This is a genomic window from Myxococcus sp. CA056, assembly GCF_013336715.1.
Lineage (GTDB): Bacteria > Myxococcota > Myxococcia > Myxococcales > Myxococcaceae > Myxococcus > Myxococcus llanfairpwllgwyngyllgogerychwyrndrobwllllantysiliogogogochensis.
Genome location: NZ_JABUMT010000001.1, coordinates 1,191,727 through 1,249,397, shown reverse-complemented (window position 1 = coordinate 1,249,397; position 57,671 = coordinate 1,191,727). Strand labels below are relative to the sequence as shown.

Here is a 57,671-nt window from a genome sequence, read left to right as displayed (position 1 = left end):
GTCAGCGTCTGTCCCGACGGGCGCGCCTGTGACGAGTCGTCCATCGCCTGGAGTCCGGATGGAAAGCAGTTGGCGTTCCTGTCCGATGCGGTCCAACGGGGACAGTCCCAGTTGTATGTCGCGGACCTGGCGCAGTCCGTGGCGCGGAAGCTGACGTCCTTCCAGGGCTCGGTGTCCGCGCCCCAGTGGTCGCCGGATGGCGCGTCCGTGGCGGTGCTGGTGATGCAGGGCGAGGGGGCCGAGCAGGCCAAGGGCCCCAACGGCCCCGCGGCGCGAGAGACGGGCGTGGTGCGGGAGTCCCATTCCGTGAAGCGCGTGGCGCTGGTGTCCGTGGCGGACGGCGCCCACCGCGTCGTGTCGCCCGAGCAGCTCTTCGTCTACGAGTACGCGTGGAGTCCGGAGGGCTCGCGGCTGGCCTTCATCGCGGCGCCGCCTCCAGGAGACGCGAGCTGGTGGTTGGCGAAGCTGCATGTGCTGGAGACGGCCAACGGCCGCTCGCGCCTGGTGTACGCGCCCAGGTGGCAGCTCACCGAGCCGGTGTGGAGCCCGGATGGGAAGCACGTGGCCGTCATCGAGGGGTTGATGAGCGACCAGGGCGTCAACGGGGGCGATGTGATGCTGGTGTCGCTGGAGGGCGGCAAGGCGCGCAACCTCACCGCGGGGATGAAGGCGACGGCGACGACGCTCGAGTGGGTGGCGCCTCGGAAGCTGCTGTTCGGCGCGCAGGTGCGCGGGGAGTCGGCGGTGGCCTCGGTGGACCCGACGGCGCAGGGCGGGGTGACGGTGCTGTGGAAGGGGCCGGAGCGGCTGAGCGCGGGCGGCTCCGTGGGGCTGTCGCTGTCGCGGGACGGCAAGCGCAGCGCGGTGGTGCGCGAGTCCTTCACCCAGGCGCAGAACGTGTGGGTGGGGCCGGTGGGGGACTGGGAGCGAGTCACGCGGCGCGAGGAGGACCTGCGCGCGCTCGTGGGCGAGACGCGAGACCTGTCGTGGAAGAGCGATGGCGCGGAGGTGCAGGGCTGGCTGGTGGCGCCCGCCGCGTCGATGGCGCCTCCTTCGGGCACGCGCGCGCCCATGGTGACGATGATTCACGGCGGGCCGGCGGCGGGCGTGGTGCCTCAATTCCGGCCGGACGTCCTGCTCTTCACGGCCCGGGGCTACTACGTCTTCCTCCCCAACTACCGGGGCAGCTTCGGCCAGGGCGCGGACTTCGCGCAGGCCAACCGGCGCGACTTCGGCTTCGGTGACTTGCGCGACATCGTGTCGGGCGTGGATGCGGCGCTGGCGCACGCGCCGGTGGACCCCTCGCGGCTGGGGGTGACGGGGTGGAGCTACGGCGGCTTCATGACGATGTGGGCGGTGACGCAGACGCAGCGCTTCCGCGCGGCGGTGGCGGGCGCGGGCATCGCCAACTGGCAGAGCTACTACGGCACCAACCGCATCGACGCGTGGATGCGGCCGTACTTCGGCGCGTCCGTGTATGAGGAGCCGGAGGTGTACACGCGCAGCTCGCCCATCAACTACGTGAAGCTGGCGCGCACGCCCACGCTGGTGCTGCATGGCGAGCGGGACGTGGAGGTGCCCGTGACGCAGGGCTACGAGTTCCACCACGCGCTGAAGGAGCTGGGGGTGAAGACCCAGTTCGTCGTCTACGCGGACGAGGGCCACACCCTGCGCAAGCCGGAGCACGTGGTGGACCGGATGCGGCGCACGGTGGAGTGGCTCGACACGCACCTGCCCGCGGGCCCCAACGGCGCCCCTCGGGCCGCCGCGCTCCCGCGCTGAGCCGCGCGCGGCGTCAGTGCGCGCCGCGCAGGTTGAGCAGGACGACGCCCCCGATGATGAGCGCCACGCCGATGACCTTGGTGGTGCTCAACGGCTCGTCCAGGAAGATGACGCCGATGGTGACGATGGCGGCCGTTCCCAGGCCGGACCACATCGCGTACGCGACGCCCACCGGCACCTGCTTCACCGCTTGCGCCAGCAGCAGGAACGCCACCGCGTAGCCCGACAGGCAGCCCACGGTGGGCCACAGGCGGGTGAAGCCCTGGGTGGACTTCAGCAGGCTCGTCGCCACCACTTCACAGGCGATGGCCCCCAACAGGAACAGATACGCCACGCTTCCACCTCCGTGGCGAAGCTGTACGAGGCTCGCTGTCCCTTCGCCAGCGCGTCTTGCGTCCGTCGAGGGATTCACGACGGTTGACTCGAGCGCGTGTCGCGTGGCCGCGACTACTCGGCGGTGGGGCTTCCCTCGGGCGCGACGAGCGAGGTGAGGATGTGGTCCCTCCAGCGGCCGTCGATGCGCAGGAAGTCGCGCGCGTAGCCCTCCACCGCGAAGCCCAGCCGGCGCAGCACGGCGGCGCTCCGGAGGTTCTCCGGGAGGTGGTTGGCCTGGATGCGGTGCAGGCCCATGGTGGTGAAGGCGTGGGTGCAGACGGCGCGCAGGGCCTCCGTCATCAGGCCCTGGCCCTCGTGACGGTGGTCCAGGCCGTAGCCCAGCGTCACGGCCTGGAGCGGTCCCCGGACGATGTTCGTGAGGGAGATGTTGGCGATGACGGGCGCGGAGGACAGCGGCTCCGCGCGAGGGAGGACCACCATGCGCAGGGACCTGTCGAAGCGCGCGTCCTCCAGGTCCTGTGCCAGCCGCGTGCGCCAGTACGCCAGGGTGTAGAAGTGGGCGGGCCGCGTGGGGGACACCGGGCCCAGGTGGTCCCGGTTGGCTTCGAAATAGGCAACGACGCGCGCCGCCCCGTCGGGAGGCAGCTGGGTCACCCTCAAGCGCTCGGTGGTGAGCAGGACGATGGGTTTGTCGGAGGCCATGACGAGAGCGGCGCGCAGGCTATCGCGTCGCGCGCCGGAACCGGAGCGCCGCAAGCGGGACGGAGCGCTCCGGGTGACAGGTGCTCGACGGGGCCGAAACGCCGCGCTCCGGGCCTGTCCGGGCATGAGAGCCGCGCGCAGGTCCGGAGCGAGGGTTCTTCACGCACACCACCAGGAGCAACGTGCCTCGCACACCCACCCGGCGTTGGGCCGGGCGGGTGTCAGCGGGGTTACTGCTTCACGTCCTGATTCGCGCCGTCCGAGCCACCCGTGCCATGGAAGTCCTCGTGGTCGGCCGACGTGCCCTGCTGTCCCTGGCTCTCCGAAGGCGCACCACCGCCACCGGTGCCCGGGAAGTCTTCATGGTCCGCTGAGGTGCCCTGCTGTCCGGAGGGAACCGCGCCGCTCGTGTCCTCCTGGGGCGGCAGGGTGTCGTTCGAGGAGCCTGACTCCGGAGCCTGCTTCTGCTGCTCGGAGCCGGCGCCGCCCGTGCCCTGGCCGCTGCCGCCGACGGCGCGCTGTCCGCCGCGCTCGACGACGATTTCCACGCGGCGGTTGTTCGCGCGGCCCTCGGCCGTGGCGTTGGTGGCCACGGGCCGGAACTCACCCATGCCGCGCGCCTCGATGCGATTGGCGGGGACGCCCTGGTTGATGAGGAACTCCTTCACGCGCTCGGCGCGCGCATAGGAGAGCCGCTCGTTGAGCGCGTCCGAGCCCTGCGAGTCCGTGTGCCCTTCGATGAGCAGTGGCTTGTCGCCCTCCTTCAGCACCTGCGCCACGTCCGCCAGCCTGTCGCGGGCCACCGGCAGCAGGTCCGACGCACCGGAGGCGAAGAGGACGCTGCCTGACAGCGTCAGCACCGTGCCTCGGGCTTCCTCACGGACCTTGAGGTCCTTGTTCGCGCGGTCCAGCTGCGTCAGGGCCTCGCTGGCCTTGCGCTCGGCCTCCACGCGCGCCTGTCGCTCCGCCTCCAGTTGCTGGGCGCTCTGCTGCTCCGTCTGGCTTCGCGCCTGTTGCTGCGCCTGCAGCTCCGCCGTCTGGCGTTGCAGCTCCTGGTTCTGCTGGGCCAGGCGCTGGGCCTCGGCCTCCAACTGCTGACGACGGGAGGACTCTTCCGACAGCCGCTGGTCATTGGCCTGCTGCTGCTGGGAGGCCTGGGCCTGCGAAAGCCGCTGCTGCTCCTGTCGGGCCTGGGCCTGGCTCAAGGCCGCTTCGGCCTGGGCCTGTTGCCTGGCGGCGATCTCCGCGCTGCCCCAGGCGCCGGCGGTCTCCGCCTTGCGCAGGGCCACGTAGGACAACACTCGCGTGCGGGTGGCGTCCTTGTCGTCCTGGTACGCCTGCTCCGCCTGGCGCAAGGCATCGCGCGCCTCGGTCACCTCCCGGGGACGCTCACGCCCCTGGGGACTGGCAATCAACTGCTGATAGGCCGACCGCGCCTCCACGAGCTCCTTGGGTGGAGCGGCACTCGCGCTCCCCGCGGCGAGGAGCGTCGTGGCTCCGACGAGGGCCTTCCATCCACGCTTGCTTCGCACCATGACGGTTTCCTCCGGGACTCGGGCTCACTGCAGGCCGCGTTGCAGCGCCTGGGCCTGCTGGGTGGTTTGTTGCGCCTGCCGCTCCAGTGGCAACGCACGTGCGAGCGCCAGCGCGAGGTCCGCGTCCGCGTCCGCCTGCATGAAGCTCAGCTCCGCGCCTTCCATGTCCTCGTCCATCATCAGCTGCTCGCCGTTGTTGACCTGCTGGCGGGCGAACTCCAGGTGGCGAGCGGCTTCGGGGATGCGCGACGCGCCTGCTCCTTCCGCGGCGCGCATGGAGGCGATGGCCTCTGTTCGTTTGGTGTTCGAGACGGGTGTCACGCTCTGGCTGGCGCACCCGAACAGGGTGGCGCACAGCATCGCGGCAAGCAGCTTCGGGCGCACGGTCTACCTCCAGCAGCCGGATGGAGCGCGGGTGTCGCGCCCCAGGTCCTGAAGTGTGCTCGCGCCGACAACCCGGCAATCCTCACCGGGACAAGCCGCCCGGGGAGCGGCCGGGCGACCCCGGGGCGCGGCGAGCAGTCCTTGCGCGCGGAGGGCCTCGTGACGGTGCGGCCGGGCTGGTCGGAAGGCGCCGGGAGCGATAGGACGGCGGGATGCGCCTGCACCTGGTGGATGGCACGTACGAGCTGTACCGCGCCCACTTCTCGCCCCGGCCCGGCCACGCCGCGCCGGACGGGCAAGACGTGAAGGCGACGGTGGGGTTGATGTCCTCGCTGCTCATGCTGCTGCACGACACGGACGAAGCGGTGACACACGTGGCGGTGGCGTTCGACAACCCCATCCGCTCGTTCCGCAATGCGCTGTTCGACGGCTACAAGAGCGACGAGGGCGTCCCGCCGGAGTTGCATGCGCAGTTCAACCTGGCCGAGGAAGCCGTCGCGGCGCTGGGCGTGCGCGTGTGGTCCATGAAGGAGCACGAGGCGGACGACGCGCTGGCCACGGCGGCGGCGAAGTGGGCGGACGCGGTGGAGCAGGTGCGGCTGCTCACCCCGGACAAGGACCTGGGGCAGTGCGTGCGCGGCCAGCGCGTGGTGCAGGTGGACCGGCGTCAGGAGAAGGTGCTGGACGAGGACGCGGTGCGCGCGAAGCTGGGCGTGTCCCCCACGAGCGTGCCGGACCTGCTCGCGCTGATGGGCGACGACGCGGATGGCATCCCCGGGCTGCCGGGCTTCGGGGAGAAGGGCGCCTCGTCGCTGCTGGCGGCCTACGGAAGACTGGAGGCGATTCCGGACGACGCGGCGACGTGGACGGCGCGCCCGCGTGGCGCGGACAAGCTGGCGGCGACGCTGCGCGCGCATCGCGAGGAGGCGCTGCTGTACCGGCGGCTCGCCACGCTGGTGACGGATGCTCCGCTGCCCGGCACGAAGACGCTGGAGGACGTGGCGTGGCGGGGCGTGCCCCGGCAGGTGTTCGAGTCACTCTGCGACAGGCTGGGCGTCACCACGATGAAGCGCAGGCCGAAGCGCTGGGTGGACTGAGGCGGACTACCCCGCGGCCTGTCCGTCGTCGTCCTGGGCCGCGAGGGCGACGGGCGGCTGGCGGGGAAGGCGCACGGTGAAGGTGGTGCCGTGTTCCTGGGTGGAGCGCGCCTCCACGGTGCCGCCGTGGGCCACGACGATGCTGCGCACGATGTAGAGCCCCAGTCCGATGCTGCGCACGCCCCGGTCCTCGGGGCGCTCCACGCCGCGCTCCAGCGGCTCGAAGATGCGCGACTGGAGGTCGCCCGGAATCGGGAGGCCCGCGTTGTGGACCTCCAGGACGATGCCCGTGTCCTCGCCCCTCGCGATGACGCGCACCACGGTGTCCGGCGGGCTGTACTGCATCGCGTTGCCCACCAGGTTGCCGAGCACCTGCGCCACCCGGTCGGGGTCCCACGCGCCCGCTCCGCTGCCCTGGTAGTCGGAGACGATGCGGCGCTCGGGCCAGGCCGCCTGGAGTTCGTCCAGCGCCGCGTGCACCACCTCGTGCAGGTCCATGGCGCGCGGATAGATGGGGAGCCCGCGGCCCTGCCGGGCCCGCGTGAAGTCGAGCAGGTCGCGAATCATCCGCGTCGCCCGCTCCGCCGCGCGCAGGATTCGCTGCACGTTGCGCTGTTGCCGGTCGTCCGCGTCCGGGCGCTGCGCCAGCAGGGACGCGGCCAGCGTTATCGCGCCCAGGGGGTTGCGCAAATCATGGCTGACGATGCCGATGAGCTGCCGCTCGAAGTCCGCCTGCGCGTGCACCTCGGCCAGCAGGCGCAGGCGCTCGGCCTCCGTCTGCTGCCATTCGGTGACGTCCTGCATGGCGCCCACCACCTGCACCGCCTGGTTGTCCCCGTCCCGGACGATGTGGCACCGGTCCACCACGTGGGCCCACGTGCCGTCCCCGCGTTGGAAGCGGTAGGTGTCCTGCCACTCGTGGGTCTCGCTGGCCAGGGCCAGCCGCAGGCCGCGCACCACGCGGTCCCGGTCCTCGGGGTGCAGGCGCTCGGCCCACCAGTCGCGCGTGTCCCGGATGTTCGTGGACACGTGGCCGAACAGCTCGTGCAGGCCGCTGGTCCAGTCCACCGTGTCCGTGCGCGGGTCCCACTCCCACACCGCGTCCCGCGTGGCCCGGGCGGCCAGCCGGAAGCGCAGCTCGCTGCGCCACGCGCGCTCCTCCGCGGCCTGCACCTCCGTCAGCGTGCCCTCCGCCAGCATGCGCCGCGCGCGCTCGTCCTCGAGCAGCTGGCGTCGCTGACGCTCCAGGCGCGCCAGGGCCAGCACGCGCGCCTCCAGCTCCACCGGACGGAAGGGCTTGAAGACGTAGTCGTTGGCGCCCGCCGCCAGCGCCTCCACCACGTCGTCCGCGCGGGTGTTGACGGTGAGCAGCAGCACCGGAATCAGCGAGGTGGTGGCGCCCGAGCGCACGAAGCGGCACACCTCCAGGCCCGACATGCCCGGCAGGTACCAGTCCAGGACGAGCACCTCGGGGAGCATTCCGTGCTCCCGCCCCAGCGCCTCCAGCAACGCGGCCCCGTCGGTGAACGTCTCCACCCGGCAGGTGGGAGTGAGCACGCGGCGAATGGCCTCGTTTTCCACGGAGCTGTCGTCGAGGACCCAGACTCGGGGCGGAGGCATCGCCCTGGCCTGCTTGGAGTTGGTGGAAGGGTGCACGGGTGGGGCAGGGCTCTAGCAACCGGCTCTTGCCTGGGTCAAATCTTCGATGGGCAACCCGCGAGGTGCCTGCCAACCTGTCGGCCTCTCGACACCCCTCGGAGCGGCACGCCGAGCGCTCGTTTCGGGAGGGGAAAACCCCGTGCCCGCACGGATGTTGAAGGATGTCATGCCTGTTGAGCTCAAAATTCCCTCCTCTGATGATTGGGTGCCCACGCTGGAGGACACGCCGTATCAGCGCATCGGTGGCGCGGATGCGGTGATGGCGTTGGCGGGGGCCTTCTATGACGCGATGGACGCGCACGAGCCCGTGCTGGCGAAGTTGCACGAACTGGACGAGCAGGGCCGGGTGAACGGGGGGACGCGCGAGCGCTTCGGCCTCTTCCTCATCGGCTGGCTGGGCGGGCCGCAGCATTACGCGGAGCGCCACGGCCACCCGCGCCTGCGGATGCGTCATGGCCATGTGCCCGTGGATCTCTCCATGCGCGACGCGTGGCTGCGCGCCATGGGGAAGGCCCTGGATGCCCGGGGAGTCACCGGCGGCCTGCGCCGCTTCCTGGATGACCGCTTCGCCCAGGTGGCGGACTTCCTGCGCAACACCGAGGGCTGAGCAGCCCCGTGGTTCATCGACTTGCGGAAAAAAGCACGGGCGTTTAGAAAGAGCCCATGCGCAAGGGAGAGCTCACCCATCAGGCGATTCTGGAGCGGGCCATCCAGCTCGCCAGCCGCGTGGGGCTCCAGGGGCTGAGCATTGGCGGGCTGGCGGAGGAGCTGCAGCTCTCCAAGAGCGGCCTGTTCGCGCACTTCCGTTCCAAGACGTCGCTCCAGGTGGAAATCCTGGAGGCGGCGACGGCGCTGTTCACCGAGCGCGTCATCCGCCCGGCGCTCACGCAGCCGCGAGGCGAGCCCCGGGTGCGGGCCCTCTTCGAGCAGTGGCTGACGTGGGAGAAGGAGCTGGTGCCGGAGGGCGGGTGCATCTTCGTGGCGGCGGCCACGGAGCTGGACGACGCGCCCGGGCCCGCGCGTGACAGGTTGGTGCAGACGCAGCGGGACTGGCTGGACTGCCTGGCCCAGGCCGCGCGCATCGCCGTCGCGGAGGGGCACTTCCACAAGGACGTGGACGTGGAGCAGTTCGCCCACGATGAGAACGCACTGCTCCTGGGCTTTCACCACTCCGCGCGCCTGTTGAAAGAGCCGCGCGCGGAGACGTGGGCCCGGCGCGCCTTCGACGCGCTGTTGCGCGCCGCCCGTCCCCAAGGCTCCTGAGATTTCTTTGGCTGTGTGTCGTTCCGAGGAGGACCTCGTCATGGCGAAAAATAGCACGAACGTTCGGGCGAAATTGGCGATGTGGGGCGTGCGGGCGGCGGCGTTGAGCATGGGGGCGGTGGCGCCGGGGCTGACGGCGGCGTGGGCGGACCGGATGTTCCGGACGCCTCGGAGGCCGCATCGCTCGAAGACGGCGGAGGCGGTGCTGGCGCGGGGGCAGCCGCGGCTGCTGACGCTGGGGGGCGAGGAGGTGGCGGTGTGGAGCTGGGGCGTGGGACCGCGCGTGCTGCTGGTGCACGGGTGGAGCGGGTATGGCGGGCAGCTCACGGCCTTCGTGGAGCCGCTGGTGTCGGCGGGTTTCTCCGTCGTGACGTACGACGCGCCGGGGCACGGGCAGTCGTCGGGGAGGACCAGCTCGTTGCCGGAGATGGCGGAGCTGGTGGCGGACGTGGCGCGGGCGACGGGTGGGCCGTACGCGGTGATTGCGCACTCGCTGGGCGCGGCGGCGACGGCGGTGGCGATGCGGGATGGGCTGAAGGTGGGACGCGCGGTGTTCGTCTCGCCGCCCGCGGACCCGAGGGGTGGCATCCAGGCCTTCGCGCGGGCGATGGGGCTGACGGATGGCGTGTGGATGCGGATGGAGCAGCGCATCGAGGCGCACTTCAACGTGCGGCTGCGCGACCTGGCCCTGCCGAACTTCGTGCGGCTCTTGGGGCACGTGCCGCTGCATGTGTTTCACGACGTGGGAGACCGGGAGGTGCCGCTCGTCGCGGGCGAGTCGGTGGCGAGCGCCTGGCCGGGCGCGCGGCTGACGCGCACGCAGGGGCTGGGGCATCACCGCATCCTGTACGCGCCGGAGGTCGTTTCGCAGGCGGTGGACTTCCTCGTGGAGGGGAAGCCGGAGACCGCGTGGCCCGACGTGGGGCTGCTGGCCTCGGCGTCCGCTTCGGCCTCTGCTTCGACGGCGTCGCGCGCGTCACTGCGGTTGGTGCGGCACTCGTGAGGGAGACAGTGGCTGCTGGCTGAAGCGAGTCCTGGTCGTCACGCTGCTGGGGCTGATGAGTCTCGTCCGCGCTCGTTCATGCAGGACTCCGGGGGGAGGTTCTGGGCATGTCTGGTTTTCGGGAGCAAGCCCGTCTCCCGATGCGCCTCACTCGATGTGTGAGAGGGGTACACTGAGGCGGACTCGTTTGGGGGCGCCGTCGAGCCGTGTTTGAGGGAGTGGCCGACGCGCTGCTACAAAGCCCCGCCTCTACCGGGGAGTTTCAATGTCGTTCCGCCAATGCGTCTGGATGCTCCTCGTTGTGTTCGCGGTTGGCGTGGGTTGTGGCGAGGCGGGTATTCCACCGCGTCCACCCGTCGAAGTGGCGGACGCGGGTGACGGCACGGACGCGGGCGTCGCGGACGCGGGCTCGACAGATGGTGGCGACGGCACGGACGCGGGCGACGGCACGGACGCGGGCCCCACGGATGCAGGCCCTACGGACGCCGGCCCCACGGACGCCGGTGAGCAAACGGATGCGGGACCGCGCGCGGAGGTTCCATCCGCTCCCGCGCAGGTCGTCGCGGTGCGTGGTGATGCCTCGTCGCGGGTGTCCTGGTTGGCGCCCGAGGACCACGGCAGTCCCATCCTCGGCTACACCGTCACGGCCTCCCCGGGTGGCGCGGTGGCGAACGTCCCAGGCGATTCGGTCTCGGTCCTGGTGACGGGCCTCGCGAACGGAACCCCCTATACCTTCACGGTGGTGGCCACGAACGCCGTGGGGCCTTCCGTGCCGTCCCTTCCTTCGTTGCCGGTGACGCCCGCCGCGCGCCCGGGAGCACCGGTCGATCTCCTTGCCCGGCCAGGAGTGCGTGGCGCGCGGCTCGACTGGAGCGCTCCGGACGACCATGGAAGTCCCATCACCGGCTACACCGTGAGCATCCTTCCTCCCCTCGACGCCGCGCGTGTCGTCGTCACGGATACGCACGCGGAGGTGACGGGGCTCGCGGATGGCACTCCGTACTCCGTCACGGTGACGGCGACGAACGACGTGGGCGAAGGCGCTCCCGCCACGACGTCGGTCATCACCTGGTCGACTTCGGCGGCGCCCTCGGAGGTCCACGCCACGGTGGATGACGCCGGTGGAGTGGAGGTGGCGTGGACCGCGCCTGCGTCCCATGAGGGAAACCCCGTGACGGGCTACACCGTCACCGCCTCGACGGGTGGCGCGACGCTTCGAATCTCCGCACCGGAAACGCGCGGGGCGTTCTCCGGACTCACCCTGGGGCAGCCGGTCACCTTCACTGTCGTGGCCACCAACGCCGTGGGGGACAGCGCGTCGTCGTCACCTTCCGCGCCCGTGACGCCGCGCACGCCTCCCGCCGCGCCCTCGGAGGTCGTGGCCACGGCGGAAGAAGGTGGCGCGTCGGTCTCCTGGAGCGCTCCAGCGGACCATGGCGCCCCCGTGACGGGTTACACGGTGACGGCGAGCCCCGGGGGGCACTCGGCCACTGTGGCCACCGCGAGCGCTGTCGTCACGGGGCTCACCAATGGACAGGCCTACACATTCACAGTGAGGGCCACGAATGTCGCGGGTGACAGCCCGGAGTCCGCGCCGTCCGCACCGGTGACTCCCTCCACCGTGCCTGATGCCCCCACCCACGTCACCGCGAGCGTGGACCTCTCCCTCGTCACCGTGCGCTGGACGGCCCCTGCCTTCGATGGAGGCAGTGCGCTCACGGGCTTCACGGTGGCAGCTCACGAAGGCGGTGGCGCGGCGAGTGCCTCCACGACGGTCGATGCCTCCTCGACCGAGGTGACCTTCACCACGCTGACCCCGGGCGAGACGTATACGTTCACCGTGGTGGCCACCAATGCGCGCGGTGACAGCGCGTCATCGGAGCCTTCCTCGGCCGTGACATTGCCGCGCCCGCCCGATGCCCCCACACAGGTGGTGGCCACGGCTGGCATCCGCTCCCTGAGCGTCACCTGGGCCATGCCTGCGTCGGATGGTGGCTCGCCGGTGACGGCCTACCGGGTGACACCGTACAGCGCGGGGACGGCGGGCACGCCCGTCACTGTCGACGCGGAGCCTCGGGAGGCGACCCTCACCGGGCTCGTGAATGGGACGGCCTATCGCGTGACTGTCATCGCGGTGAATGCCTTGGGCCCGAGCGCCGAATCAGAACCCTCGGGCGAAGTGCTGACGCCTGATGTTCCCAGCGAGCCTCGGGAGTCGCGCGCCGTCGCGCTCGGAGGCGGCAAGGCCACGGTGAGCTGGACGCCCCCTGTGTCCGACGGCGGCAGCCCCATGACCCGTTACACGGTGCGGGCGAGTCCAGGAGGGTTCTCGGCTTCGGCCGCGGGCAGCGCCACCTCCGCGACCGTGCGAGGGCTGGACGGCGCGACGCACTACACCTTCACGGTGCAGGCCACCAACGCGGTGGGCGACAGCCCGCGCTCCGCTGCATGTGAGGTGACGACGTCCTGTGGGTTGGGATTGGGAGGGTGGCCCCTGGCGAGGCATTCGGTCTTGTCGGTGGCGGTCGCGGACTTCAACAACGATGGCATTCCGGACCTCGGCGTCGGCCGGAGCGAGAGCCCCTCGGCTCGGTATGCCGGGGTGCTGTTGGGGAATGGCTCGGGGGCGTTCGTGGAGCAGGTCGCGTTCCCCGTTTCAATCAGTGGGACTGGCTCGGCGCTCGCGGACTTCAACAACGATGGGAACCTGGACATGGTGCTGTACACGCCCGGTCTTCATGGCTCCACGATGGTCAGCGTCGTGATGGGCAATGGGCGTGGCGGCTTCACCTCGAAGGTGGACCTGGGTGTGGGGCAGACGCAGCTCTCCGTGACGAGCGGGGACTTCAATGGGGACGGCAATGCCGACCTCGTGGTGGCCAACATTGTCAGTCAGGACATCAACCTCTTCCTGGGGGATGGGACCGGTGGCTTTTCGCCCCGGAGGGACATCCTCTTCGGTGCCGCGCTGGGCTTGATGGCCGCGGGAGATTTGAACGGCGACGGCCGCTCAGACCTGGTCGTGGGTCATGGAGCGTCGTCCATCGCGGTGATGCTGGGAGATGCCTCGAGCGGGTTGTCCGCGCGAGAGGACTTCGCCGTGACGGTGCGCCCCAGTACCTTGCGGCTCGAGGACGTCGATGGGGATGGAAGGCTCGATGTCATCGGCTCCAACATGGGAGGCCAGGGTGTTGGCGTGTTGTTGGGGGATGGGGCGGGGCGCCTCGGGACGGAGCGCATCTCGCACGTCGGAGTGGTGGCCTCCGGGATGCTGCTCGCGGACGTCAACGGGGATGACCGATGGGACATCGTCCAGTACAGCAACAGTGAGAGTCTGGTCAGCGTGCTGCTCGGAGATGGCACGGGTGGCTTCTCCGGGAGACAGGACTTCGCCACGCTCAAGAACCCGTCGTCGATTGCCGCTGGGGACTTCAATGGGGATGGCCGGATCGACCTCGCGCTGTCGAATCAATTGCAGTCGGTCATGACCTTGCTCAAGGGAGATGGCACGGGAGCGTTTCTGACCTGGCGCGACCACGCCACCCGCCAGCAGCCCACGGCGGTGAGCAGTGGTGACCTCGATGGAGATGGCAATCCAGACCTCGTGGTGACCTCCGAGTCCAGCGACTCCGTGGGGGTGATGCTGGGGGTTGGCGCGGGTCGCTTCGGGCCGCGGCGGGACTTCCCCACCCGGAGGAATCCCACCTCGGTCGTGGTGGTGGACCTCAACCGGGACGGCAGGTTGGACCTGGTCGTGGCGAACGGCAACGGCAACTCCCCCTCGACGCTGGGAGGCAGTGTCAGCGTGTTGCTAGGGGATGGAGCAGGCGGTTTTGGCGCGAGCACGGAGTTCGACACGGGCCGGTTTCCGCACTCGGTCATCAGCGCGGACTTCAATGGCGACGGTTTCATGGATGTCGTCACGGCGGACACCAGCTCCAGCACCGTGAGCATGTTGCCCGGGAACGGCCTGGGGGGCCTGCTTCCAGCGCGGACCTCCTCCAGTGGGACGAGCAACCCGGTCGCCATCGCCAGCGCGGACGTCACGAGAGATGGAAAGCTGGACCTCGTGGTGGTGGGCTCCTCCAATGTCCTCCAGGTGCTGCGGGGCCTCGGCAACGGCTCCTTCACGGCGCTGTCGAGTCCGTATCCGGGAGGGCGTCCGCGAGGACTCTCGCTCGCGGACTTCAATGGCGATGGATACGTCGATGCGGCGGTTGCCCTCGCGGACAGTCCCAGCGCCGCCAGCTATACCGTCAGTGTGATGCAGGGGGATGGATTGGGTGATTTCTCCCTGAAACAGAGACTCAATGTGGGGCGCAACCCCTACGGCGTGACGACCGGTGATTTCGACGGGGATGGCGCGGCGGACATCGTCGTGGCCAACTACGATGTCGAGAACACCCCCGGTAGCGCCCGCTTCATCAGTGTCTTCCAGGGGCTTGGGACAGGCGGCTTCAAACCCCGGAAGGACTTTGCCACCGGTGGCCGTCCGTTCGCGGTGATGAGCGCGGACCTCAATGGAGACGGGCGGCTGGACGTCGTCACGGCCAACTACGAGAGCAACACCCTCAGCGTTCTGTTGAATCAATGTCTCGAATGAGGAGCCTCCTTCCTTTCGCGAGTCCGTGGTGGCGCGAGAGGGATTGGCTATAAGTGCGCGCATGTCCCGTGACGAGAACGCCCGCTACCTCGAATCGATTCGCCCACGCAGTGCTCTCGCGCCCATCAAGCTTTGGATGAAGCTGTTGCCGTTCATCCTCGTTGCCTACGTCGCCGCGTATTTCATGGTCACTGGCGGCAAGACGCCGAAGCTGCCATCCACCGAGGAGCTGAGTCGGTCCGGGTCTCAGTTGGGCTTCGTCTTGCTGGTTGGAGGCGTGCTCGCGGTGGGCACTCTGGGCTCCATCTTCTGGAGACGATGGTCAGCACACCGCAAGATCGACGCGGCCTTTCTGCATCCCGACGTGAGCGCCCTGCTCGCCGTCTACGAACAGGTGTACGCGTCGAGCAGCCGGTTTCCGGATGTCGCCTTCTACCGAGCGAGCTCCCGCGCCCTGGCCCATGCCTGCTACGGTGACGCGGCCTCCGCGCGCCGGGAGCTGGCGAGCGTCGACTGGTCAGCGCGTCCCCCTGTCATCCGCGCGATGGAGCGAGTGGGTGAGGCGAGCATCGTCATGCTGTGCGAGGACGACCCCGCGCGAGGGCTCGCGCTCGCGAAGGAGGCCCTCTCCATGGTGGAGTTTCCGAGCCCGGTCGCCGGCTCGGACGAGGGGCGCGCCTACTACGAGATCTGCGTGGGTATCGGCGAGGTGCTCACCGGCACGGCCACCCCCGACTCGCTCGCGGCTCTGAAAGTGCACAACCAGCAGACCAATCTCCCCGTGGCCTGGCTGATGAGTGCCTGGGGGCTTCGAGTGGCTTCCGCGCGTGCGGGCGACACCGTGGGCGCCGAGGTGTTGCGCAAGTGGCTTCAGAAAGATGCGCCGCACTGCGCTCCGCTCCATCGAATCCCCAGCTGAGTCCTCAGGCGTGGCGCCACGGTGCGTCACCCGGGTGTGCGCCCGACGGACACCGTGAGCCCCCGCTTTCCGCGCACGTCCCGTGAAATGAGCGCGGCCCTCCAGGCGTACGGGGGGCATGCTCTCCCTCCGCAATCTGGTGAAGGTGTACCCGGGCCCGGTGCCCGCACTGCGTGGCGTGGACCTGGAGATACCGCGTGGGATGTTCGGGCTGCTGGGTCCCAACGGCGCGGGCAAGTCCACGCTGATGAAGATTCTGTCGGGCCTGCTGGAGCCCACCTCCGGTGAGGTGACGCTGGATGGACTGGACATCGTCCGCCACCCGGAAGCGCTCCGGCCCCACCTGGGCTATCTGCCGCAGGAGTTCGGCTTCTACCCGTACCTCACGGGCGAGGCCATGCTGCTGTACCTGCTCAAGCTCAAGGGCGTCACCGCGCCGCGAGGGTTGAAGTCATTGTGCGCGGAGCTGCTGGAGCGTGTGAACCTCACGTTCGCCGCGAAGCGCAAGGTGAAGGAGTACTCGGGAGGCATGCGGCAGCGGCTGGGAATCGCCCAGGCGCTCGCGGGCAACCCCCAGCTCATCATCGTGGACGAGCCCACCGCGGGCCTGGACCCCGAGGAGCGCCTGCGCTTCTACCGGCTGCTGGCGGAAGTGGCGAACGAGCGCACGGTGCTGTTGTCCACGCACATCGTCGAGGACGTGGCGATGCTGTGCCCGCGCTTCGCCGTCATCCGGCAGGGCCGCGTGGTGGCGATTACGTCGCCCTCCGAGGCGAAGGCCTCCATCCAGGGCACCATCTTCGAGGGGACCGCCTCCGCCACCGAGCTGGTGGAGCTGCAGCGCACCCGCCGCGTCACGCAGGCCGTGCTCTTCGAGGGCCGCAACCGCGTGCGCATCCACTCGACGGGAGGCGATGTGCCCGTGGGCTTCGAGCGCGTCACGCCCACGCTGGAGGACGCCTATCTGCTGATGATGAAGGACACGCGCGAGGCCTCCGCGACCTCGCAGCCGTCGCCCGTCGTGGAAGCCGCACGCGAGGTGGCGCGATGACCGTGGCCCGTCTGGGCACGGTGGTGCGCACGGAGCTGGCGCACCAGATGCGCCGCCCGCTGTTCGTCATCCTGTTGCTCGTCACCTTCCTGTCGGTGTGGGGCCTGTCGTCAGGCAACGTCACCATCGAATCCGGGGCCAGCCAGGTGGGCGGGCAGAAGGCCTGGGTGACGAGCGAGTTCGCCGTCTCTCAGACGCTCCTGCTGCTCATGTTCCTCCTGTTCAGCTTCTTCGTCTCCGTGGGCGCGGGCATGGGCGTCATCGCGGACGAGGAGGCGCGGGTGGGCCCCCTCCTCCACACCACGCCGCTGACGCCGCGCGAGTACGTGTGGGGCAAGTTCCTGGCGGTGCTGAGCGCGTATGTGTTGGCGCTCGGGGCGATGGCGCTCTTCCTCGTCTTCTTCCACCACGTCATCCCCGCGGGCGAGCACGCCGAGTATCGCGGCCCGCTGTCGTGGCTCAACTACGCGCGGCCCGCGCTCTTCTTCGGCATGCCCCAGTTGGTGTTCATCGCGGGTGCCGCCTTCGCGCTGGGCGCGGGCACTCGACGCCCGGTGCTCGTGTACTTCCTGCCGGTGGTGCTGATGTTCGTCTGCGCCTTCTTCCTGTGGAGCTGGTCTCCCGGGTGGTTGGACCCTCGGGTGAACCGGGTGCTCCAGGCGCTGGACCCCGCGGGCATGCGGTGGCTGAGTGAGACATGGGTGAAGGTCGACCGAGGGGTCGCCTTCTACAACGCGGAGCGCGTGGGGCTGGACGCGCTGTTCGTCCTCAGTCGCCTGGGCTTCATCGCGGTGGGGCTGGGCGGCGTGGCGTGGAGCGCGCGGCACGTGGCGCGAGGGCTGCGTGGCGCGCCGGTGCGCGGCGCGCACGGCAAGACGTTGGCGGACATTCCCCTGGCGACGCCGGATGGCGGGGCGCGCGAGGAGACGCCGCTCGCGACGCTGGGCATGCGAGCCCATCCTCCCGGGGCACTGTCGGGCCTGTGGGTGGTGGCGAGCGCGGAGCTGCGGGGCCTCCTGTCGCAGCCGGGGCTCTACCTGTTCATGCCCATCATCCTGATGCAGACGGTGGCGAATGCGCTGAACAAGGTGGGCCCGTTCGACACCTCGCTCCTGACGTCTCCGGGCTTCTTCGCGGTGAGCACCTTGAGCGTGGCGTCCACGCTCGCGTGTCTGCTGCTCATGTTCTACACGGTGGAGTCGCTGGAGCGAGAGCGCGCCTCGGACCTCGCGCCCATCCATGACGCCGCGCCCGTGCGCACCGTCTCCGTCCTGCTGGGCAAGGCGCTCGCCAACAGCCTCGTCGGAGTGTCGCTGCTGGCGGCGACGGGGCTCGCGGGCATCATCGCCCAGCTCGTGCAAGGCCAGGTGCCGCTCTCGTTGTGGCCGTATGTCCTCGCGTGGGGGCTCTTGTTGCCCACGTTCTTCGCGTGGACGTGCTTCGTGCTGGCGGCGCACGCGGTGGCGGGAGGGCGCTTCGGCGCGTATGGCGTGTCGCTCGCGGCGCTGAGCCTCACCGGTTATGCGGCGGTGCGCGGCCACCTCCACTGGGCGATGAACTGGCCGCTGTGGCGCGCGGTGCAGTGGTCCGACATGGGGCCCTTCGAGCTGGACAGGTCCGTGCTCGTGCTCAACCGCGTGGGCGTCCTGGGGCTCGCCGCCTTCTTCACCGCGCTGGCGGTGCGGTGGGATGGGCGGCGCGCGGCGGACTCGGTGAGCCTGCTGGAGCGCATCCGCCCCAGTGGCCTGTTGCGCGGCGCGTGGCGACTGACGCCGTGGGCGGTGGTGCCCGCGGTGGCCCTCGTGGCGGCGGCGGTGCAGGTGGGGCAGGGCTGGCAGGGTGACGCCGCGAAGAAGCGCGCGAAGGAGTACTGGCAGAAGAACCTGGCCACGTGGCTGGACGCGCCGCAGCCGGCGATTCAGGACGTGGACCTGGAGGTGGAGCTGGACCCGGAGGGCCGCGCCTTCCGCACGCGAGGCACGTACACGCTGGTGAACCGGCGAGAGAAGGCGCTGAAGTCCTTTGCCCTCACGGGCGGAGACCACTGGGAGGACGTGCGCTGGACGGTGGATGGAAAAGACGTCACGCCCGAGGACCGCTCGCGGTTGTATGTCTTCAAACCCGAGGCGCCCCTGGCACCCGGCTCGGCGGTGCGCGTGGGCTTCGAGTTCCACGGCGAGTTCCCCAAGGGCGTGACGAAGAGTGGCGGCAAGGTGTCGGAGTTCATCCTTCCCTCCGGCGTGGTGCTGACCAGCTTCGGGCCGAGCTTCGCGCCGGTGGTGGGCTTCCGCGACGACATCGGCGTGGACAAGGAGGAGAACCGGTACGAGCCGCGCGTCTACCCGGATGACTTCTACGTGGGGCCCACGGAGGCGGCCTATGGCACGGGCACTCCCTTCACCACGCGCATCCGCGTGACGGGGCCGGCGGAGTACACGCTCAACTCGGTGGGCGTGCTGGAGAGCGACGAGGTGAAGGACGGGCGTCGGGTCAGCGTGTGGCGCAGCGACGCACCGGTCAGCATGTTCAACATCGTCGCGGGCCGCTGGGCGGTGCTGCGCGGCGAGGGCACCGCTGTCTTCCATCACCCCGCGCATGTCTACAACGTGGAGGCCATGCGCCGCGGGCTGGACGCGTCACGCCGGTACTACTCGGAATGGTTCCATCCCTATCCGTGGAAGGAGCTGAAGCTGTCCGAGTTCCCCGGCCTGGACACCTATGCGCAGGGCTTCGCCACCAACATCACCTTCTCGGAGAGCATCGGCTTTCTCGCGCGCAGCACGCCGGAGTCGAATGCAGTCCTGCTGATTACCGCGCACGAGGCGGCGCATCAGTGGTGGGGCAACATGCTCATCCCTGGCAAGGGGCCGGGCGGCTCGGTGTTGTCAGAGGGCATGTCTCACTATTCGGCGATGAAGCTGATGGAGCAACTGGACGGTCCCCGGACGCGGATGGAGATCGCCAAGCGACTGGAGGAGCGCTACGCCAGGGAGCGGCACGTGGATGCGGAGCAGTCGCTGGTGAAGCTCGACGACTCGCGCGACGGCGACAACACCGTGCTCTACGACAAGGGAGGCTGGGCGTTCTCGATGCTGGAGGAACTGATGGGCCGCCCGGCCATGCACGCGGGAATCCAGGCGTTCCTCCAGAAGTACGTGGGCCATGAGGACCACCCGGTGCTGCAGGACTTCACCGCGGCGATGCGCCCCTTCGCGCCGGACGCGGCGGCCTATGACGCCTTCGTCCAGCAGTGGTTCCACGAGGTGCATGTCCCGCAGTACCGGCTGTCGAATGCCCGGGTGAAGCAGGAGGGCGGACAGTGGGTGGCCACGGTGACGGTGGAGAACGTGGGGGACGGCCGCATGCCGGTGGAGGTCGCCGCCGTGAAGGGCGAGCGCTTCGCGAAGCGGCCGGACGCGAAGGCTCCGGACGTGCAGTCACCGGACTACCGCGAGGCTCGAAGCCGCGTGGTGCTGGGGGCGGGTGAGAAGGCCGACGTCACGGTGCGCTCCGACTTCCCGCCCGAGCGCTGGGTGGTGGACCCCGACGTGCGCGTGCTCCAGCTTCGTCGCGAGCAGGCCGTGGTGACGCTGTGAGGCGGTGAGCCCGGTGGACCGCGCTCCCGTGCTGGCCTGGAGCGCGGTCGCCGGATGGCTCAGGGGTGCGTGACGTGGAAGAGCCGCGTCTCGACGCGAGGCAGGGACTCCGCGCCCGTGCGCGTTCCGGTGAGCAGCAGGGTGAAGTCACCGACGATGGGCAGCGGGGAGCAGCGCACCGTGAACTTTCCCTGGAGGGTGAGCTGAAGGGGGCCATTCGGCTCCCGGCTGCCTCGCCCGGAGGTGACACTCAGGTCCGCCGTGCACTTGCTCTCCTCGTCGAAGACCGAGCACGCGCCCTCGCTGATGAAGAAGGTGTTCTCTCCGGTCATCGTCGCCCGCAGGTCCCGGTCGCAGGTGAGGGACTCGGAGCGCAGGCTCAGGGCCGTCTTGGAGCCGGAGGCCTCCGAGATTCGCACCGTGTCGTCCAACTCCCCGGTCTGGGTCTCTCCGTTGAAGGTGGCGCTCAGGGTGCCCGTGCTCTCATAGGCGCCCGTGACGTTGGACCGATGGTCCGTCGTGGTGTCGTCGCCGTCGTCGCCTTCCTTGTCGTCATCACCACCACAGCCACCGAGCACCAGCAGCGCGGACGCCAGCAGCATTCGCATGCGCATCACTTGGACTCCCTCCATCCCCGGATGAGTGACTCCCCGTGGGAAGGCTCGGGCGGGAGTATCTTGATGCCCGGTGCATCGCGCAACGTGACGAGTCCGTGGGCCCGCCGTCCCGACGCCATTCGCGTGCTGGCGGACAGTGCTCGGTGTCACGGCGTGTGGAGCGGGGTGGCTGGCGCGCTGTCAGCCTGTCACGCGGCGCGCGGGCCTTCGTTGACACGATGTCGTGGGGAGGGGTGCTCGTGAGCTGAGGCTCCCTCTGGAGTGAGGTTGTGCACGCCCATTGCACAAGGGGAGTGGGTCGCTGGACGAGCGTGCCAGGGACGTCATTGGGGGATGTCCAAACATGAAGCCCATTCACATGCTGTGTCTGACGTTGCTGTCATCCGTTGCCGCTCACGCCCAGGAGCTGAGCGCCGGACCGTCCGTCTCGCCCGCGCGCAAGACGGTGCTGGGAGTCTCCGTCACTCCCGATGAGCTGGGCGTGGTGACGCTGGAGGGAGAGCGGGTGGTGAGTCCCCGCGTGTCGGTGGGCCTGGGGCTGCGCACCGGGTTCACCCAGCAGAAGGGTTGGTCCGACTCCCTGGTGTCAGGGGAGCGGGAGAACGAGGCAGGCAGCTCCACCTTCGTCCTGGGTGTCGGTCCCCGGGCCCGCTTCTTCCTCGTGGGAGACGCGCCCGAGGGGCTGTGGGTGTCGCCGGGATTGGAGGTCACCCGTTCGTGGCGCCGCTTCGAGATAGAAGGACAGGCGAGTCTCAACGACAACGAGCAGCGCATCTGGAGCTTCGGTGCGACGGCGATGCTGGGCTACACCGTCATCCTCGGGCGAGGCCTCGCGGTGCAGGCGGGCGTGGGCGCGGAGGCCCGGCATGATTCGAGTCAGTACACGAGCAACGTCACGGCCAAGCCCGGGTACGAAGGGCTGTTCCCCGTGGGCGAGCAGTCGAACGAAGGGCGCTCGTGGGTGATTGACGAGCGGCTGGCGTTGTCGCTGGGCTGGGCCTTCTGAGCCGTCGCGTGGCGCTACACAGGCATGCCGTGCGCGCCGTCGCGTCGGCGGAGGCACCTGCGCGGGTGTTTTCGGGGGCCGGGGCGTCGGTGCGCTCCGGGGCGAAGCGGCAGGTTCCCCATCGTCTTCACGTCATGCACGAGGCCTAGCGTGGCCAGGGCCTTCACCGTCCACCAGCCCGGGTCCGGCTGTCGCCAGCCGAAGCCCATCCGGGCCGAGCTCGGGTAGGCGTGGTGGTTGTTGTGCCACGACTCACCCATGCTCACGAGGGCGAGCCAGCCCGCGTTGCGTCCCTGCTCCGCGCACCCGGGCATCGCGTAGGGCTGGTCTCCCTCCACGTGGCTCACGTAGTGGACGAACCAGAAGCCATCCTGCGTGAGCGCCAGTCGCACGAAGACACCCCAGACCACCCACGCGGGACCGCCTACCGCGTACAGCGCGAGCGCGAGGGGCACCTGGAGCCAGAGGCCGGCGCGCTCCAGGGCGATGAAGAAGGCGTCGTGCTCCAGGTCGGCGTCCACGGCGGGATAGACGCTCGCGTCTCGTGCGTGCCACGTGCGGAAGAGGGCGTGGGTCATCGCGCTGAGGAAGCCGTCGCGGTAGCCGAAGTATTCGGGGCAGTCGGCCTCGGGTTGGTTCTGGTGGAAGTCGCGCAGGTGGTGCATGCGGCTCATGCCGAGGGCGCCGCCGAGCCCCGCCAACGTGCCGATGAGGCCCAGCGTCCGCTCCACCGTGCGCGGTGCGCGGAAGGCCCGGTGGATGAGGCCGCGGTGGATGCCCACCGAGACGCCCAGGCACATGGTCACCCCCGTGAGCACGGCGAACACCGCGACCGCGCTCCACGAGAAGTACAGCGCGCCGCCGATGAGTGCGCCCAGGTGGAGAAGGCTCCACCGGAGCACCTTGCCCGCGTCCCACCGTGCCTCGCCCCACCCCGTGATATCCGCGTTCATGTGCCGCCCCTTTCGGAGCGGGTCCAACGCAAGCGCCCTGCCAGGGGTGCACGGGCCTGATTCCAGGGACTTGAGCGGGCGCGAGGGCGCCACTGTCAACGGCGTTCACAGCGTGCCGCGCACCGCGTGGACGGTGAGTCGCTCAGCGCTCCAGCCCCAACTCCACGCTGGGAATCCAGTGTCCGCGACGGTGCCCATCCACCCGGACACCGTCGAGGTCCATGCCCAGCGCGCCTCGCACGGCGAAGTCGCCCGCCCTCCAGCGCAGGCCCGCGGCGGCGCGCGCGGACAGACCCAGCGAGTCGCCTTCTCTGCGGCCGGGCTTGTCCACCACCGTCATCAACCAGCCCACGCCCACCTCCGCGAACGGGGCCAGCGTGCCTCGGCCGTTCAGTCCGCCCATGGCCAGTACGGACACGCGCTGAAGCGTGGTGTTGTCCACCCACGCATCCGGTGCGAGCGAGTAGCTGGCCCGCGCGCCCCACCGGACGATGCCAGGGCCCGGCACGCGCCAGGCCAGCGACAGTCCGCGTGCCACACCACGACCTCCCAGTGGCGGAGCGCCGAGCGTGAGGCCCACCTCCAGCCCCAGTGAGTGCGGCAGGCTCGATGGGTCCCCGGGTGTCACCGGATTGGAGAAGTCCACGATGGGCCCTCCCGCCGAAGCGACATAGCCCTCGTAGAAATCGCGTCCGAAGGGGAGGGCGAAGAGGCCCTGGAGCAGACTCTCCTCGGCCGCGCCGCGCTGGGCCACCTCGGGAGGAGAGGGGCGGGGCAGTCGTCTGGCCTTCAGGTCCGCGAGCCGCACCCGGGCCTCACCCCCGGGCGTACGCAACCAGTACGCGTCGCGTTTCGGCAACGCGAGGACCAGGGGCTCTCCCTCGGACTGATGCGCATCCGCGAGGCGCACGCCATTCGTGTCCTCCACGGAGATGCGCGCGCCCCCGGGCGTCGCCGGCAGGTCGAGGCGGGGACCCTCTGGAATGGGGCCGATGAGCGCGCGCGAGGGATTGAGCATCGGCGGGAAGGTGCGCAGCGCGAGCCTCGCCTGCGGAGATTTCACGCCCCGGATGGCGGCGGCGACGAAGGCGTCGAGCTCGCTGTACTCGACCTGCCCGTCACCGTTGACGTCCGCGCCACCCAGCAGCGCCGAGCGCGCCGCATGGCTGAAGACACCCGCGCGGATGCGAGACCACTCATGCGTCTCGCCTTCGTTGCTCTCCGCGAAGATGGCGCCCACGCTGGGGTGGCCCGCGAGTTGCTCCTGCTCCAGCGCGCGTCGCAACCTGCGGAGCACCAGCGGGTCGGCGCCCCGGCTGCCCACGACGCCAGCCGCGTGGCAGGCATCCACCAGCAGGTGGACATAGTCCGCCTCGAGTCGCTCCACGACCCGGGTGTACAGGCCCTCCTGGTCCAGCCGGCCGTCGGCGAGCGTGAGGTAGGCGCGCGCGGACTCACCGGTGCGCCCATGGCCCACGTAGACGAACAGGAAGTCCACGGTGCGTCCGGCGGCGCGGTCCGCCGCGTTGAGCTGGGCCAGCGCCGCCACGGCTTCGTCGAGCGCGGCGAGCGTGGGCACGCGCACCCCGGTCAGTCGCTCACGCTCCGCCTCGGCGGTGTCGGCATCGGCGACGGTGAGCAGCACCACCTCTACGCCCAGCCGCTGGAGTGTCTCCATCCAGCGCACGCCGTCATCGTCCGCGTAGCGCAGGGGAGGCATGCCCGGGGAGTCGCTTCCGTTGTAGGCGACGACCAGGGCGCGCCGCACCGGAGGTGGCCCCGAGGATGAGGTCGCCGGCTCGGCGAGGGACACCGTCGCGCAGCAGGCGAGCCACAGGACGACGACACCGCTGGGCACCGGAACCGTGCTGGGTCTCATGGTGTTCCTTCCGCGAGCACAGCCGCGTCTCGATGGAGCCGGTGGCTCATGGCTTCCCCGCAATGCGGACGCGATGCTGCACGCGTACGACGTCTCGGACGGGTTCTCCGCGCGCGGCGGCGAGCGCGTCGGACGCGCTGCTCGCGAACACGGCGGTCAGCTCCACCTCTCCCGTGTCGGGCAGTCTCGGCGTGAGGTCCAGCGCCGCCTCCGCGCCCGGAGACGCCTTCACCTCGAACGGTCCTTCCACCTTCAGCCCCTTGTCGGTGCGCACCGTCACCACGACATGCGTGTAGGGCGCACGTGCCCCGGCCGCGAAGGCCAGCGCCGCGCCGGCGGGACAGTCGCCCTGACCTCGGACCTCCCGAAGCTCCGCTTCCGCTGGCACGCAGAACAGTCGCATCACCGTCGCGCCCTGCCCCTCGCCGCGCGCGCCCCACTCCGTCGTGTCGCTCGGCAGGCTCAGCCACAGCAGTCCCGCCGCCGCCATCAAGCTGACCACCCACGCGCCGCCCACATGCCCCAGCGACGGCGAGTTCCACGCCTGAAGCACCCGGGCCCACAGCCTCCGCGCCAGGCTCCACGGCTCCCCCAGGTCCTTGTGCAGCCGGTCCGCTCGCGCTGCCTGTCCCGAGGACTCGGTTGACGACTCCCTCTCCACGGTGGCGAGGACCGAGGCCAGCCCGCGCGACTCGAGCGACGCCAGCTCCCCCGGGGTGGGCACGGTGACGGTGTCGCTGGCGAACATGCGGCGCAGGTTCATCACCCGCTCGTAGCGCGCTCCACACCGCGCGCAGCCGCGGGCATGACGCAGCACGCGGCTCCACTGGCGAGGAGGCAGGACGCCCTCGTTGGCGAGGTGGACGAGCTGTCGGTCCACGTGCTGGGTGAACAGGGCCATGGGGAAACTCACTCGAATCAAGGCACGAAGAGGGGGAAGAGGAGCGCCAGCACCGCGGCCGTGGCGGCGGCGGAGGGCAATGCATCGGGCGAGTCAGCGGTGAGCCAGCCTTCGTTGAGGAGGAAGTCGGTCATCGCGCGGCGCAGCTTCGTCTCGCGCGTCCGCAGCTCCTGTCGGGACAATCCCAGCACCAGCCCCGCGCGCTCCTGGGACAGGCCCTGCACGAAGCGCAGGTCCGCGAGACGACGGGTCGCCTCGTCGAGTCCCGCGAGGAAGCGGTGCACCAATTCGCGCGTCTCTGCTTCCAGCGCGCGGTCCTCGGGCGAAGGTGCGTTGCTGGCCAGCCGCTCCGCCGTCGGCGTGTCATCCAGCGCCACCGCCTCGCGAGCGATGCGCCCCGCTGCCCTCAGCACATCCACCGCCGCCTGCCGCGCCAGCGCGTTGAGCCAGATGGAGTACGGCCGCACGCCGTCATACGTGAGCCGGGCCTGCTCGCGGAAGGCACGCACGAAGGTCTCCTGGTGCGCGGCCTCCAAATCCAACGGCCCCACGCGCGCCAGGCCCCCAGGTCCGCGCGACACGTACGTGCGCGACAGGAACCGCGCCACGTGCCCGGAGTAGGCCCGGTACACGCGGGTCAACGCCCCCGGCTCTCCCCGGCGAAAGGCCTCCAGCAACAGCGGGTCTTCCCTCAACAGTGACATGCCGTCCTCCCTCTCAGGGGGCCCCAAGCCCCTGGACCACGGCCGGCTCCACGCGGTCCGACTGCGTCCCATCACCCAACTGGCCCAAGGCGTTGGCGCCCCAGCACCGCACCTGTCCATCCCGCATCACCGCGCAGGTGCTCGTCGCTCCGGCCGACAGGTCCACGACGTCGTCGCCCAGGGCCGTGACCTCCACGGGCGCCGCGCGGCGGATGCGTGTTCCATCCCCCAGCTGTCCGTCGCCATTGAGTCCCCAGCACCGCACGCGACCTTCCGCGTCCAGCGCGCAGGTGAAGGAATTGCCCGCGCGCACCTGCCGCATGGTCGACGACAGCCCCACCGGCCGCACCGGCGTGACGCTGTCCAGCGCGGTGTCATCCCCCAGCTGCCCTTCGCGATTGAATCCCCAGCACTCGAGGTCGCCCATGCCCACGCGCGCGCAGGTGTGGCTCAGGCCCGCCGTCAGCGCGCGCACCGGCCCGCTCACGCCCCTCACCCGCACCGCCCCAGGCTCGGGCGTGGGATTGGCGAGGCCCGTGCCCAGCGCTCCGTACGTGTTGTCACCCCAGCACCACGCCTCTCCATCGGCGGTGGCGGCGCAGGTGTGGTTGGCGCCCGACGCGAGCACCGTGAGGTTGGCGGGGAGCCCCAGCACGGGCACGGGCCTGGGCGCCTTCCCCGCGAACGCTCCGCCGAGCTGGAAGAAGTTGTTCTCGCCCCAGCACATCACCTGTCCCCCCGCGTGCAGCGAGCAGGAGTGCCCCAGCCCCGCCACCACGGTCACCGCGTTGGTGCCCGCGCCCGGCACATCCACCGGCTCCAGTGCGGCCATCGTGGTGTTGTTGCCGAGCTGTGCCAGGGAGTTGTCCCCCCAGCAGCGCACGGTGCCCCCCTCCACCACCACGCAGGTGTGTTGTCCCCCGACGGCGAGCGCGAGCACGCCCGAGCCCAGCCCCCGCACGTCCACCGCCTGGGCCCGCAGCGCGCGCGTCCCATCCCCCACCAGCCCGACTCCGCCCCAGCACCGCACGCCGCCCGTCTCCAGCAGCGCGCATGCATGCTGGCTGCCCACCGACACCTGCCGGGCCAGGCCCCGCTGCTCGGTGTCGGTGTCGGGGCACGCGGCGACGTCCTCGTCGCAGTCCTCGGCCGTGGTGCTCCGGATGGGGTCCAAGCACGCGCTGGTCGACGCGAGGAGCAGCACGAGGAGGCCAACGCGACGCTTCATGGGGCTCGACTCTCAAGAAAAGAGACAGGCGGGTGCCGCGGAGAAAATGGCTCCGCGGCGCCCGCCCTTTGAACAGGGTATTTCTTGAACGAATGAGCCAGGGGAACGTTACGGCAGCGGGAAGAGATTGAGTGCGCTCCACGGTGAAGTGCTCGTGTCCACCGTCACCAGCCGGAAGCCCGCATCGATGCCAGGCCTGGGGGAGAGGGCGCCCGCGGCCACCGCGAAGACGCCCCGGCCCGCGAAGAACCCGAAGGGCACCTGGAAGCGCGCCGTCGGCGAGCGACTGGACGCCGCCGAGGCCGCCACGCCCACGTACACCTTGAGGTCGGGCAGCGACAGGCCCTCCGGCGCGGAGGCGAGTCGATAGGGAACGTCGTTGTAGGCCGCGTGCGCCGGGACGAGCCCACCCTCCAGTGGGGACACGTCCACCATCGGCGCGTCGGGCGAGGCATGCACCAGCCGCAGCCGCACGTTGCTCGCATCGGCGGTGAAGCCTTCGGAGAACGCGAGCAGCTCGAAGGGGGCGCCCGTCGGGTCCGCCAGGTCCTGACTGAGGAAGCCCGATGCCACCGTCAGATAGGACTCCCCGGCGACCAGCGCGGGCGTGGTCCGGGAGGCGACGGGGGCACCCGCGGGACGCGTGCCGCCGTGCACGGAGGCGAAGAAGTCCAGCGTGTAGCTGCCAGGAGGCACCTGGAGGGAAGCCGAGAGCTGGCCGAAGGCGAGGTTGTTCACAAGTTCCGTGTTGCCCAGGAAGAGGTCCACGGCGGGCGCGTCCGGCGAAGCGTGAAGCGCATAGACGACGGGATTCTGGCGGACCAGTCCGACACCCGCGGCCAGCAGGCCGAAGCCCCCCGCGGCGCTCGGCTTCTGGGAAAGCTGTCCGGTGGCGATGACGAACACCTCCCCACGCGAGGGCAGGGCGGGCACGGTGAAGGCCGTCACCCGCTGGTTGGCCGCGCGGATGCCCACCTGGAGCGCCTGTCCGGAGGGCAGCTCCACGCCCGTGGCCCCTGTGTCCTGGAAGCGCTGCAGGCCGGTGATTTCAGAGGAGCCGTCATCCCCCACGTCGATGGAGACGGTGGGCGCGTCCGCGCCCGCGTGGACGATGCGCACCCGCGTCTTGCCGTCGGCGGGAGGGTTGAAGCCCTCGGTGAGGGGCAGCACGCGGAAGGCGCTCGTCGCGTCGGTGGAGGCGAGCAGCCCCGCGGCCACCGCGCTCACGGTGTGGCCCGTGCCGAGCACGAGCGGCCCGGTGGAGTAGACGGGCGCGGACGAGGCCAGGGCGCCCGCCGCGCGCACCTGGACGTTGTACGTGCCCGCCGGCACGGTGGCGTAGGCGGTGGCGTCGCCGTACTTCACGTTGGTGAAGAGGGGCGTGGACTGGCCTTCCGCGTAGATGTCCACGGCGGGGGCGTCCGATGAGGCGTGGATGACGCGCAGCTTCGCCTGGTTGGACGGCGTCTGGTCGGGCGGCGTCTCGTCCTCGCCGCAGGCCACGAGCGTGGACAGCGTGGCGGCGAGCGCCGCAGTGAGGCTGCGATGACGACTCCAAGGGCTCTTCGTCATGTTCCACTCCAGGGGTGTGGCCGTCGCCCATGGGGAGCGCGACCGTGTCTTCGGAGGGCCCTTACGGAACGAGCCGTGAAACCTGGTTGGTACCGTGTGTCCGGCACGGTGCGTCGGATGACTGTCCACCCGCGAGCAGTCGCCGGTCCGGATGTGGAATGACGCGGCGCGGGCGCGACAGCCGGAGCGCTGCTGCTAGCGTGCGCGCACCATGAACCCTGGACTGCTTCCTCTCGTCGTGTCCCTGCTCGCCGCGCAGGCGCCCGCGCCCGCTCCGGCGGCACAGGCCCCCAAGGCCCAGGCCTCCGCCAGCAAGCCCTCGCAGGTGCCAGGAATCGCACCACTGCCCGGCCAGCCGAACCTGTGGGTGAGCAACGTGCCGACGGTGCCGGAGGCGCTCCGTCAGCGAATGGAGCAGTACCTGGAGGCCCGCTCCGCGGCGCTCCTGGACACCAGTGATGACGGCAAGCAGTTGCTCATCACCACGCGCTTCGCGGACACCAACCAACTCCACCTGGTGGAGATGCCCATGGGCGCGCGCACGCAGCTCACCTTCGCCAGGGAGCCCATCAACAGGGCGCTCTTCCAGCCCGGTGACTCGAACGTCATCTACTTCCTGCAGGACAAGGGCGGTGGGGAGTTCTTCCAGGTGTTCCGGTTGGACCGGCGCACGGGGCGCTCGGAGCTGCTGACGGATGGGAAGAGCCGGCACTCGGACGTGAAGGTCTCCCAGGATGGGCGGTGGCTGGCGTACGGCGGCACGGGCCGCAATGGCAAGGACACGGACGTGTACGTGGCGCCCACCGCGCAGCCGCGTCAGGCCCGTCGCCTCACGGAGCTGGAGGGCTCCTGGGCGCCGATAGCGTTCTCGAACGACGGCGCGAAGCTGCTGGTGGCGCAGGAGCGCGCCGTCGACGACGCGGACCTGTACGTGGTGGACGTGGCCTCCGGCGCGCGTCAGCGAATCACGCCCCAGGAGGGCAAGGGCGGCATCACCTCCGTCGTCTTCGCCCATGACGGCAAGAGCGTGTACCTGGCGACGGACCGCTACAGCGACTTCGCGGAGCTGTATCGGGTGGACCTGGACAAGGCGCCGCTCACCTCCGCGCCGGAGTCGCTGACGAAGGCCGTGAAGTGGAACGTGACGGACCTGGCCCTGTCGCCGGATGGCCGCAAGCTGGCGGTCGCCTTCAACGAAGACGGCTTCACCAAGGTGTCGCTGCTGGATACGCGTACGAAGGCCTTGGCGCCTCTGGACTCGCTGCCGAAGGGCGTGGCGTTCGGCATCAGCTTCCCGCTGAAGCGCTCGGACCTGTTGGCCCTGACGGTGGGGGACGCGAAGAGCCCCATGGACGTGTGGACGGTGGACTTGAAGTCGCGCAAGCCGACGCGGTGGACGCGCTCGGAGGTGGGCGGGTTGGACACGAACACCTTCGTGGAGCCGGTGCTGGTGCGCTACCCGTCCACGGACGGCGTGCAGGTGCCGGCGTTCCTCTACCTGCCCCGTGGCGCGACGGGGAAGGTGCCCGTCATCGTCAGCTTCCACGGAGGCCCGGAGGGGCAGAGCCTGCCCTTGTTCAGCACCTTCGCGCAGTTCGCCACGACGGAGCTGGGCATGGCGGTGCTGGTGCCCAACGTGCGCGGCTCGGAGGGTTACGGCAAGGCGTACCGGGCCATGGATGACGGCGTGAAGCGCGAGCAGAGCCTCGCGGACATCGGCGCGACGCTGGACTTCATCGCCTCGCGCAAGGAGCTGGATGCCTCGCGCGTGGGCGTCTCCGGCGGCTCCTACGGCGGCTACATGACGCTGGCGTCGGTGGCCTTCTATCCGGAGCGATTCAAGGCGGCGGTGGACGTGGTGGGCATCTCCTCGCTGCCCAGCTTCCTGGAGAACACGCAGGCGTACCGACGTGACTTGCGGCGCGCGGAGTACGGCGACGAGCGAGACCCGGCGGTGCGCAAGGTGCAGGAGCGCATCTCCCCCTTGGGTTCGGTGGCCAGGATTCGCGCGGCGCTCTACGTGCAGCAGGGAGCCAATGACCCGCGCGTGCCGCAGTCGGAGGCGGAGCAGATTGTCCAGGCGGTGCGCCAGCGCTCACCGGACGTCTGGTACATGCTGGCCACCGACGAGGGCCACGGCTTCCAGAAGAAGGCCAACCGCGACTCCGCGCAGATGACGACGATGATGTTCTTCGAGAAGCACCTGGGCGCGCCCAGGAGTCCCGAGGCCACGGGCACGAAGTAGGCGAGGGGTGACACAGGCGTACCCCTGGGGGAGGAGCGAGCAGGCCGGGTGGCTGCTCGCGTTGAATGCAAATCCGGGGGGTTGCGTCACGGCGCATGGCGTCGCGGTATGCGGTGCACAGAGTGACGTTCATGGACTGGTCATCCAGGCCAAGGAGCTTTCCCGATGAAACGCTTTCTGAGCCCGCTGCGGCGGGGTGTGCTGGTGGCGGCGGTGGTGTTGGGGGCGGGGGCCGCGGTGTCCGCGCCCAAGCAGGACGCCATCAACCTGCGAATCGCTCGTGAGCAGTACAACCTGGTGATGACGGCCGACGAGGTGACGGGCCAGGACTTCCAGGTCGCGCGGACGCCCGGTGGCCTGCGGGGGCGGACGTACCTGGGCGTCGTGGACGTGAAGCTCAAGGACGGCGAGGTGAGGGGCTCGCTGGGCAGCGCCCTGGTGAACCTCAAGGTGAAGCGGGACGGCGACACGCTGGAGGCCGAGGGCGGCTTTGGTGGGCGTCCGGCGAGCGTGAAGCTCACCCCGGACGAGATGAAAATCTACATTCGGGACTGCACGTACCGGCTGAAGGCGCGGGAGCCGGGGCGCTCGTACGCGGGCAAGCGCAGTTGCGACATGGCGACGGTGCCCGAGTCGGAGGTCTGGCTGCCGGACGAGTTCCTCGCGGCGAGCCCCGAGGAGAAGGTCACCCTGTTGCTGCTGGCGTTGTGAGTCCGGGGCGCGGCCTCAGCCGCGCGTGCGTGGCAGCTCCACGGAGAAGGTGGAGCCCACGCCCAGCTCGCTGCGCACGGTGATGTGGCCGCCCATCGCCTCCACAATCTGGCGCGAAATCCACAGGCCCAGGCCGAAGCCGCCGTAGTTGCGTTCGGACACGGCGCGCTCGAAGCGGTGGAACAGCCGCGACACGTGCTCCTCGCCAATGCCGATGCCACCGTCGCGCACCTCCAAGCGCACCGTGGCCTCGCCCGTCGTCATCACCACGAGGACCGGGTTGCCGCGCCCGTACTTCACCGCGTTGCTCACCAGATTCGTCAGCACCTGGTCGATTCGCAACTTGTCCCAGAGCCCCGCTGCTTCCGGCGCCAGCTGCAATTCCAGTCGAGTGCCCGTGCGCTCCAGCTCCGGCTCGAAGCGCTCCACCACCTCGCGCACCAGCATGACCAGGTCCAACGGCTCCGGGCTCAGCTCCAGGCGCCCGGCGCTGATGCGGGACACGTCCAGGAGCTCATGGATGAGCCGCGTCTGCCGCTTCACCTGTCGGTCCACGACGCCCAGCGCGCGCTCCAGTCGCTCCGGCGTCACGCCAGAGGGGGAGCGCTTCAGGCTCGTGAGCAGACTGTGCACCTGGAGCTGCAGCGCGCTGATGGGCGTCTTCAGCTCGTGGCTGGCGATGGAGAGGAACTCCTCGCGCAGCCGGATGGCCTGACGCGCCTCGCGGTACAGGCGCGCGTTGTCGATGGCGAGCGCCGCGCGGCGGGCCAGCTCCTGCGCCAGCGCCAGGTCTTGCGCGTCGTAGTCCCGCCGAGAGGTGACGAAGCTCAGCGCCCCCAGCGTCTGTCCCCGCACCTGGAGCGGCACGCACAGCCACGCGAAGCAGCCACCCGCGTCGGGGGGACGCACGCACTCCGGCGCGTCCTCGCTCAGCCCCGTGCGCAGCTCCGCCTCGCCGGAGGCCACCACCCGGGCGACGACGAGCAGGCCTGGCGAGGGCTGTCCGTCCATCGCGTGATACTCCGCGCTCGCATGGGCCGCGGCCACGCACTTCACCGCGCCGTCCTCGTCCGCGAGGAACAGGCCGCAGCACTCCGCGTAGGACGGCACCGCCAGCTGCGCCACGCGCTCCAGCGTCTCCTCCTGCTCCAGGCTCGTGGCGAGGACTCCCCCCGCCTCGGCGAGGAAGCGCTGCGCGGCCTCGCTGCGCTGCCGCTCGGTGACGTCCACCGCCATGCTCAGCACCTGCTCCGGGCCGCCGGCGGCGGGCTGCACCAGCGCCGTCCACAGCGCCACCTGCAGCGGCGTGCCGTCCTTGCGCTTGCGGTGCATCACCGCGCCGCCCAGCGACTCGCCCCGGCCGGCCTTCTCGAGGTTGCGGCGGAACTCGTCTTGTTTGCCCTCGGGCACCACCGGCAGCACGGTGCCGAGCACCTCCTCCGCCTTCCACCCGAAGATGCGCTCCGCGGCCGGGTTCCACATCCGCACCGTGCCGTCCATGTCCACCAGGAGGATGGAGGCGGGGGAGGCCTGGATGATGGCCGCCAGGCGCTCGTTGGCCTCGGCCAGCTCCGCGCGGGAGCGCTGCTCCTGCTCCAGCAGTCGCGCTCGCGCCACCGCCTGCCCGCCGTGGTGGGCCAGGAGCTCCAGGAAGGCGCGCTCGTCCGGGTCGAAGACGCGCGCCTCGGAGAAGGCGAACAGCAGCACCCCCAGCGCGCGGCCCTCCACGAGCAGCGGCAGGCACACCGACGCGGGCGCGGGCTTGCGCACCACGCGGTGACGTTGCTCGTCCACCTCGGGATAGCGGTCCGACAGCTCCTCGGGTGACTCCAGCCACACCGGGCGCGCCTCCAGCAGCGCCTCCGTCATGGGTGTGCGTCCCTCCAGGGGCAGCACACCGAAGGCCTCCATGAAGGACCGGGGGTCCTCGTAGCCCGTGCACCTCAGGAGCCGCGCGTTCCCGGCCTCCAGTCGCCACAGCGCGCCGCGCGCCGCGCCCACCGCCTCCACGCCCTGCTCGACGATGACCTCCGCCACGCGCTCCGCCGAGAGCACCTGGGACAGCTCCGCCGTCACCCGCTGGAGTCTCGCCAGGCGACCCGCGGCGACCTCCGCCGCCTGCCGGGCCTGCTTCTCCGCCGCGTACAGGCGCGCGATGTCCAGCGCGAGCGCGGCGCGGTCCGCCAGCTCCTGGAGCAGCAACTGCTCTCCGGCCTCGACGGGCTGCGCCGCGGCCGGGTCCTTCCACACGGTGAGGGTGCCCAGGCTCCGTCCGCGCGCGCGCAGCGGCAGCACCATCAGCCGGGTGAAGGGGAAATCCTCCAGCAGCCCATGCTGCTGCGGGGGCACCAGGCGGCGCAGCTCCTTCGGGTCCGAGTCGGGCACCCACAGCGCCTCGCCCGTGCGCAGCACCTCATGGGAAGGGCCTTCGTCCGCGCGCACCGCGGGAGGGCTGAGCGTCTGGAACAGCAGCCGGGCCTCGGGGGTGGAGGCGGCCGAGGCCACGGTGCGCAGCCAGAGTCCATCCTCGGACAAGAGCCGCAGCGTGCAGGCGGCGCCGAGCAGCGGCACCACCAGGGCGCACAGGCGGTCCATGACGGCGGGAGGCTCCAGGCTGGCATCGGCCAGCACCCGCGACGCCTCCGCCAGCAGGGCCAGCCGCTCTTCCACCTCCGGGGCGTGGGCCCCGAAGTGCCGCGCGTCTCCGTATCGGGATGCTGACATGGTCCTTGTGCCCCCGAGGCAGCATGGGAGCACGAGAGAGCAGTCCCCGGGGATTCCCCCGACGCCCCCACGGGCCCTCCGCCATGGCCAACCAACATACGCCCGGGTCTGACTGTTCGTTCTGGACGCACGCTCCGTCGCACACCGAAGGGTGGAGGCAGGCGAAGGCTATTTAGTCACACATGGACCTACCCGAGCGTTCGAATCCACGGAGGTGGTCTCCGCGTCCATTGCTCCTCCCAGGGGTTCGGCTAAAGGGAGGGCCGTGAAAGCCACCACCACCGGAGTACCGGGCGGCGAAGCGGTTCGGGAAGGCCCCGAGACCTTCAAGCGCACGACACTCCTGGCCCTCGGGGCCCTGGGCATCGTCTACGGCGACATCGGGACGAGCCCCCTCTACGCGCTGCGCGAGTGCTTCACCGGCCCGCACGGCATCCACCCCTCGCCCGAGAATGTGCTGGGGGTGCTGTCGCTCATCTTCTGGTCCCTGCTCACCATCGTCTCGGTGAAGTACCTCATGTTCGTGATGCGGGCGGACAACCGGGGCGAGGGCGGAATCCTCGCGCTGATGGCGCTGGTGATGCAGCGGCAGAAGGGCCAGCAGGCGCATACGGCCCGGCCCGTGCTCATCACCCTGGGCATCTTCGGCGCGGCGCTCCTCTACGGCGACGGCCTCATCACCCCGGCGATCACGGTGCTCAGCGCGGTGGAGGGCCTCAGCGTGGCCACGCCCGTGTTCGAGCCGTTCATCGTCCCCATCACCCTGGCCATCCTCGTGGTGCTCTTCCTGGTGCAGCGGCACGGCACGGCGGGCATTGGCGCGGTGTTCGGCCCGGTGATGTGCGTGTGGTTCTTCACGCTGGCGGTGCTGGGCGTGAAGGAGCTGGTGCACAACCCCGCGGTGCTCGGCGCGCTGTCTCCCACGCACGGGGTGATGTTCTTCGTGCACAACGGCTGGCACGGCTTCCTCGTGCTGGGCGGCGTGTTCCTCGTCATGACGGGCTGCGAGGCGCTCTACGCGGACATGGGCCACTTTGGGTACAAGCCCATCAAGCGGGCCTGGTTCTGGGTGGTGCTGCCGGCGCTGATGCTCAACTACCTGGGCCAGGGGGCGCTCTTGCTGCGGGACGCGAGCGCCGCGCGCAACCCCTTCTATCTGCTGGCCCCGTCGTGGCTGTTGTACCCGTTGGTGGCGTTGTCGGCGGTGGCGGGCATCATCGCCTCGCAGGCGCTCATCTCCGGGGCCTTCTCGCTGACGCGCCAGGCGATGCAGCTGGGCTACAGCCCGCGCATGGAGGTGGTGCACACCTCGGCGGAGGAGATGGGCCAGATTTATCTGCCGGGCATCAACTGGGCGTTGATGGCGGGGGTGTTCACCCTGGTGCTGACGTTCCGCTCCTCCAGCGCGCTGGCGTCCGCGTACGGCATCGCCGTGTCCACGACGATGGTCATCACCTCGGTCATGGCCTACATCGTCGCGCGTGAGCGCTGGGGCGTCAGCCGCAAGCTGGCGATGCCGGTGGCGGGCTTCTTCCTCGCGTTGGAGCTGGCCTTCTTCAGCTCCAATGCGATGAAGCTGGCGGACGGCGGCTGGTTCCCGCTGCTGCTCGCCGTCATGGTCTTCACGCTGATGACCACGTGGAAGCGCGGGCGCGACATCCTCGCCGCCAAGCTGCGCGCCTCCAGCATCCCCCTGAAGGAGCTGCTGGGCAGCTTCGGCGACCACCCGCCCGTGCGCGTGCCGGGCACCGCCATCTTCATGACGGGCAACGCGGACGGCACGCCGCCGGCGCTCTTGCACAACCTGAAGCACAACAAGGTGCTGCACGAGCAGGTGGTGCTGCTGACGATTCTGTCCGAGGACGTGCCCCACATCCCCGCGGCCGAGCGCGTGGAGGTGGAGCCCCTGGAGCAGGGCTTCGTCCGCGTCGTCGCCACCTACGGCTTCATGGAGAACCCCAGCATCCCGGACGTGCTCAAGCGCTGCCGGGAGAAGGGGCTCCAGTTCCAGCTCATGGGCACCAGCTTCTTCCTGGGACGGGAGACGCTGATTCCCACCAAGCGCCCCGGCATGGCGGTGTGGCGCGAGGCGCTCTTCGCGTGGATGAGCCGCAACGCCCGCAGCGCCACCGCCTACTTCCGGATTCCACCCAACCGCGTGGTGGAGCTGGGCAGTCAGGTGGAGCTGTAGCCGACGCCCGCGGTTTCCCGGCCCTTCGTCTCCCGGAGGGCCGGGCTTCCTTCCAGGTGTCGCTCCGGCCCGGGAGCCTCCCGACAGGTGAGGCCCCGGGCGGAAAATCCCCCGGAAATTCCCCCGGCGGAAAACCCCCGCCCGCTGGAAAAGGCCTCCACCGGCCTGGAATGGGTGCCTGGACTGGAATCCTGCCGGTCCACCATCACTTTCCCTACGGTGTTCGGAAAGACGCACTGCGTCTGAGTGCCCAGTGACGGTGTAACTCTGCGGAAACACGGCGACGACTCGGGCGATAATGGGGTGAGTTGAACCCCACGCGAGCCCTGACGCTTCGCGTCGCGTGTGGGTTCTTGGTGTCTTTCGACACACTCCTGGTGACACGGAATCGGTGATTTTGTCCTGCTGGGACATAAAATTACCGCCGTACAGGCAACAACTGACCCTCAGGTGCGAGAATGTTTTCACCAGACAGAAATATTTCTGTACTGGCGGAAGCCTGCTCGGTTACAGTGCTTTCAGGTGTCGCGCACAACCCTGTGTCCGAACTGAGGTCAGCCACCATGCTCGACGTCGCCCCCCACGCCGCCGCCTCGATCCTCTCCTCCGGTCTGTCGTCTTCCGCGTCGTCGTCGGTGGTGACGCCCTGGACGGAACAGCCGCTGCGCGACTGGTCGAACCTGGCGCCGCACACGGTGCTGAGCGCGCAGGAGCTCTACCCGCGCATCTGCGTGCGAGACCCGTACTTCGCGTTGAAGGACGTGACGGTGATGGGGCAGGGCGAGGTGGTGGCGCGCATCCCGGTGCAGCAGGACCCGGACGCGGAAGCGGGCCTCATCGGAATCGCGGAGGCGGGGCGCCACATGGCGATTCTCGGCTCCTGCGCCGCGGCGCTGGTGACGCCCAAGGACGGCCAGCACTTCTATCTGGCGTGTGGCGCGCGCGGTGAGTGGCTGCGCCGCGAGCCGATGGCGCGCTCCACGGACCTGCTCTGGGGCCTGGCGCAGGCGAGCTTCACGGGCAAGCGCACCGCCACGGCGCGCACGCTCTTGTCCGCGCCGGACGGCACCCCGGTGTTCCGCCTGGAGGTGGACTACAACGTGCTGTCCGCCGCCGCCTTCACCCGCCTGTTCGGCGAGGCCCGGGTGGAGATGCGCCGCGAGCCCCGTCGCGAGGACAACGTGCAGCGCACCCCCGAGGAGTGGGCGCGGCTGCGGCAGAACCCGTACGGCAAGGCGCTGGCCCTGCGCGACTGGCGCCCGGACGGTGAGAGCCTCACCGCGTCCCTGGGCCCCGTGACGGTGGACATGTGCAAGGGCCACTTCGCCCTGCACCCGGTGATGCCCGTGGCCATCGTCGCCAGCGGCATGACGCGGGTGGCGACCACCCTGCTGCGCAAGCTGGAAGGCGCGCCCTGGGCCCGCGTGCTCGCCAAGAACGTGAACCTCAAGGCGGACAGCCTCGCGTACGCCGGTCAGACGGTGGTGTTCGGCGCGGCGCGCCGCTCGCACGACGGCGCCGACCACGTCTTCACCTGCCAGGCCTCCGTGGGCGAGCGCGTCGTCGCCGAGCTCGACGTCACCTTCGAGCGCGTGGAGTAATCACTCCCACGTGATGTCGTAGTCCACGCGGTCGATGCCCTGCGGATGGGCCTTCGCCGTGCCCTTGAGCCCCAGCACCTTCAGCGCGCCGGTGAGGATGCCCTCGTGATACGCGGGCGGCAGCATGTCCCGGCGGACGCGCAACGTGCCGGACTTGGGCCCCGTCGTCACATACTCGCGGGTGCCGTACGTGACGGCCGCGCTGTAGCCCATCTGCGCCCCTGAGAAGAGCTTCTGTGGGTCTCCCCGGGAGATGATGCCGAAGATGAGCATCCCCGGGCCGGTGGAGTAGCGCGTGACGTTGGACTCGCCGCACGCGTGATACACGGCGTTCTCGGTCCCCATCTCCTGCTCCAGCGCGTCCGCCGCGACATAGAGGAGGTTGATGAACTCCTGCACCGGATAGGTGCGCAGGTCGGAGTAGTCCTTCGCCAGGTCTCCCACGCGCAGCTTCTCCAGCATGGCCAGTCCGGCCTTCTGCTGGACGAGGCTGAACACCGCCTTGAAGAACAGTCCGCGTACCGCGTCGCCAGGTTGCGTGGCCGCGAGGCGCGCGGCGAGCTCGGCTTTGTTGGACGGCATGTCTCGGCTCCTGCTCCGGTCCGGGCCCCGATGACGGAAGCGTGCTCAGCTTAGCCTCACTGCCAGAGCGGACGCAGGCGAAGGGCCCTTCGCGCGAGCATCCGCTGTCGCGAGGCGACTCGACACGTCCGGTGTCCGCCGCCTCCCTTCCAGGTCGCCTCCCGCTCACACCTCGTCGAGCAGCATCGGCTTGAAACCCGCCGCGTCGCACGACGCCAGCACGTAGCGCACCCCCGCGCGCTCCCCGGTGAACCCCGCCGGGATTCCCGTCGAGTGCAGGTGGCCGTACACGCAGACCTTCGGCTTGAACGCTTCAATCGGCTCGCTGAACGCCGTGGGCTTCTCGTTCGCGTACAGCGGAGGGAAGTGCACCGCGGCCACTCGCACCAGCGGTATGGGACTGGCCGCTTCCTTCTTCTTCGCGTCCTCGATGGAGACCGCGAGCCTGCGCGTCTCCCGCTCCACGTAGCCGTCGTTGACGGGCTCGTCGCCCATCTCTCCGCCGGGCATGGGGGGCGCCTCGGGCGCCGTCCACAGTCGCGTGCCGGCAATCACCCACGGCCCCATCACCGCCGCGCTGTTGTGCAGGAACGCCTCCAGCGTGCGGAACGGCTCCAGCAGCTTGCGCAGCTTCGACGCCGAGTCTCCCCACCAGTAGTCGTGGTTGCCGCGCACCAGCAGCTTGCGCCCCGGCCTCGCGTCCAGCCACGCCAGGTCGTCCATCACCTCGTGCGCGCGCGTCGCCCAGGAGATGTCTCCCGCGACGATGACCACGTCGTCCGGCCGCACCATGTCGTCCCACGCACGCTGGAGCGGAAGCGGGTGGTCCGTCCATCCGAAGCGATGCATGTCCTTCTGTCGCGTGGAGGGCAGATGGGTGTCGCCGATGCCGAAGAGCCGCATGCACCCCTCATAGCGGATGATTCGACCGCCGGGCCCCTGAACTCCACGCGCCCCCGCCCCCTGTCTTCCAGCCTCAATCCGGCCCGATGCGAAAAGACGAGGAATACGAGAATTATCGTAAAATCAGTTTACGCCGGGGCTGTCTCGAAATGCGCCACTGCGACAATGGCGGCCATTCGGAGGGTGAGTGGAAGTAGGCCTGATGTGGGCGTGCTCGTCATTTCAACGGGTTGAAATGTTCAGTCGGATTTCTCGGAATGGGGTGAAGGGCGGAGAGGTGGAGCATGGATGCTCCACCTTGGGGGGCGCGAAGGGGTGAAAAGCGGGGATTGAGAGGCTGGCATGCATGCTGCTCACGGGACCGCGCTGCGCCGCTCCCGTGGACGGGGGCGGACCGAAGAGCTGCTGACCCCCCTCGAAGGAGCTCCCCATGCACGTGATGTTCAAGACGTTCGCGGCCACCGCCGCGGCCCTGGCCCTGTCTGCCTGCGGACCGCAGCCAGAGGCGCCGCAGGAGGCCCCCCCGGCTTCCACGGAAGTCCCCTCGGGCGCGGCGGATGACGCGGCCCGCGCGGTCGCGGACGCGGCCCGTCGTACGCCGACGGAGCTGGACGCGCTGTTCGCGCAAGCGGCGAAGGAGTTCGACGTTCCGGTGAGCCTGCTCAAGGCCATCTCCTATACGGAGACGCGCTGGGAGCATGTGAAGGGTGAAGAGGAGTTCGAGGGCCGCCCCGCGGCGTTCGGTCTGCTGGCCCTGCGCGGCGCCAAGGTGACGGACGGCGCGGCGCTGGCGGGTGTCTCCGCCGAGGCCGTGCGTGACGACCGGCTGGCCAACCTGCGCGCTGGCGCGGCGCTGCTGTCGAAGTACGCCACCGAGGCGGGCATCGACCGGACGGACCTGGGTGCGTGGGCGCCGGTCGCCGTGCAGCTGACGGACATCACCGACCCGGACGTGCAGGCGCACTACATCCACAATGACGTGTACGCGGCGCTGCGCGAGGGCGCGGGCGCGTTCACTCCCGAGGGCAAGGTGGCGGTGTCGCTGGACGGCGCCCAGGTGGAGGCGAAGTTCGCCCTGCCGAAGATGCAGGCGCTGGCGGCGGGCCCGGACTACGCGGCCTCCATCTGGCGCGCGTCGCCCAACTTCAACGCCCGTCCCGCGGGCACCAACGTGTCGATGATTGTCATCCACACGTGTGAAGGTGGCTACGCCGGGTGCTGGGGTTGGCTGGTCAACTCCGCGTCGGGCGTGAGCGCGCACTACGTCGTCAACGAGAGCGGCAGCGAGATTTCGCAGCTCGTGCGCGAGTCGAGCCGCGGTTGGCACGTGGGCGCCAGCTACGCCTGCAGCCTGAACGGCAACGTGGACTGCGGCCTCAACGGCGTGTCGGTGAACCACTTCTCGGTGGGCATCGAGCACGGCGGTTTCGCCAGCCAGTCGTCCTTCCCGGCGGGCCAGATTGACGCGTCGGCGAAGCTGTCCTGCGACATCACGAAGGGACAGGGCATCACCCGCGACAGCTACCACATCGTCGCGCACGGCCGGCTCCAGCCGTCCTCGCGCACCGACCCGGGTCCGAACTGGCCGTGGAGCAGCTACATCTCGAAGATCAAGAGCTACTGCGGTGACGGCGGCACGCCCACGGGCACCATCATCGTGGACAGCCACAACGCGAACAACGACTCCACCAAGGCGCGCACGGACGTGCCGGCGTCGTGGGCGGCGGGCACCAGCGCGGGCTACTACGGCAGCGGCTACTACTACGCCTCCACGCAGCCCATCTCCGAGCCGGTGGTGTTCAACTTCTACATGGCGTCCGCGGGCACGAAGACCATCGACGGGTGGTGGGTGGCCGGCACCAACCGCTCTGCGGCGGCGCCGTTCATCATCAGCCACACGGGTGGCGACAGCACGGTGACGGTGAACCAGCAGGCCAACGGCGGCGCGTGGGTCGCCCTGGGCACGTACAGCTTCGCCGCGGGCTGGAACCAGGTGAAGCTCAGCCGCTGGGCCACCGAAGGCTACGTCGTCATGGCGGACGCCATCCGGGTGCGATGACGTGAGGAAGCAAGGCCGAGAACGGATGCCGCGTTCCTGGCCGTGGCGAGCGCGGTGGAGTCTTGCCGCGCTCGCCGTGCTTGGCGTCGGATGCTCCGGCCGGTGTGGCGGGGCGTCGGGCGCCGGGCCGCTGTCGAAGGAGGAGGCACGCGCCATTCCGGGCGTCGTGGTCTTCCTGTCGGAGCGGGCGGGACAGAAGGACGTGTGGCAGGTGGGTCCCGACGGGACGGAGACGCAAATCACCCGAGGCCCCGAGGACGACTACCCCGGCCCGGTGTCTCCGGACGGGAAGTCGTTGCTGGTGGTGGCCGTGCGCGAGCAGGGCGGGATTCAGTTCCAGCAGCTCCGAGTCCAACCCCTCGCGGGTGGAGACGCGGTGCCGCTGCATGCCCCCAGGGCCCGGGCGCGCAACGCGAGCTGGGCGCCGGATGGCTCGTGGCTCGTGGCGGAGTCGGATGCCCAGGGTTTCAGCGACCTGGTGCGCCTGGAGCCTCGCGAGGGCGCGCCGGAGGTGCGGCTGACACAGGTGAAGGAGGGCTGCTTCGAACCCTCCATCTCGCCGGACGGCAAGGAAGTGGCCTTCGTGTGCAGTCGCGAGGGCGACCCTGAAATCTACGTGACGAAGGCGGACGGCACGGAGGAGCGGCGTCTCACCGCCTTCCACCGCGAGGACCGCTCTCCGCTGTGGAGTCCGGATGGACAGTGGCTCGTCTTCGTCAGCGACCGGGAGGACAAGGAGCGGCTGTACCTGGTGCGTCCGGATGGCTCGGACCTGCGCGCGGTGTCGGGGAGCGGCTTCTCCGGCGACGAGCGCGAGCCGGCCTTCAGCCCGGACGGACAGCGTCTGGTCTACGTGAGCCGCGCGCCCGAGGGACTCAGTCGCCTCTGGATGGTTCCGGTGGCGGGAGGCGCGCCGGTGGCGCTGACGGATGGAACGCACCGCGACGACATGCCGGCGTGGAGCCCCGACGGGAAGTACCTGGCCTTCACGTCGGAGCGCGAGGGCAACACGGACGTGTACCTCATGCGCGCCGATGGCAGCGGCCAGACGCGGCTCACCACCGCGAAGGCGCCGGACTGGCTTCCTCGCTGGGTGGCGCGCCGCTAGGTCTCAAGTGATTCCCTTCGACCCGGGCCCCTCTGGAAGAAGAGGCGGCTCCGGGCTCGCGGGGTCCTTCGGGGCCGTGGGCACGCTGAAGCAGAAGGTGGCGCCCCGGCCCGGCTCGCTCTCCACCCAGATGTGGCCGCCGTGCGCTTCGATGATGAGCCGGCAGATGTAGAGCCCCAGCCCCAGGCCCTGGGTGTCGGACGCGCTGCCCTGTCGCGTCCGGTAGTACTTGTCGAAGACGTGCTCGGTGTCCTCGCGTGCGAGCCCCGGGCCTTCGTCTCGCACCGACACCACGACCCAGCCCTCGCGAGACGATGCGCGCACCACCACGGGCTTGTCGGGTGGACCGTACTTGGCCGCGTTGCCCAGCAGGTTGGACAGCACCCGCTCCAGGCGTCGGGCGTCCACCCAGGTCATGGGCAGCGGCGTCGTCACCTCCAGGCGGAAGCGCTCGCGCAGGTCCGGAGGGACGTCCCGCTCCAGCACGTCCTCGAGGAAGCGCACCACGTCCGTCCGCTCGCGGCGCAGCTCGATGCGGCGGGACTCCAGGCGCGAGCCCTCCAGCAGCTCTTCAATCATGGAGCTCATCCACGCCACGTTTCGGAGGATGGCGTCCGTGAGCAGTTCCTCGCGCTCCAGGTGACGCTCCTTCAGTGCGCGCAGCAGCATGCTCGCTCGCAGGGTGATGCCCTGCAGCGGGTTGCGCAGGTCATGGGAGATGAGGCTCACGTACTCCTCGCGCAGCCGCTCCAGCTCGCGGTGGGGCGTGAGGTCATGGCCGGTGACGACCACGCCGCGCTGCTCGCCTTGCGGCCCGAGCACGGGCGCGGCGGTGATGAGCACGGGGGTCGTCCTTCCATCCGGGCGCACGAGCTTGACCTCGACCGGGCCCACCACCTCTCCACTCTTCGCCGCCCGACTCGAAGGCAGCTCCTCCATCTTCATGGGACGTCCGTCTGGATGGCGCAGTCGGCTCAGGTACGAGCCGCGCTTCGCTCGCGCCGGAAGCGGCCCGAGCAAGGTCTCCGCGAAGGGGTTCGACACCAGGGTGCCCTGCTCCGGGTCGATGAAGAGCACACCCACCGGTGCGTGATTCAGCACGGCCTGGAGCAGACCGCGCTGCACCTCCGCTTCCTCGTGGGCGGCTCGCAGGCGGTCGGTGGCCCGCTCCCGTTCGGTGACGTCGCGGAGCACGGCGAGCAGGCTGCCACCCTCGGGGCCGGGAACCTGGCGCAGGCGTGCTTCCAGGGGCACCCGGGTGCCATCGGCGCGCAGGCCATGCATGGCGCGGGCATTCGACAGGCCCCCCAGGCTGCGTCCGCCGAAGAGTCCCTCTGGCACGAGCAGCTCCACCTCGCGGCCCAGCAGTGACTCGCGCGGATGGCCGAACACGCGCTCCGCCTCCGCGTTGACGAAGCGCAGCAGCCCCTCCGGGTCCACTATCAACAGCGGCTCCGGTGTCGTCTCCAGCAGTCCCCGGTAGCGAGCCTCGGAGGCCTCGAGCGCCGCGGTGGCGCGTCGACGTCCCGCCTCCAGCGTGTCCAGGGCCCGCGCGGACAGCAGCACCAGCACGGCGCCGCCCGCGCTCAACAAGGTGGCGAAGATGGGCAGCTTCGCCTCGCGACCGAGCATCCCCTCCAGGCTGAGCAGCGACAGGGCCGCGCCCAGGAGCGACGGCCCCAGGATTGCCACGGGCACGAGCCGACGCGCGAGGAACCCACCGAGTGTGTCCCGCGTGATTCGCCCCGCGAGGCCCCGCTCCGGCCGCGCGCAGAGCAGGCCCACGCCGAGCAGCAGCACCGCCAGCGCCGTGTACAAGCCCATGCCGCGCCTGGGGGGAAGGGACTCGCCGCCCGACGCGAAGAGCGGACCGAGCAGCAGTCCATTGAAGCCCAGCAGCGCGACCAGCAGCGCCGCCACCACGAGCGCGTCCCGCCACACCTGTCGAGTCCCGGCGCGGTCCGGTAGCAGCAGGGCAATGCCCAGGAACAGCACGCTGAGGGGCGTGAGCGGGGAGGGGAGAATCGTCGCGCTGAGGACACCGAAGGTCCTCGCGAGGAAGGACTCCAGCGCCGGTGGCAGGCCCGCCACTTCCTGCAGCAGGCTGATGCAGGCGATGAGGCACATGCCCACCGCGCAGAGGGAGGACAGTCGTCGGCGCGCGCGGGAGGGGCGGGTGGGCAGGTACAGCCCGAGCGCCACGCCTCCGAGCACCAGCGCGACGCCCGTCCGTGGCGCTGTCATGGGCATGCCCGCGGCTTCTGGCCACGGTGAGTGCGCGAAGACGGCCCAGCCGGCGAGCGAGAGCAGCCCCAGCAGAGGCGCGCCCGCCACCGCGACCCATGCGAGCGCGCGGGCCATGGCCTGGCTGCGGGACTGGGCCCTCCAGGTCCGATTCATCGGCGTCCCCCCGGAACACACGGGTGCTTCCGCCAAGGGTGGGCGGCCGTGTCACGCGCGGCGGCCCGCTGCCTCGTTCCTCACGCACCTGTCCGGGACATGGATGCGCATGCGCGCCCCCTCGCGCGTCGCACGGCGGGGCAGGGTGCCCGCCTGAGTGCCGCTCACGGGGGCGGATGCAGTCCGGGGTACAGGGTGAGCACCAGGCCCCAACCGGGAGCGACCGCCACGTTGCGAGCCACGTAGGTGTCCTCGCCCTCCACGCCCAGCCGGAACGTCTCCGCGTCCCTGGCGGTGTGAACGTAGAGGAACAGGCCCTCCGCGGAGGTGCCCGCCTGGTTGACGCCGTTCAGGTCCGAGGTCGGGTAGTAGATGCGCTCCGTCAGCTCGCTCCGGTCCGGCACCACGCGCACGCCGGCGCGAGGCTGGCCGTTCTCGTCGACGACGCGGCCCAGCGCGAAGCCCGCGTCGCGAAGGGTGCGGGCCCGGTCTTCCGTGTGGCCGCGCAGCAGCGGCTCACCCATGGCCGTGCACAGCGCGTCGTGGAACTGCTCCGGCAGGGCCCAGGCGCTCGCTTCGATGACATCCGTGCGAGGCCGCGCGCCGGTGAAGACGCTGTCGTAGACGACGGTGACTGTGCGCACGAAGCCCGGGCCGTTGAGTCCCACGGCCAGCCCCTGGTGCACCTCGCGCACGGGGACCTCCGCCACGGCGAAGGCGCCGTCTTCGGCGATGGCGCCCGTGCCGAACGTCGCATTGAGGTCATTCACCGCCACGCGCAGCGGCTCCTCGATGGCGACGGGCATGCCGCCGAGCGAGGGCACCGGTTGTCCCAGGGACGTGAGCAGTCGCGCGGCCTCGGGCAGCACCTGCGCCTGCCCGCTGACGCGGATGCGGAGGTTGTCCAGGTCCACCGACTCGGCGTCATCGGTCTGGAAGCCGGGGTCCGGAGCAGGTCCGCCGGAGCCGCAGCCGGACGACACGAGCCCGAGAAGTACACAGGATGCCAGCAGGATTGGGCGCTTCATCGGTCGGCAACATTTCCATGCCCCCGTCGAGCGGCAATCCACCCGCGAACGCTCCGTCCCCTGTCCGACGCCGCAAACACAGACACCGGGCCGTCACTCGCCTGGGAAGCACGAGGGACGCAGCCCGGTGTCGGAAATCCATCAGCCGTGGAGGGCGGGGGTGCCGCCCGTGGGCTCAGCGCCAGCCGCCCTTGTTGTCCTTGGAGTTGCTGGAACCACCGCGACCACCCGGCGCCGACGAGCCGCCACCCGAACTCTTCGGGGCGCTGCTGCCGCCACCGCTGCCCCAGCTTCCACCGGAGCTCCGGCCTCCGCCGCTGCTCCCGCCACTGCTGCTGCGTCCGCCACCGCTGCCCCAGCCGCCGCTGCTGCTTCCTCCACTGCTGCTGCCGCCGCTGCTGCTCCCGCGTCCGCCACCGCTGCTCCCGTTGCTGCTGTTTCCGCGGTCGTTGTCGTTGTCGCGATTGCCTCGGCCATAGCCACCACCGGAGCTGCCGCCACCCGAGCTGCCACCGCCGCTGTTGCCGTAGCCACCACCGGAGCTGCCACCGCTGGAGCCACTGCCGCCCGGAGGCGTCCCGCCGTTGTTGCCGTAGCCGCCGTTGTTGCCGCCGCCGGAGCTGCCCCAGCCACCGCCGTTGTTGTCGTCATCGCGGTCTCGCCCCTGGCCGCGCCCGGGACGCGAGCCGCCGCGGTCATCATCCCTGTCCCGCCCGCTGTTGCCCCGGCCGTAACCACCGCCGTTGTTGCCGCCCGAGTTGTTCCCGCCGCCCCAGCCGCCGCCGTTGTTGTCCCCGTCGTATCGGGAGCCGCCGCGAGGAGGCTGGGTGCCCCAGCCGGTGCCGGAGGGAGGAGGCCGGTTCGAGGGACGGTCGTCGTTGCGAGACACGGAGCCGCGAGAAGCGGGGCGCGACCTGGCCCGGCTGTAGCCGTAGCCCGCGGAGGCGGCGTGGGTCCGGTCATACACGTAGCCGCGGTTGCGCTCCCAGCGGTACGCCCGGCCCGCGTTCGGGTAGTAGTCGTGCGAGTGACGCCCGTGCAGGCCGCACGACGCCCCGAGCGGATCCAGGTGGAAGTCCCAGTACCAGACCATCGTCGGCCCTTGGTAGTAGTAGACGTCGTCCGTGTAGACGTAGTGCGTCTCGGCCGGGCGGTAGCCGTGCGTGTGGACGTGGTCGTACGGGCACCAGCCGCCACCGTCGTGGTCCGGAATGGGGTGGTCGCCCGAGAACCGGTAGTCCACCACCGCCACCACGGGGCGGCGGGCGGCGGGGCCGTGATAGTGGGCGTAGCAGCCCGTCCCCATCATCAGGGCAAGAGGGATGGCGAGTGCGAGCAGTCGGCGCATGTGACGAGTCTCCCGTGCGAAGGGCACTTCCAGCCAGTCCCTCTTCGCGACCACGGGCTGAAGACGGGCGGCCCGGGAGGAAATTCACGCCGGACTCCTTCTTGCCCGCCTGCTCCCTCTTTAACCGGGGGTGTGCCCTGGTGAACACCGTGCCGGCTGGTGTAGGTGCGGTGTGAGCGCGATGCGAGCGCCGGGGCTTTCTGGACCCGTCGCGCGAGGAGAAGGGCACCCATGTCGGAATCGGATTTTGGTCGGGGCAGGGGGGCGATGTGCCCGTTGCACCCGGATCACCTCGCGCAGCGGACCTGTACGCGCTGCGGCAACTTCATGTGCGACACGTGCAGCGAGGGCGGCACGCAGGTGCACTGTCCCACCTGTCGTGAGCGCGAGGGCCTGGGTCAGGCCTTCCCGTTGGACCGCCACAACTGGTCCGTGGGCGGGTTGCTGGAGGTGTGCTGGGAGCGGTTCAAGCGCGAGTGGGTGATGCTCAGCGTGGGCGCCATCCTCTTCTTCGCGGCCGCGATGGTGGGCAGCTTCGTCTCCCAGATTCTGTCCTTCATCGGCGGGCTGTCGGGCAGCACCACCGTCACCGTGCTGATGGTCATCGTGGGCACCGTGTTGTCGTGGGTCATCCAGGGCATGGGCACCCTCGGCATCACCCGCATGTGCCTGGACGTGCTCCAGGGTCAGCGCGCCGACCTGGGGCGGATGTTCTCCCAGCTCTCCAAGCTGGTGCCCTACCTGCTCACCCTGCTGCTGTCGTTCGCGGTGATGCTCCCCGTCATCATCCTCTGCTTCGGCGCCGCGCTCGCGGTGTTCGTCGGGATGTCGGGGGTGTCGCTCGCCGAGGTGGGCTCGTCGGAGGAGGCGATCAACGCGGTGATTTCGAACACGCCGCCGCACGTGCTCGTGGTGGCGTTCGTCGTGGGCGCCGGGCTCTACATCTTCCCGGGGCTCTGGCTCGTCATGCCGCTGGTGCTCATGCAGCCGGCGCTCGTGGATGCGGAGAACCCGGGGCCCGTGGAGACGCTGAAGCGCTGCTTCGCCGCCGCTCAGGGGCAGCGCCTGGGCATGCTCGGCACCCTGTTCATCGGCGCCGTCATCTTCATCGTGGGCATCTTCCTGTGCTGTCTGCCGGGCATCCCCGCCCTGGCCTTCTTCCAACTGCTGCTCGCCGGCCTCTACCTGTCGCTCAGCAAGGGCGCGGAAGAAGTCTGACGTCGGTCGCTCATCGGGGCCCGCGAAGGGATGCGGGCCCCGGTGCGGGACGTGCGTCAGTGCACCAGCCGCTCGGAGGAACCCGAGCGGGGCGTGGCCACCCGGCCCATGCAGGCCAGGATGTGCTCGCGGTACTCGGTCAGCTCGCGCAGACCGCACAGCATCCACCGCCCGCCGATGACGAGCGTGGGCACGCCGCGCACGCCGCGGCCCGTCGCGTCGCGGTGCTCATCCAGGATGAGCCGGCGCGTCTCCTCGGAGCGGAACGCGGCGGAGAACTCGTTCATCGCCAGGCCCACGCGCGACGCCAGCTCGAACACCACGTCCGGGCGCGACACGTTGACGCCCTGCTCCAACGCGGCGCGCTGCATGGCCCGCGCGAGGAAGGCACGCGCCTGCGGTCCCTGGAGTCGCGCGGCCTCGAGCGCCGCCAGTGCCGGCACGCTGCTGCGCGGTGGGTCTCCACCCAGCCACAGGTCCGTGGACAACAGCGGAGCGGTCTGGTCCGACTCGCGTTGCGCGCGCTGCACTTCTTCCACGAGGCCGCGCTTCTCGCGCTCCGTGGGAAGCACATCGTGCACGCGAAGCGGATAAGGCCTCACGCTCCAGCGGACGGCTTCGCCCAACTCCTGGCGCAAGACGTCCAGGCGCAGGTCGGCGAGATAGCACCAGGAGCACAACACATCCTGGTACACGGTGATCTGGAGCGGCTTGTGCAGCGTTTTCATGGGGGGCCGCCAGATTAGAGGCCACGCCGCGCTGCTGCCAACTCCCCATGACACTCGGCCGCTGAATGCATTCCTGTGTTCCTGAGGAGCATCCGAGGTAGCTGTGGCCCAGGCTGCTTGCTTGCTTCAGGGCATGCGAGCAACCTCCACGGCCCTCCGTGCCTACTCTCCGAAGGCCTGCGGACCGCCCGACTTCGACCCGGCGTAAGCCAGCGCGTGGTCGATGATTTCTCCCGCGATGTCCCGTCCCGTGGCGCCCTCCAGTCCCTCGAAGCCAGGGCTGGAGTTGATCTCCATCAACCGGGGTCCCGCGTGGCCCTCCAGCATGTCCACGCCGGCGACCTCCAGGCCGATGATGTTCGCGGCCCGCACAGCGGCTTCCATGTACGCGGGAGGAAGCTCGATTGCCTGCCCTTCACCGCCGCGGTGGATGTTGGAGCGGAACTCGCCCTTCTTCGCCTTGCGACGCATCGCGCCCACCACCCGACTGCCCACCACGAGCGCGCGCACGTCGCGGCCCTCGCTCTCCGCGACGAACTCCTGGAGCACGATTTCCTGACCCAGGTCCCAGAACGTGTCCAGGATGGTCTGCACCTCCGGCAGCGTGTGAGCGATCATCACCCCCACGCCCTGCGTGCCCTTGATGAGCTTGATGATGACGGGCAGCCCGCCCACCTCTTCCACCAGCCGGCGCACGTTGCTGCGGTCATGCGCCATCACCGTGCGCGGGATGTCCAGTCCGGAACGCGACAGGAACTGGAGCGCGCGCAGCTTGTCTCGGCTGCGCGCGATGGACGACGGAGGGTTGAGTACCGGAACACCCATCATCTCGAAGTGATTCACCACCGCCAGCCCATAGGCGGTGATGGACGCGCCGATGCGCGGCACGACGACGTCCACGCCCTTCATCTCCACACCGCGGTACGTCATGCGCGGTGCGCCTTGCGCGAGCAGCAGGCAGCAACGCAGAGTGTCCAACACCAGCGGCCGGTGGCCCCGCTCCCGAATGGCGGACACCAGCCGGCGTGTCGAATAGAGCGAGCGCTTCCGGGACAGGATGGCCACCGTCTTCTTCACGCGTGAACGACGCGGCGCGGGGCGCTCGGGTGCCGGGGACCCAGGCGTGGCCGGGGCCTTCTTCTGCTGGATTTTTCGGGGAGACATGGGCGGAGCACCCGAGCGTACCATGTACCGCCGGACGGGGCGGGTGACGTGGTTCGCGTTTGCTATCCTCGAACACAGATGAGCGCGACAGATCCGCATCCCGACGACATCCACACCAGCCCCGGAGATGCCGCCGGGTTAGACCTTGCCCACTCTCCGTTGCTGGGAGAGACGCTCGTGGTGGACCCGCGTACCACGGTGAAGCTCCACAAGTGTCGGCTGGCCGTGGCCTCCGGGCCGGACACCGGACGCTCCGTCGTCAGCGACAAGGAACGCCTGCGCTGCGGCGCGCACCCGGGCAATGACCTGGTGCTCGTGGAGGACCGCACCGCCAGCCGCCACCACTTCGAAATCCAGTTCACCGAGCGCGGCTATCTGCTGGTGGACCTGGGCTCCACCAACGGCACGTTCCTGGACGGCCGCAGAATCGAGCGGGCCTATCTCTCACCGGGCTCGCAGATTCGCGCGGGCTCGTCCGTGCTGACCTTCGCGCCGCTCGATGAGGAGGTCACCATCGAGCCGGACCGCGACGGCGAGCTGTGCGGCATGGTCGGCCAGAGCATGAAGATGCGCCAGATATTCGGGCTCATCAAGAAGATCGCCCCGCTCGATGTCTCCGTCATCATCCAGGGCGAGACGGGCACCGGCAAGGAGCTGGTGGCGCGCGCCATCCATGAGCTGTCGGGTCGCAACAAGTCGCCCATGGAGGTGCTCGACTGCGGCGCCATCCCGCCCAACCTCATCGAGAGCGAGCTGTTCGGCCACGAGAAGGGCGCCTTCACCGGCGCGGTGAGCGGACGCCCCGGCGCCTTCGAGCGCGCGCACGGCGGCACCATCTTCCTGGACGAACTGGGCGAGCTGCGCCTGGACCTGCAGCCCAAGCTGTTGCGCGTGCTGGAGAACCACGAGGTGCGCCGCGTGGGCGGCAACGACGTCATCGAGGTGAGCTGCCGCGTCATCGCCGCCACCAACCGGGATTTGATGAAGGAGATTCAGGCGGGCAACTTCCGCGAGGACCTCTACTTCCGCCTGTCGGTGATTACGATTCAGCTCCCGCCGCTGCGCCAGCGCCGCGACGACATCCCCCTCATCCTCAAGGAAGCCCTCGCGGACCCGGAGGTCGTCCTCAAGCACGGCAAGAAGCGCTTCTCCGCGGAGTCCATGAGCCTGCTGATGTCCTACGCGTGGCCGGGCAACGTGCGCGAGCTGATGAACGTCCTGTCTCACGTGCTCACGTTCAGCGAGGGCGAAGAAATCCAGCCAGCCAGTCTCCCGCCCCGGGTGCGGGGGCAGGCCCGCGAGGGGCCGCTGCCCTTCAACGAGCACCTGTCCTTCAAGGACGCCAAGGAGCAGCTCCTGGAGAACTTCGAGCGGGAGTACGTCACCAGCGTCCTCACCCGCTGCGAAGGGAACCTCTCCCGCGCCGCCCGGGAGAGCGGCCTGCACAGGAAGTCCATCGAGCGGCTGGTGAAGAAGTATCAGCTCGATACCAAGGGCATGAAATCACGCTGATCCACGCCCCTGGGGTCGCCGCACCCCGGGGGATTCCCGTGACACACGCGACACACGCGCTGCCCGGCCTGTAGCGCTGACTGGGAGACAGCCCCTTTGCGACGGGCAAGTTGACGTATGTCTTCTGGGGGGTAAATCCCAGGAACATGCGTGCTGCCATGAATTCCTACCCTCGAAGGAATGTTGGCCAGTCAGGACAAGCCATGGTGGAGGCGGCAATCACCCTGCCGCTGGTGGTGTTCCTGTTGCTGGGCACGTTGCAGTTGTTCCTGATGTTGCAGGCGCGCGTGCTGGCGCAGTACGCGGCGTTCCAGGCGACCCGGGCGGGCAGCGTGGCGCATGGCGAGTGCGAGCGGATGACCCACGCGGCCATCCTCGCGCTGCTGCCCTCGTTCCACTCGTTCCTGGGCATGTCGAGCGCCACCGACGAGGTGCGGCATGGTGGCGGGGGTGGCGCGCCGGCGAAGCTGGCGGCGGCTTTCGGCGCGCGCCGGGACAACCGCTACCGGAGCGGCCTGGACGGCGTGCACACCGGCGGCATCGTGTGGATCAACCGGGCGCTGGTGGGGGGCGGTATCGACGGCCCGCAGGACCGCGCGTTCGACGACCCGGGGCACCTGAGGCGGCTGGAGGTGCAGCTCATCTACTGGTACCCGATGCGCATCCCGTTCGCGAACTGGGTGATGTCGCGCATGTTCATGGCGCAGATGGGCATCCAGGACTACACGGCCGCCAATCCGCTGATGCCCGCGGAGCGCAACGCCAACTGGAACGCGGGGGAGTTCTCCACGCCGCTCAACCTGGCGGGTGACATCCGCTCCGAGCTGGCCTCGCGGGTGGCTCGCGAGGAGTACGTCTTCCCCATCGAAACCAGCTTCACCATGCGGATGCTGACGCCCGCCAAGCGGCGCCACTTCGCCACCATGGACTGCCCCCGATGAAGCGCTCCCTGTCTCGTGGTCAGACGCTGGTGCTGTTCGTGCTGGGCACCTTGTTGATGGTGCTCATGGTCACCATGACGCTCTCCTTCTCCATGAAGGTGCGTGAGCGCATCGAACTGCAGACGGTGGCGGACGCGGCGGCCTACTCCAACGCGGTGGCCACCGCGCGCACCTTCAACAACATCGCGGTGATGAACCGCGCGCAGATTGGCCACGCGGTGGCGCAGGCGGGCGCCACCAGCCTGGTGAGCTGGGCCAGCCTCTACCGCGCGCAGCTCAATGCGGCCAACACGGGCTTCGGCATTGGCAAGAAGCCCTACCAGCTGGCCATGGCCACCGGCTGTCCCTGCGCCGCGAAGAGCTCGTGGTGTCGGGAGAAGTGCCGCTGCGGGCGCCAGGGCGTGTCGGACCTGGGGATGCTCCAGACGCAATTGCGCATCGAGCAGGCGCGCGTGGAGGCCGTGTTCCAGTCCATGGACTTCATGGTGAACCTCCAGATTCTCGCGCACCAAATCGCGCAGGGAGCGTTCTACGTCGCGCAGCAGGACAACTACCGCGACCTGCGCGACGCCCTGGGGAGCCAGCACTTCACGAACAGGATTCTGCGCAACATCGAGGGTCCGGGGAAGTTCGTGGGAGACTCCGCCTGGAAGGTGCCCGACATCGGCGGCGTCAACGAGGGCGAGCTGAGTGGCGGCATCGCCTGCACGGACGATGGCGCCGTCTGTGATTTGCCGCTCACCGTCGCGCACGCCGTCAACGCGGCCATGGGCAGCCGCGGCTTCCACTTCGTCACCCACCGCCAGTGGCGGCTGGGGGACTACACCGCGCACCAGGCCAACCTGGACTTCGTCATCTGGCTTCCGGACGATGTGACGGTGCTGCCCACCACCAACGGGACGACGTACTTCGGCAAGCCGGGGCGGAAGGTGCCGCTGCTGCCTCCCTATGCTCCCGCGCTCACGGGAGATGAGCAGGGCCGCATCGGCTGGATGTACAACCACCTGCTGCATGGCGGAAACCCCGTCGCCTGTCCCGCGAGCGTCGCGGGGACCCAGTCGACCACGGCGTCCCTGGTGTCGTCGGGGGGCTTCATGCCCCGGCCCGAGCACAGGTGGACGGGCGGTGCTGATGCCGGTGGCCCCTTCAATCACATGCTGGCGCCCTGCCTGGGTGGGCCCTCGTCGTGCCCCGGCATCTGGCCGCCGTTCCTGGACTACAACCTCACGCTGCTGCTCAACGGCGAGGGCAACAACTACGGCCAGCCGAAGAACTTCGCCGTCGTCCAGAGAGACCTGATGGCGCGCAAGCTGGACCCGTGGGACCTGTCCTTCCGCTACCGCTTCGAGTCCGGGAGCGCGGGCAACGTGTACGACGCGACCAGCTTCAACCTGGCGGATGGCACGCCCAACAGCACGCAGACGGCGCTGTCCACGGGCATCGCCTACTACCACCGCGGTGAGAGCCTGGGCTTCCACCACTGGAGCGAGCCGCCCAACCTGCTCAATCCGTACTGGCGCGCCACGCTCGTGGGCGCGGACATCGACAACAATGGCGTGCGTGACGCCATCGGGACGTTGGGAATCAGCTCGCCCGTCGCGGCGCAGACCTTCCAGGAGCTGCGCAACGCGGGCTTCAAGGGGCTTCAGTGATGACACCGCGCCGCTCTCGTCTTCAGCGCCGGAACGCTCGGGGCCAGGCCCTGCTCGAAGCGGCCATCGGCACCACGCTGTTCGTCACCATCATCGCCTTCGGCATCCACTTCGCGGAGGTGGGCTTCCTGTCGCTGAAGGTGCAGGAGGCCGCGGTCTCCGCGCTGTGGGATGGCACGCACGGGGAGATGCACACCATCCCCGTCTCGTATGACGACGCGGAGGACTCCATGCGGGATGCCGCCGCGAACGCCGAGGCGCGCTACTCGGACTTCAAGGGCCTGTCCTCCGTTCCGGGCGCCGGCCGCATCACCCAGGTATTCACGCAGGGCACCGGCATGCAGGTGCGCTGCGGCATGGACGTGGGCGTGGGCTGGACGGGCGCGATTCCCACCCGGCTCGTCTACCGGGACAACGGCGGCACGGCGTGCGGCGCCGAGGCCACGCTGAGCACCTGGCGCTTTCCCAGCTCGTTCCTCGACGGCCCCTCGGACGGCGCGCTCTACCAGAAGCGAAACCTGGACAACTCCCTCACCAACCTCCGGGTCTGCGCGGTGGGCCGCGCGGTGGGCGGCACCTGCAACGGTCGCTTCTCCATGCTCGTGGACGACTGGGGGCTCGCGGGCCCGCTGGAGTCGGCCACCTGCAACATCTTGATGCAGGACCAGCTCATCCCCTGCACCAACGCGCCCATGCACGCGGCGGTGTGGTCCACCTACGCGCCGACGACGCTGCCCATCCCCACCGCCGCGAGCAACCTGGCGCAGGCCACGCTGTTCTGGAACCCGCTGCCTCCCACGGCGCTCGCCATGGTGGGCCTGGGCATGATGGAGAAGACCTTCTGGATGAGCGCGGCGGGTGAGGACGTCGTCAACTTCATCCAGGCCCCTCCCCTCATGGACCCCATCTCCCGCATCTGGCCCACGACGCCGGGCTCCATCATCGGCGTCACCACGTTCCCGTATGGCGCGGCTCACCTGGAGCGCTTCGGCAATGGCGGCTGCTTCCTGGGAAAGGACTGTGATTGAGATGACGCGCGTGTCCCTCTCGGGTGGGCGCTGGATGCTGGGCCTGGGCGCCGTGCTCATGGCTCATCTGGCGTTGGCGGATGGCAACCAGTGCAGCATGGAGTGCACCACCAAGGCCGACGCCACCATGCGCTCGTGCATGGACCGGTGTCCCTCGCCCTCGGACGACCCCACGAAGCCCGGGCCCTTCCAGTCCTGCGCCCTCCGCTGTCAGGAGAAGCAGGACAAGAAGTTCAACGAGTGCGCGGAGCGCTGCGTGGACCCGGAGGGCCTGGAGTCGCCCCGCAAGGGCAAGAGCGGACGGGTTCGCTAGATGGCGCGCGTGAGGAGCGGAGCCTGGGGTCTGCTGGTGTGGGGGATGCTGTCCGCCGGACAGGCCGCCGCCCAGCGCACGCCCTTCAAGTGGGAGGTGCCTGGCGTGGTGGGCGTGGTGGAGGTGACGCAGCCGGTGCTCTCCAGCGGCGTCCCGGTGAAGCTCAGCGCGGTGCGCAGCAAGGCGCGGCCGGAGGACATCCTCCAGGCGCTGGTGGACCGCTTCCTGTCGTGGGGGCTGCATGTCCCGCCGGAGTCGCGTCAGCCGCAGCTGTTGCGCGAGCCGATGATTACCGCCATCGACACGCGCGCCTTCGTCTCCTACACGGCCATCCTCCAGCCCAATCCGGACGGGACGACGACGGTGTTCCTGGGACAGGCGGACCTGTCGCAGGGGCCGCGTCCGCAGTCCAACGTCGCGCCCATCTATCCCGGGGGCGCGGGGATGATGCAGACGGACATGGAGGGGGCGCGGACGCTCGTCTACTCGGTGAGCGCGAAGGCGGCGGACGTGGAGGTCTTCTACCGCAACGAGCTGACCCAGGCGGGCTTCGAGGAAGTCGAGCCCCGGGTGTATCGCTCCAGCCAGGACGAGATGCAGCTCAAGCTGACCCCTGCCAAGGACGGCAGGCTGGCCGTCATCATCGTGCGGCGCACCGTTTCTCCCGAGGATGCGAAGCCCGCGGGTGATTGAAGCGCTGAACCGAGCGTGTTACGGGCGCTGTCGACATGAGCGACACGCCCTCCCAGGACAAGGACTTCAAGGACTCGGTCAACCTGCCGCGCACGGAGTTCCCGATGAAGGGGAACCTGGCGCAGCTCGAGCCACGGATGCTCGGCTGGTGGGCGGAGCGGGGCATCTGGGGAAAGATTCTGGAGAAGAACGCGGCGGGTGAGCCCTTCGTGCTGCCGGACGGCCCGCCCTACGCCAACGGCCACCTCCACGCGGGCCACGCGCTCAACAAGGTCCTCAAGGACATCGTGGTGAAGTACCGCAACCAGGTGGGCCGCCGGTGCGACTTCATCCCCGGCTGGGATACGCATGGCCTGCCGATTGAGCAGGCCGTCGAGAAGCGGCTGAAGGACAAGAAGGTGGACAAGCGCACCCTGTCGCGCGACGCCTTCCTGGAGCAGTGCCGCGCGTACGCGCTGGAGTTCATCGACATCCAGAAGGCGGAGTTCCAGCGGCTGGGTGTGTTCGGCTCGTGGGACGCGCCCTACAAGACGCTCGACTTCGCCTACGAGGCGCAGGAAATCCGTGAGCTGGCCGTTTTCGCGCGCCGGGGCATGCTCTACCGCCGCAAGAAGCCCGTGTACTGGTGTCTGTATGACCAGACGGCGCTGGCGGAGGCGGAAGTTGAGTACGAGGAGCACGAGTCCCCGTCCGTGTACGTGGCCTTCGCGGCCGGCCCTGAAATCGCCGAGC

General features: G+C 69.8%; 44 protein-coding genes (2 of these 44 only partly in view). 24 read left to right on the top strand and 20 right to left on the bottom strand.

What is annotated here, in order from left to right; all coding sequences use genetic code 11:
* On the top strand, positions 1 to 1,782 hold the 3' portion of the coding sequence (locus HUA76_RS05130; RefSeq protein WP_174460138.1) for a S9 family peptidase. It extends 312 nt beyond the left edge of the window; the window shows 1,782 of its 2,094 coding nt (coding positions 313–2,094); its start codon lies off the left edge, out of view; it ends in the stop codon at positions 1,780 to 1,782.
* 13 nt (positions 1,783 to 1,795) lie between these two features.
* On the opposite strand, the gene HUA76_RS05125 is transcribed toward HUA76_RS05130, so the two are convergent.
* From HUA76_RS05125 to HUA76_RS05110, 4 genes are all read right to left on the bottom strand, one after another.
* Positions 1,796 to 2,116, bottom strand: a complete 321-nt coding sequence (locus HUA76_RS05125) for a multidrug efflux SMR transporter (protein ID WP_141641167.1) — start codon at positions 2,114 to 2,116, stop codon at positions 1,796 to 1,798.
* A 113-nt stretch (positions 2,117 to 2,229) separates the two neighbouring features.
* Complete coding sequence (locus HUA76_RS05120; RefSeq protein ID WP_174457082.1) at positions 2,230 to 2,820, bottom strand: GNAT family N-acetyltransferase; 591 nt, start codon at positions 2,818 to 2,820, stop codon at positions 2,230 to 2,232.
* A 230-nt stretch (positions 2,821 to 3,050) separates the two neighbouring features.
* Positions 3,051 to 4,355: an OmpA family protein gene (locus tag HUA76_RS05115; RefSeq protein WP_174460137.1), complete on the bottom strand. Its 1,305-nt coding sequence runs from the start codon at positions 4,353 to 4,355 to the stop codon at positions 3,051 to 3,053.
* Positions 4,356 to 4,379: 24 nt separating this feature from the next.
* Positions 4,380 to 4,739 carry a DUF4398 domain-containing protein gene (locus tag HUA76_RS05110; RefSeq protein WP_174457080.1) on the bottom strand — a complete coding sequence of 120 codons (360 nt, stop codon included), beginning with the start codon at positions 4,737 to 4,739 and terminating at the stop codon, positions 4,380 to 4,382.
* Positions 4,740 to 4,951: 212 nt separating this feature from the next.
* On the opposite strand from HUA76_RS05110, the gene HUA76_RS05105 reads away from it, so the two are divergent.
* Positions 4,952 to 5,836, top strand: a complete 885-nt coding sequence (locus HUA76_RS05105) for a 5'-3' exonuclease H3TH domain-containing protein (RefSeq protein WP_174460136.1) — start codon at positions 4,952 to 4,954, stop codon at positions 5,834 to 5,836.
* Between the two features lie 6 nt (positions 5,837 to 5,842).
* Here HUA76_RS05105 and HUA76_RS05100 read toward each other — a convergent pair whose 3' ends face one another.
* Positions 5,843 to 7,492: an ATP-binding protein gene (locus HUA76_RS05100; RefSeq protein WP_371745819.1), complete on the bottom strand. Its 1,650-nt coding sequence runs from the start codon at positions 7,490 to 7,492 to the stop codon at positions 5,843 to 5,845.
* Positions 7,493 to 7,661: 169 nt separating this feature from the next.
* On the opposite strand from HUA76_RS05100, the gene HUA76_RS05095 reads away from it, so the two are divergent.
* The 7 genes from HUA76_RS05095 to HUA76_RS46015 all read left to right on the top strand — a co-directional run bounded on the left by HUA76_RS05095 (position 7,662) and on the right by HUA76_RS46015 (position 19,930).
* Complete coding sequence (locus HUA76_RS05095) at positions 7,662 to 8,102, top strand: group II truncated hemoglobin (protein ID WP_141641173.1); 441 nt, start codon at positions 7,662 to 7,664, stop codon at positions 8,100 to 8,102.
* Positions 8,103 to 8,158: 56 nt separating this feature from the next.
* The gene (locus tag HUA76_RS05090; RefSeq protein WP_174457077.1) at positions 8,159 to 8,758 is read left to right on the top strand and encodes a TetR/AcrR family transcriptional regulator; all 600 of its coding nucleotides are present in this window, start codon (positions 8,159 to 8,161) and stop codon (positions 8,756 to 8,758) included.
* A gap of 40 nt (positions 8,759 to 8,798) precedes the next feature.
* Positions 8,799 to 9,761 (top strand): alpha/beta hydrolase, encoded by a 963-nt coding sequence (locus tag HUA76_RS05085; RefSeq protein ID WP_174460135.1) that lies wholly within the window; start codon positions 8,799 to 8,801, stop codon positions 9,759 to 9,761.
* Between the two features lie 289 nt (positions 9,762 to 10,050).
* Positions 10,051 to 14,364, top strand: coding sequence for a fibronectin type III domain-containing protein (locus tag HUA76_RS05080; protein ID WP_174460134.1), 4,314 nt, complete (start codon positions 10,051 to 10,053; stop codon positions 14,362 to 14,364).
* A 61-nt stretch (positions 14,365 to 14,425) separates the two neighbouring features.
* Positions 14,426 to 15,283: a hypothetical protein gene (locus tag HUA76_RS05075; protein WP_174460133.1), complete on the top strand. Its 858-nt coding sequence runs from the start codon at positions 14,426 to 14,428 to the stop codon at positions 15,281 to 15,283.
* A gap of 118 nt (positions 15,284 to 15,401) precedes the next feature.
* Entirely contained in the window at positions 15,402 to 16,334 is a 933-nt protein-coding gene (locus tag HUA76_RS05070) for an ABC transporter ATP-binding protein (protein WP_174460132.1), read from the top strand.
* Positions 16,331 to 19,930 carry a M1 family aminopeptidase gene (locus HUA76_RS46015; protein WP_174460131.1) on the top strand — a complete coding sequence of 1,200 codons (3,600 nt, stop codon included), beginning with the start codon at positions 16,331 to 16,333 and terminating at the stop codon, positions 19,928 to 19,930. The genes HUA76_RS05070 and HUA76_RS46015 overlap by 4 nt, the downstream gene beginning before the upstream one ends.
* Before the next feature lie 59 nt (positions 19,931 to 19,989).
* On the opposite strand, the gene HUA76_RS05060 is transcribed toward HUA76_RS46015, so the two are convergent.
* Positions 19,990 to 20,544 carry a hypothetical protein gene (locus HUA76_RS05060; RefSeq protein ID WP_174457071.1) on the bottom strand — a complete coding sequence of 185 codons (555 nt, stop codon included), beginning with the start codon at positions 20,542 to 20,544 and terminating at the stop codon, positions 19,990 to 19,992.
* Positions 20,545 to 20,890: 346 nt separating this feature from the next.
* On the opposite strand from HUA76_RS05060, the gene HUA76_RS05055 reads away from it, so the two are divergent.
* Complete coding sequence (locus HUA76_RS05055) at positions 20,891 to 21,553, top strand: hypothetical protein (protein WP_174460130.1); 663 nt, start codon at positions 20,891 to 20,893, stop codon at positions 21,551 to 21,553.
* A gap of 14 nt (positions 21,554 to 21,567) precedes the next feature.
* Here the strand turns inward: HUA76_RS05055 and HUA76_RS05050 are convergent, their stop codons facing one another.
* The 6 genes from HUA76_RS05050 to HUA76_RS05025 form a co-directional block, all read right to left on the bottom strand.
* Positions 21,568 to 22,506 (bottom strand): acyl-CoA desaturase, encoded by a 939-nt coding sequence (locus HUA76_RS05050; protein WP_174460129.1) that lies wholly within the window; start codon positions 22,504 to 22,506, stop codon positions 21,568 to 21,570.
* A 142-nt stretch (positions 22,507 to 22,648) separates the two neighbouring features.
* Positions 22,649 to 24,385 (bottom strand): caspase family protein, encoded by a 1,737-nt coding sequence (locus HUA76_RS05045; RefSeq protein WP_174460128.1) that lies wholly within the window; start codon positions 24,383 to 24,385, stop codon positions 22,649 to 22,651.
* Positions 24,386 to 24,431: 46 nt separating this feature from the next.
* Positions 24,432 to 25,286: a hypothetical protein gene (locus HUA76_RS05040; RefSeq protein WP_174460127.1), complete on the bottom strand. Its 855-nt coding sequence runs from the start codon at positions 25,284 to 25,286 to the stop codon at positions 24,432 to 24,434.
* Between the two features lie 17 nt (positions 25,287 to 25,303).
* Entirely contained in the window at positions 25,304 to 25,990 is a 687-nt protein-coding gene (locus HUA76_RS05035) for an RNA polymerase sigma factor (protein WP_174457066.1), read from the bottom strand.
* Positions 25,991 to 26,003: 13 nt separating this feature from the next.
* The gene (locus tag HUA76_RS05030; RefSeq protein ID WP_174460126.1) at positions 26,004 to 27,218 is read right to left on the bottom strand and encodes a chromosome condensation regulator RCC1; all 1,215 of its coding nucleotides are present in this window, start codon (positions 27,216 to 27,218) and stop codon (positions 26,004 to 26,006) included.
* A 108-nt stretch (positions 27,219 to 27,326) separates the two neighbouring features.
* Entirely contained in the window at positions 27,327 to 28,790 is a 1,464-nt protein-coding gene (locus tag HUA76_RS05025; protein WP_174457064.1) for a DUF4397 domain-containing protein, read from the bottom strand.
* Between the two features lie 211 nt (positions 28,791 to 29,001).
* Between HUA76_RS05025 and HUA76_RS05020 the strand changes: the two genes are divergently transcribed.
* Positions 29,002 to 31,035, top strand: a complete 2,034-nt coding sequence (locus tag HUA76_RS05020; RefSeq protein WP_174460125.1) for an alpha/beta fold hydrolase — start codon at positions 29,002 to 29,004, stop codon at positions 31,033 to 31,035.
* Between the two features lie 165 nt (positions 31,036 to 31,200).
* Complete coding sequence (locus tag HUA76_RS05015; protein WP_141644048.1) at positions 31,201 to 31,746, top strand: hypothetical protein; 546 nt, start codon at positions 31,201 to 31,203, stop codon at positions 31,744 to 31,746.
* Positions 31,747 to 31,761: 15 nt separating this feature from the next.
* Here the strand turns inward: HUA76_RS05015 and HUA76_RS05010 are convergent, their stop codons facing one another.
* The gene (locus HUA76_RS05010; protein WP_174460124.1) at positions 31,762 to 34,470 is read right to left on the bottom strand and encodes a GAF domain-containing protein; all 2,709 of its coding nucleotides are present in this window, start codon (positions 34,468 to 34,470) and stop codon (positions 31,762 to 31,764) included.
* A 229-nt stretch (positions 34,471 to 34,699) separates the two neighbouring features.
* Here HUA76_RS05010 and HUA76_RS05005 point away from each other — a divergent pair, with 229 nt between their 5' ends.
* Both HUA76_RS05005 and HUA76_RS05000 read left to right on the top strand, forming a co-directional pair.
* Complete coding sequence (locus HUA76_RS05005; protein ID WP_174457118.1) at positions 34,700 to 36,661, top strand: potassium transporter Kup; 1,962 nt, start codon at positions 34,700 to 34,702, stop codon at positions 36,659 to 36,661.
* A gap of 563 nt (positions 36,662 to 37,224) precedes the next feature.
* A complete protein-coding gene (locus HUA76_RS05000; protein ID WP_141644045.1) occupies positions 37,225 to 38,262 on the top strand; it encodes a hypothetical protein in 1,038 nt (345 codons plus the stop codon).
* Here the strand turns inward: HUA76_RS05000 and HUA76_RS04995 are convergent, their stop codons facing one another.
* Together HUA76_RS04995 and HUA76_RS04990 are read right to left on the bottom strand one after the other, a co-directional pair.
* Entirely contained in the window at positions 38,263 to 38,844 is a 582-nt protein-coding gene (locus tag HUA76_RS04995) for a TIGR02265 family protein (protein ID WP_174460123.1), read from the bottom strand.
* Positions 38,845 to 39,009: 165 nt separating this feature from the next.
* Positions 39,010 to 39,747, bottom strand: a complete 738-nt coding sequence (locus tag HUA76_RS04990; protein WP_141644043.1) for a metallophosphoesterase — start codon at positions 39,745 to 39,747, stop codon at positions 39,010 to 39,012.
* A gap of 430 nt (positions 39,748 to 40,177) precedes the next feature.
* On the opposite strand from HUA76_RS04990, the gene HUA76_RS04985 reads away from it, so the two are divergent.
* Entirely contained in the window at positions 40,178 to 41,806 is a 1,629-nt protein-coding gene (locus HUA76_RS04985; protein ID WP_141644042.1) for an N-acetylmuramoyl-L-alanine amidase, read from the top strand.
* A gap of 25 nt (positions 41,807 to 41,831) precedes the next feature.
* Positions 41,832 to 42,914 carry an LpqB family beta-propeller domain-containing protein gene (locus HUA76_RS04980; protein ID WP_174457060.1) on the top strand — a complete coding sequence of 361 codons (1,083 nt, stop codon included), beginning with the start codon at positions 41,832 to 41,834 and terminating at the stop codon, positions 42,912 to 42,914.
* Between the two features lie 3 nt (positions 42,915 to 42,917).
* On the opposite strand, the gene HUA76_RS46210 is transcribed toward HUA76_RS04980, so the two are convergent.
* The 3 genes from HUA76_RS46210 to HUA76_RS04965 all read right to left on the bottom strand — a co-directional run bounded on the left by HUA76_RS46210 (position 42,918) and on the right by HUA76_RS04965 (position 47,690).
* Positions 42,918 to 45,314, bottom strand: a complete 2,397-nt coding sequence (locus tag HUA76_RS46210; protein ID WP_174460122.1) for an ATP-binding protein — start codon at positions 45,312 to 45,314, stop codon at positions 42,918 to 42,920.
* A 164-nt stretch (positions 45,315 to 45,478) separates the two neighbouring features.
* Positions 45,479 to 46,342: a carboxypeptidase regulatory-like domain-containing protein gene (locus HUA76_RS04970; protein ID WP_174457058.1), complete on the bottom strand. Its 864-nt coding sequence runs from the start codon at positions 46,340 to 46,342 to the stop codon at positions 45,479 to 45,481.
* Positions 46,343 to 46,517: 175 nt separating this feature from the next.
* Positions 46,518 to 47,690: a hypothetical protein gene (locus tag HUA76_RS04965; RefSeq protein ID WP_174460121.1), complete on the bottom strand. Its 1,173-nt coding sequence runs from the start codon at positions 47,688 to 47,690 to the stop codon at positions 46,518 to 46,520.
* 231 nt (positions 47,691 to 47,921) lie between these two features.
* Here HUA76_RS04965 and HUA76_RS04960 point away from each other — a divergent pair, with 231 nt between their 5' ends.
* Positions 47,922 to 48,908 (top strand): hypothetical protein, encoded by a 987-nt coding sequence (locus tag HUA76_RS04960; protein WP_174457057.1) that lies wholly within the window; start codon positions 47,922 to 47,924, stop codon positions 48,906 to 48,908.
* Positions 48,909 to 48,964: 56 nt separating this feature from the next.
* Here the strand turns inward: HUA76_RS04960 and HUA76_RS04955 are convergent, their stop codons facing one another.
* Together HUA76_RS04955 and HUA76_RS04950 are read right to left on the bottom strand one after the other, a co-directional pair.
* Positions 48,965 to 49,636, bottom strand: coding sequence for a DsbA family protein (locus HUA76_RS04955; RefSeq protein ID WP_141644036.1), 672 nt, complete (start codon positions 49,634 to 49,636; stop codon positions 48,965 to 48,967).
* A gap of 162 nt (positions 49,637 to 49,798) precedes the next feature.
* Complete coding sequence (locus tag HUA76_RS04950; RefSeq protein WP_141644035.1) at positions 49,799 to 50,800, bottom strand: RimK family alpha-L-glutamate ligase; 1,002 nt, start codon at positions 50,798 to 50,800, stop codon at positions 49,799 to 49,801.
* A 78-nt stretch (positions 50,801 to 50,878) separates the two neighbouring features.
* Between HUA76_RS04950 and HUA76_RS04945 the strand changes: the two genes are divergently transcribed.
* The 7 genes from HUA76_RS04945 to ileS all read left to right on the top strand — a co-directional run.
* A complete protein-coding gene (locus HUA76_RS04945) occupies positions 50,879 to 52,312 on the top strand; it encodes a sigma 54-interacting transcriptional regulator (protein ID WP_174457055.1) in 1,434 nt (477 codons plus the stop codon).
* Positions 52,313 to 52,515: 203 nt separating this feature from the next.
* Positions 52,516 to 53,253 carry a TadE/TadG family type IV pilus assembly protein gene (locus tag HUA76_RS04940; RefSeq protein ID WP_246137289.1) on the top strand — a complete coding sequence of 246 codons (738 nt, stop codon included), beginning with the start codon at positions 52,516 to 52,518 and terminating at the stop codon, positions 53,251 to 53,253.
* On the top strand, positions 53,250 to 54,905 hold the full coding sequence (locus tag HUA76_RS04935; RefSeq protein WP_174457054.1) for a TadE/TadG family type IV pilus assembly protein: 1,656 nt from the start codon (positions 53,250 to 53,252) through the stop codon (positions 54,903 to 54,905). The genes HUA76_RS04940 and HUA76_RS04935 overlap by 4 nt, the downstream gene beginning before the upstream one ends.
* A complete protein-coding gene (locus tag HUA76_RS04930) occupies positions 54,905 to 55,933 on the top strand; it encodes a pilus assembly protein (RefSeq protein ID WP_174457053.1) in 1,029 nt (342 codons plus the stop codon). The genes HUA76_RS04935 and HUA76_RS04930 overlap by 1 nt, the downstream gene beginning before the upstream one ends.
* A 1-nt stretch (position 55,934) precedes the next feature.
* Positions 55,935 to 56,246 carry a hypothetical protein gene (locus HUA76_RS04925; protein WP_174457052.1) on the top strand — a complete coding sequence of 104 codons (312 nt, stop codon included), beginning with the start codon at positions 55,935 to 55,937 and terminating at the stop codon, positions 56,244 to 56,246.
* The gene (locus HUA76_RS04920) at positions 56,247 to 56,939 is read left to right on the top strand and encodes a hypothetical protein (RefSeq protein WP_174457051.1); all 693 of its coding nucleotides are present in this window, start codon (positions 56,247 to 56,249) and stop codon (positions 56,937 to 56,939) included. It abuts the gene before it with no gap.
* Between the two features lie 35 nt (positions 56,940 to 56,974).
* Positions 56,975 to 57,671: the beginning of an isoleucine--tRNA ligase gene (gene ileS / locus HUA76_RS04915; protein ID WP_174460120.1), read on the top strand. Its footprint extends 2,204 nt past the window's final position; 697 of the gene's 2,901 nt are visible here — the first part of the coding sequence; it begins with the start codon at positions 56,975 to 56,977; the stop codon falls past the right edge of the window.

Coding starts and splice junctions, on each gene's coding strand:
- HUA76_RS05000 (WP_141644045.1), top strand. CDS start 37,225: ATGCTCGACGTCGCCCCCCACGCCGCCGCCTCGATCCTCTCCTCCGGT.
- HUA76_RS04955 (WP_141644036.1), bottom strand. CDS start 49,636: ATGAAAACGCTGCACAAGCCGCTCCAGATCACCGTGTACCAGGATGTG.
- HUA76_RS05115 (WP_174460137.1), bottom strand. CDS start 4,355: ATGGTGCGAAGCAAGCGTGGATGGAAGGCCCTCGTCGGAGCCACGACG.
- HUA76_RS04985 (WP_141644042.1), top strand. CDS start 40,178: ATGCACGTGATGTTCAAGACGTTCGCGGCCACCGCCGCGGCCCTGGCC.
- HUA76_RS05095 (WP_141641173.1), top strand. CDS start 7,662: ATGCCTGTTGAGCTCAAAATTCCCTCCTCTGATGATTGGGTGCCCACG.
- HUA76_RS05070 (WP_174460132.1), top strand. CDS start 15,402: ATGCTCTCCCTCCGCAATCTGGTGAAGGTGTACCCGGGCCCGGTGCCC.
- HUA76_RS04930 (WP_174457053.1), top strand. CDS start 54,905: ATGACACCGCGCCGCTCTCGTCTTCAGCGCCGGAACGCTCGGGGCCAG.
- HUA76_RS04965 (WP_174460121.1), bottom strand. CDS start 47,690: ATGCGCCGACTGCTCGCACTCGCCATCCCTCTTGCCCTGATGATGGGG.
- HUA76_RS05090 (WP_174457077.1), top strand. CDS start 8,159: ATGCGCAAGGGAGAGCTCACCCATCAGGCGATTCTGGAGCGGGCCATC.
- HUA76_RS04945 (WP_174457055.1), top strand. CDS start 50,879: ATGAGCGCGACAGATCCGCATCCCGACGACATCCACACCAGCCCCGGA.
- HUA76_RS05055 (WP_174460130.1), top strand. CDS start 20,891: ATGAAGCCCATTCACATGCTGTGTCTGACGTTGCTGTCATCCGTTGCC.
- HUA76_RS05025 (WP_174457064.1), bottom strand. CDS start 28,790: ATGACGAAGAGCCCTTGGAGTCGTCATCGCAGCCTCACTGCGGCGCTC.
- HUA76_RS04995 (WP_174460123.1), bottom strand. CDS start 38,844: ATGCCGTCCAACAAAGCCGAGCTCGCCGCGCGCCTCGCGGCCACGCAA.
- HUA76_RS04935 (WP_174457054.1), top strand. CDS start 53,250: ATGAAGCGCTCCCTGTCTCGTGGTCAGACGCTGGTGCTGTTCGTGCTG.
- HUA76_RS04960 (WP_174457057.1), top strand. CDS start 47,922: ATGTCGGAATCGGATTTTGGTCGGGGCAGGGGGGCGATGTGCCCGTTG.
- HUA76_RS46015 (WP_174460131.1), top strand. CDS start 16,331: ATGACCGTGGCCCGTCTGGGCACGGTGGTGCGCACGGAGCTGGCGCAC.
- HUA76_RS04970 (WP_174457058.1), bottom strand. CDS start 46,342: ATGAAGCGCCCAATCCTGCTGGCATCCTGTGTACTTCTCGGGCTCGTG.
- HUA76_RS05080 (WP_174460134.1), top strand. CDS start 10,051: ATGCTCCTCGTTGTGTTCGCGGTTGGCGTGGGTTGTGGCGAGGCGGGT.
- HUA76_RS04920 (WP_174457051.1), top strand. CDS start 56,247: ATGGCGCGCGTGAGGAGCGGAGCCTGGGGTCTGCTGGTGTGGGGGATG.
- HUA76_RS05075 (WP_174460133.1), top strand. CDS start 14,426: ATGTCCCGTGACGAGAACGCCCGCTACCTCGAATCGATTCGCCCACGC.
- HUA76_RS05105 (WP_174460136.1), top strand. CDS start 4,952: ATGCGCCTGCACCTGGTGGATGGCACGTACGAGCTGTACCGCGCCCAC.
- HUA76_RS05010 (WP_174460124.1), bottom strand. CDS start 34,470: ATGTCAGCATCCCGATACGGAGACGCGCGGCACTTCGGGGCCCACGCC.
- HUA76_RS05120 (WP_174457082.1), bottom strand. CDS start 2,820: ATGGCCTCCGACAAACCCATCGTCCTGCTCACCACCGAGCGCTTGAGG.
- HUA76_RS04940 (WP_246137289.1), top strand. CDS start 52,516: ATGGTGGAGGCGGCAATCACCCTGCCGCTGGTGGTGTTCCTGTTGCTG.
- HUA76_RS05040 (WP_174460127.1), bottom strand. CDS start 25,286: ATGGCCCTGTTCACCCAGCACGTGGACCGACAGCTCGTCCACCTCGCC.
- HUA76_RS04990 (WP_141644043.1), bottom strand. CDS start 39,747: ATGCGGCTCTTCGGCATCGGCGACACCCATCTGCCCTCCACGCGACAG.
- HUA76_RS05045 (WP_174460128.1), bottom strand. CDS start 24,385: ATGAGACCCAGCACGGTTCCGGTGCCCAGCGGTGTCGTCGTCCTGTGG.
- HUA76_RS05020 (WP_174460125.1), top strand. CDS start 29,002: ATGAACCCTGGACTGCTTCCTCTCGTCGTGTCCCTGCTCGCCGCGCAG.
- HUA76_RS04980 (WP_174457060.1), top strand. CDS start 41,832: ATGCCGCGTTCCTGGCCGTGGCGAGCGCGGTGGAGTCTTGCCGCGCTC.
- HUA76_RS05050 (WP_174460129.1), bottom strand. CDS start 22,506: ATGAACGCGGATATCACGGGGTGGGGCGAGGCACGGTGGGACGCGGGC.
- HUA76_RS46210 (WP_174460122.1), bottom strand. CDS start 45,314: ATGAATCGGACCTGGAGGGCCCAGTCCCGCAGCCAGGCCATGGCCCGC.
- HUA76_RS05030 (WP_174460126.1), bottom strand. CDS start 27,218: ATGAAGCGTCGCGTTGGCCTCCTCGTGCTGCTCCTCGCGTCGACCAGC.
- HUA76_RS04925 (WP_174457052.1), top strand. CDS start 55,935: ATGACGCGCGTGTCCCTCTCGGGTGGGCGCTGGATGCTGGGCCTGGGC.
- HUA76_RS05060 (WP_174457071.1), bottom strand. CDS start 20,544: ATGCGCATGCGAATGCTGCTGGCGTCCGCGCTGCTGGTGCTCGGTGGC.
- HUA76_RS05085 (WP_174460135.1), top strand. CDS start 8,799: ATGGCGAAAAATAGCACGAACGTTCGGGCGAAATTGGCGATGTGGGGC.
- HUA76_RS05035 (WP_174457066.1), bottom strand. CDS start 25,990: ATGTCACTGTTGAGGGAAGACCCGCTGTTGCTGGAGGCCTTTCGCCGG.
- HUA76_RS04950 (WP_141644035.1), bottom strand. CDS start 50,800: ATGTCTCCCCGAAAAATCCAGCAGAAGAAGGCCCCGGCCACGCCTGGG.
- HUA76_RS05015 (WP_141644048.1), top strand. CDS start 31,201: ATGAAACGCTTTCTGAGCCCGCTGCGGCGGGGTGTGCTGGTGGCGGCG.